The 57,671-nt window shown below is 46.4% G+C and carries 48 protein-coding genes; 24 read left to right on the top strand and 24 right to left on the bottom strand.

Features of this window, described 5'->3' with window-relative positions; all coding sequences use genetic code 11:
• Window positions 1–505: 505 nt before the first annotated feature.
• Entirely contained in the window at window positions 506–688 is a 183-nt protein-coding gene (locus tag NG796_RS08895; RefSeq protein WP_261205563.1) for a hypothetical protein, read from the top strand.
• Between the two features lie 87 nt (window positions 689–775).
• Entirely contained in the window at window positions 776–2,845 is a 2,070-nt protein-coding gene (locus NG796_RS08890; RefSeq protein WP_261205562.1) for a prolyl oligopeptidase family serine peptidase, read from the top strand.
• A gap of 420 nt (window positions 2,846–3,265) precedes the next feature.
• Here NG796_RS08890 and NG796_RS08885 read toward each other — a convergent pair whose 3' ends face one another.
• Window positions 3,266–4,765 (bottom strand): glycosyl hydrolase family 57, encoded by a 1,500-nt coding sequence (locus tag NG796_RS08885; RefSeq protein WP_261205552.1) that lies wholly within the window; start codon window positions 4,763–4,765, stop codon window positions 3,266–3,268.
• 88 nt (window positions 4,766–4,853) lie between these two features.
• On the opposite strand from NG796_RS08885, the gene NG796_RS08880 reads away from it, so the two are divergent.
• The 3 genes from NG796_RS08880 to NG796_RS08870 all read left to right on the top strand — a co-directional run bounded on the left by NG796_RS08880 (window position 4,854) and on the right by NG796_RS08870 (window position 9,548).
• Complete coding sequence (locus NG796_RS08880; protein WP_261205774.1) at window positions 4,854–5,741, top strand: alpha/beta fold hydrolase; 888 nt, start codon at window positions 4,854–4,856, stop codon at window positions 5,739–5,741.
• 345 nt (window positions 5,742–6,086) lie between these two features.
• Window positions 6,087–8,282: a histidine kinase dimerization/phosphoacceptor domain -containing protein gene (locus NG796_RS08875; protein WP_261205550.1), complete on the top strand. Its 2,196-nt coding sequence runs from the start codon at window positions 6,087–6,089 to the stop codon at window positions 8,280–8,282.
• A gap of 144 nt (window positions 8,283–8,426) precedes the next feature.
• Window positions 8,427–9,548 (top strand): ATP-binding protein, encoded by a 1,122-nt coding sequence (locus NG796_RS08870; protein ID WP_261205549.1) that lies wholly within the window; start codon window positions 8,427–8,429, stop codon window positions 9,546–9,548.
• A gap of 3 nt (window positions 9,549–9,551) precedes the next feature.
• Here the strand turns inward: NG796_RS08870 and NG796_RS08865 are convergent, their stop codons facing one another.
• The 5 genes from NG796_RS08865 to pyk all read right to left on the bottom strand — a co-directional run bounded on the left by NG796_RS08865 (window position 9,552) and on the right by pyk (window position 16,014).
• A complete protein-coding gene (locus tag NG796_RS08865; protein ID WP_261205546.1) occupies window positions 9,552–9,989 on the bottom strand; it encodes a hypothetical protein in 438 nt (145 codons plus the stop codon).
• A 37-nt stretch (window positions 9,990–10,026) separates the two neighbouring features.
• Entirely contained in the window at window positions 10,027–11,802 is a 1,776-nt protein-coding gene (locus tag NG796_RS08860) for an ABC transporter ATP-binding protein (RefSeq protein WP_261205545.1), read from the bottom strand.
• Window positions 11,803–12,005: 203 nt separating this feature from the next.
• Window positions 12,006–12,698 (bottom strand): hypothetical protein, encoded by a 693-nt coding sequence (locus tag NG796_RS08855; protein ID WP_261205544.1) that lies wholly within the window; start codon window positions 12,696–12,698, stop codon window positions 12,006–12,008.
• Between the two features lie 535 nt (window positions 12,699–13,233).
• Window positions 13,234–14,406, bottom strand: a complete 1,173-nt coding sequence (gene purT, locus NG796_RS08850) for a formate-dependent phosphoribosylglycinamide formyltransferase (RefSeq protein WP_261205771.1) — start codon at window positions 14,404–14,406, stop codon at window positions 13,234–13,236.
• Between the two features lie 186 nt (window positions 14,407–14,592).
• Window positions 14,593–16,014 carry a pyruvate kinase gene (pyk, locus tag NG796_RS08845; protein WP_261205543.1) on the bottom strand — a complete coding sequence of 474 codons (1,422 nt, stop codon included), beginning with the start codon at window positions 16,012–16,014 and terminating at the stop codon, window positions 14,593–14,595.
• 624 nt (window positions 16,015–16,638) lie between these two features.
• Between pyk and NG796_RS08840 the strand changes: the two genes are divergently transcribed.
• Complete coding sequence (locus NG796_RS08840) at window positions 16,639–18,219, top strand: AMP-binding protein (protein WP_261205542.1); 1,581 nt, start codon at window positions 16,639–16,641, stop codon at window positions 18,217–18,219.
• Window positions 18,220–18,510: 291 nt separating this feature from the next.
• Window positions 18,511–20,166 (top strand): murein biosynthesis integral membrane protein MurJ, encoded by a 1,656-nt coding sequence (murJ, locus tag NG796_RS08835; RefSeq protein WP_261205541.1) that lies wholly within the window; start codon window positions 18,511–18,513, stop codon window positions 20,164–20,166.
• A 172-nt stretch (window positions 20,167–20,338) separates the two neighbouring features.
• Here the strand turns inward: murJ and NG796_RS08830 are convergent, their stop codons facing one another.
• Complete coding sequence (locus NG796_RS08830) at window positions 20,339–20,854, bottom strand: DUF1648 domain-containing protein (RefSeq protein ID WP_261205540.1); 516 nt, start codon at window positions 20,852–20,854, stop codon at window positions 20,339–20,341.
• A 625-nt stretch (window positions 20,855–21,479) separates the two neighbouring features.
• On the opposite strand from NG796_RS08830, the gene pap reads away from it, so the two are divergent.
• Window positions 21,480–22,970, top strand: coding sequence for a polyphosphate:AMP phosphotransferase (gene pap / locus NG796_RS08825; protein WP_261205539.1), 1,491 nt, complete (start codon window positions 21,480–21,482; stop codon window positions 22,968–22,970).
• A 67-nt stretch (window positions 22,971–23,037) separates the two neighbouring features.
• On the opposite strand, the gene NG796_RS08820 is transcribed toward pap, so the two are convergent.
• Window positions 23,038–23,943 (bottom strand): pentapeptide repeat-containing protein, encoded by a 906-nt coding sequence (locus NG796_RS08820; protein ID WP_261205538.1) that lies wholly within the window; start codon window positions 23,941–23,943, stop codon window positions 23,038–23,040.
• A 521-nt stretch (window positions 23,944–24,464) separates the two neighbouring features.
• On the opposite strand from NG796_RS08820, the gene NG796_RS08815 reads away from it, so the two are divergent.
• The 5 genes from NG796_RS08815 to NG796_RS08795 all read left to right on the top strand — a co-directional run bounded on the left by NG796_RS08815 (window position 24,465) and on the right by NG796_RS08795 (window position 32,724).
• Window positions 24,465–25,514 carry a YdcF family protein gene (locus NG796_RS08815; RefSeq protein WP_261205537.1) on the top strand — a complete coding sequence of 350 codons (1,050 nt, stop codon included), beginning with the start codon at window positions 24,465–24,467 and terminating at the stop codon, window positions 25,512–25,514.
• 342 nt (window positions 25,515–25,856) lie between these two features.
• Window positions 25,857–27,602, top strand: a complete 1,746-nt coding sequence (locus NG796_RS08810; RefSeq protein ID WP_261205536.1) for an ABC transporter ATP-binding protein — start codon at window positions 25,857–25,859, stop codon at window positions 27,600–27,602.
• Window positions 27,603–27,877: 275 nt separating this feature from the next.
• Window positions 27,878–28,642, top strand: coding sequence for a peptidyl-prolyl cis-trans isomerase (locus NG796_RS08805; RefSeq protein WP_261205535.1), 765 nt, complete (start codon window positions 27,878–27,880; stop codon window positions 28,640–28,642).
• 315 nt (window positions 28,643–28,957) lie between these two features.
• Entirely contained in the window at window positions 28,958–30,292 is a 1,335-nt protein-coding gene (locus NG796_RS08800) for an IS701 family transposase (protein WP_261205534.1), read from the top strand.
• 329 nt (window positions 30,293–30,621) lie between these two features.
• Complete coding sequence (locus NG796_RS08795; protein ID WP_261205533.1) at window positions 30,622–32,724, top strand: hypothetical protein; 2,103 nt, start codon at window positions 30,622–30,624, stop codon at window positions 32,722–32,724.
• 156 nt (window positions 32,725–32,880) lie between these two features.
• Here the strand turns inward: NG796_RS08795 and NG796_RS08790 are convergent, their stop codons facing one another.
• From NG796_RS08790 to NG796_RS08765, 6 genes are all read right to left on the bottom strand, one after another.
• On the bottom strand, window positions 32,881–33,000 hold the full coding sequence (locus NG796_RS08790) for a photosystem II reaction center protein J (RefSeq protein WP_015150284.1): 120 nt from the start codon (window positions 32,998–33,000) through the stop codon (window positions 32,881–32,883).
• 69 nt (window positions 33,001–33,069) lie between these two features.
• Complete coding sequence (locus NG796_RS08785; RefSeq protein ID WP_207086231.1) at window positions 33,070–33,192, bottom strand: photosystem II reaction center protein L; 123 nt, start codon at window positions 33,190–33,192, stop codon at window positions 33,070–33,072.
• Window positions 33,193–33,207: 15 nt separating this feature from the next.
• Window positions 33,208–33,342 carry a cytochrome b559 subunit beta gene (gene psbF / locus NG796_RS08780; protein WP_261205531.1) on the bottom strand — a complete coding sequence of 45 codons (135 nt, stop codon included), beginning with the start codon at window positions 33,340–33,342 and terminating at the stop codon, window positions 33,208–33,210.
• A 24-nt stretch (window positions 33,343–33,366) separates the two neighbouring features.
• Window positions 33,367–33,618: a cytochrome b559 subunit alpha gene (gene psbE, locus NG796_RS08775; protein ID WP_261205530.1), complete on the bottom strand. Its 252-nt coding sequence runs from the start codon at window positions 33,616–33,618 to the stop codon at window positions 33,367–33,369.
• Window positions 33,619–33,758: 140 nt separating this feature from the next.
• On the bottom strand, window positions 33,759–34,763 hold the full coding sequence (locus tag NG796_RS08770) for a photosynthesis system II assembly factor Ycf48 (protein ID WP_261205764.1): 1,005 nt from the start codon (window positions 34,761–34,763) through the stop codon (window positions 33,759–33,761).
• A 124-nt stretch (window positions 34,764–34,887) separates the two neighbouring features.
• On the bottom strand, window positions 34,888–35,223 hold the full coding sequence (locus NG796_RS08765; RefSeq protein ID WP_261205529.1) for a rubredoxin: 336 nt from the start codon (window positions 35,221–35,223) through the stop codon (window positions 34,888–34,890).
• Window positions 35,224–35,568: 345 nt separating this feature from the next.
• Here NG796_RS08765 and ndhC point away from each other — a divergent pair, with 345 nt between their 5' ends.
• From ndhC to NG796_RS08750, 3 genes are read left to right on the top strand one after another with little or no spacing between them, the layout of a single operon-like run.
• On the top strand, window positions 35,569–35,931 hold the full coding sequence (gene ndhC / locus NG796_RS08760) for a photosynthetic/respiratory NAD(P)H-quinone oxidoreductase subunit C (protein ID WP_261205528.1): 363 nt from the start codon (window positions 35,569–35,571) through the stop codon (window positions 35,929–35,931).
• A complete protein-coding gene (locus NG796_RS08755) occupies window positions 35,922–36,659 on the top strand; it encodes an NADH dehydrogenase subunit K (protein WP_261205527.1) in 738 nt (245 codons plus the stop codon). Before ndhC ends, NG796_RS08755 begins: the two co-directional genes overlap by 10 nt.
• A complete protein-coding gene (locus NG796_RS08750; RefSeq protein WP_261205526.1) occupies window positions 36,652–37,176 on the top strand; it encodes an NAD(P)H-quinone oxidoreductase subunit J in 525 nt (174 codons plus the stop codon). Before NG796_RS08755 ends, NG796_RS08750 begins: the two co-directional genes overlap by 8 nt.
• 69 nt (window positions 37,177–37,245) lie before the next feature.
• Here NG796_RS08750 and NG796_RS08745 read toward each other — a convergent pair whose 3' ends face one another.
• The 6 genes from NG796_RS08745 to NG796_RS08720 form a co-directional block, all read right to left on the bottom strand.
• Complete coding sequence (locus tag NG796_RS08745; RefSeq protein WP_261205525.1) at window positions 37,246–37,860, bottom strand: ribbon-helix-helix domain-containing protein; 615 nt, start codon at window positions 37,858–37,860, stop codon at window positions 37,246–37,248.
• 25 nt (window positions 37,861–37,885) lie between these two features.
• Window positions 37,886–38,326, bottom strand: a complete 441-nt coding sequence (locus NG796_RS08740) for a hypothetical protein (protein ID WP_261205524.1) — start codon at window positions 38,324–38,326, stop codon at window positions 37,886–37,888.
• 104 nt (window positions 38,327–38,430) lie between these two features.
• The gene (locus NG796_RS08735; protein ID WP_261205523.1) at window positions 38,431–39,348 is read right to left on the bottom strand and encodes an alpha/beta fold hydrolase; all 918 of its coding nucleotides are present in this window, start codon (window positions 39,346–39,348) and stop codon (window positions 38,431–38,433) included.
• Window positions 39,349–39,423: 75 nt separating this feature from the next.
• Window positions 39,424–39,735, bottom strand: a complete 312-nt coding sequence (locus NG796_RS08730; RefSeq protein WP_261205522.1) for a YkvA family protein — start codon at window positions 39,733–39,735, stop codon at window positions 39,424–39,426.
• Between the two features lie 159 nt (window positions 39,736–39,894).
• Entirely contained in the window at window positions 39,895–41,241 is a 1,347-nt protein-coding gene (locus NG796_RS08725; RefSeq protein WP_261205521.1) for a TldD/PmbA family protein, read from the bottom strand.
• Window positions 41,242–41,396: 155 nt separating this feature from the next.
• Complete coding sequence (locus NG796_RS08720) at window positions 41,397–42,389, bottom strand: restriction endonuclease, SacI family (RefSeq protein WP_261205520.1); 993 nt, start codon at window positions 42,387–42,389, stop codon at window positions 41,397–41,399.
• A gap of 246 nt (window positions 42,390–42,635) precedes the next feature.
• Here NG796_RS08720 and NG796_RS08715 point away from each other — a divergent pair, with 246 nt between their 5' ends.
• Window positions 42,636–43,703 carry a DNA cytosine methyltransferase gene (locus NG796_RS08715; protein ID WP_261205518.1) on the top strand — a complete coding sequence of 356 codons (1,068 nt, stop codon included), beginning with the start codon at window positions 42,636–42,638 and terminating at the stop codon, window positions 43,701–43,703.
• A gap of 135 nt (window positions 43,704–43,838) precedes the next feature.
• Here the strand turns inward: NG796_RS08715 and NG796_RS08710 are convergent, their stop codons facing one another.
• The gene (locus NG796_RS08710) at window positions 43,839–44,069 is read right to left on the bottom strand and encodes a YlcI/YnfO family protein (protein ID WP_261205517.1); all 231 of its coding nucleotides are present in this window, start codon (window positions 44,067–44,069) and stop codon (window positions 43,839–43,841) included.
• Between the two features lie 310 nt (window positions 44,070–44,379).
• On the opposite strand from NG796_RS08710, the gene NG796_RS08705 reads away from it, so the two are divergent.
• The 5 genes from NG796_RS08705 (at window position 44,380) to NG796_RS08685 (ending at window position 48,932) form a co-directional block, all read left to right on the top strand.
• Window positions 44,380–44,970: a DUF4129 domain-containing protein gene (locus NG796_RS08705; RefSeq protein WP_261205516.1), complete on the top strand. Its 591-nt coding sequence runs from the start codon at window positions 44,380–44,382 to the stop codon at window positions 44,968–44,970.
• On the top strand, window positions 44,967–46,094 hold the full coding sequence (locus NG796_RS08700) for a DUF4350 domain-containing protein (protein WP_261205515.1): 1,128 nt from the start codon (window positions 44,967–44,969) through the stop codon (window positions 46,092–46,094). Before NG796_RS08705 ends, NG796_RS08700 begins: the two co-directional genes overlap by 4 nt.
• 17 nt (window positions 46,095–46,111) lie before the next feature.
• Window positions 46,112–47,062, top strand: coding sequence for an AAA family ATPase (locus NG796_RS08695; protein ID WP_261205514.1), 951 nt, complete (start codon window positions 46,112–46,114; stop codon window positions 47,060–47,062).
• 105 nt (window positions 47,063–47,167) lie between these two features.
• Window positions 47,168–48,478 (top strand): DUF58 domain-containing protein, encoded by a 1,311-nt coding sequence (locus tag NG796_RS08690; protein WP_261205513.1) that lies wholly within the window; start codon window positions 47,168–47,170, stop codon window positions 48,476–48,478.
• 151 nt (window positions 48,479–48,629) lie between these two features.
• Window positions 48,630–48,932, top strand: a complete 303-nt coding sequence (locus tag NG796_RS08685; protein ID WP_261205512.1) for a hypothetical protein — start codon at window positions 48,630–48,632, stop codon at window positions 48,930–48,932.
• Between the two features lie 329 nt (window positions 48,933–49,261).
• On the opposite strand, the gene NG796_RS08680 is transcribed toward NG796_RS08685, so the two are convergent.
• Complete coding sequence (locus NG796_RS08680) at window positions 49,262–50,230, bottom strand: stage II sporulation protein M (protein ID WP_261205511.1); 969 nt, start codon at window positions 50,228–50,230, stop codon at window positions 49,262–49,264.
• Between the two features lie 272 nt (window positions 50,231–50,502).
• Here NG796_RS08680 and NG796_RS08675 point away from each other — a divergent pair, with 272 nt between their 5' ends.
• Window positions 50,503–51,333, top strand: coding sequence for a DUF975 domain-containing protein (locus NG796_RS08675; protein WP_261205510.1), 831 nt, complete (start codon window positions 50,503–50,505; stop codon window positions 51,331–51,333).
• Window positions 51,334–51,523: 190 nt separating this feature from the next.
• Window positions 51,524–52,315, top strand: coding sequence for an RDD family protein (locus NG796_RS08670; RefSeq protein WP_261205509.1), 792 nt, complete (start codon window positions 51,524–51,526; stop codon window positions 52,313–52,315).
• A gap of 47 nt (window positions 52,316–52,362) precedes the next feature.
• Here the strand turns inward: NG796_RS08670 and NG796_RS08665 are convergent, their stop codons facing one another.
• Window positions 52,363–55,233 carry an EAL domain-containing protein gene (locus NG796_RS08665; RefSeq protein WP_261205507.1) on the bottom strand — a complete coding sequence of 957 codons (2,871 nt, stop codon included), beginning with the start codon at window positions 55,231–55,233 and terminating at the stop codon, window positions 52,363–52,365.
• Window positions 55,234–55,877: 644 nt separating this feature from the next.
• Complete coding sequence (locus tag NG796_RS08660) at window positions 55,878–57,365, bottom strand: TldD/PmbA family protein (RefSeq protein WP_261205506.1); 1,488 nt, start codon at window positions 57,363–57,365, stop codon at window positions 55,878–55,880.
• Window positions 57,366–57,671 lie beyond the last annotated feature (306 nt).

Genomic DNA, 57,671 nt, shown 5'->3' with positions numbered 1-57,671 from the left:
ACGGCTTTTTTATACTTCCCATTGTTGGCTACCCAATTGCTGGCGCTTGTATTCTAAATAAGTCGGAACTGGAAGCATTTACCTCAATCTAATTTATGTAGTCCAGGCAACGGACAATTCCTCCATTCATTGATACAGGCGATTTAGGGGGGATACCCACTTTCTCGGGGTCCGCTTTAGACCGGGGTAAACAAGAGGGCATTTTTCCCTGATAACCGCTCTGTAGACGCTCCAGGACAGGTTATCTGTTTCAGAAAACCCTTAGTCCTAGCCGCGCTGGATCAGGATCAGTTAGAGTTTGAGAGAGTCGTGCTCCCCCTATGGGGTGACACCCCGGAGGATTTAGACCCTACCCTAGCATTAAGCTGTTTCTACACCCGATGTTTTTCCCTTTCTCTCTTGTTAGGGTACATGGAGTGGGGAAAAATTCGGTGACGAGTAGAACTCAATTGCAACTGCAATTGAGTTGTTTCTATTCTGCCTCGACTGAGGGGAAAATCTGGAGATGATTACCGATCGCCTCGGGTTGGGGAATCCGAGTTCCAGCCTCAAACTGCAAATGGCCCTCGGGGTTGCTATTACCCCCACCTGTGGCGGTTCTATCCCCATTCCTCCCGAGGGAGGGGTCTTGATTCGGAAGGGGGATCCTGGGACCCGATCGCTGCCGATCGCCCATTATAGTCAGTAGGTACAAACGCCATCACACTCACAGGCAATGCTTCAATCCTCTAGGCAAAACGCTACACTAGAATACACTCCTTAATTCCCTAAGTGTATGTCCTATTTCGACGGAACCCTCAGCTATCCCCAGACTCGTAAAAGCGATATCGTGGATGACTACCACGGTATCCAGATTTCCGACCCCTATCGTTGGTTGGAAGACCCTGACGCTGAGGAAACCAAAGCTTGGGTAGAAGCGCAAAATACGGTGACCTTTGCTTATCTTAACGAAATTCCTCAACGCGATCGCCTCAAACATCGCTTGACGGAACTTTGGGATTATGAAAAATACGGTATCCCCTTTAAAAAAGGCGATCGGTATTTTTATTTTAAAAACGATGGACTCCAAAATCAAAGTGTTCTCTATGTCCTCAATCACCTTGATGATCAACCTCGGGTCTTACTCGACCCCAACAAGCTCTCTGAAGATGGTACCATCGCCCTAGGGGGGATTGCCATTAGTGAAAATGCTCAATTCATGGCCTATGGCCTCTCTTCCTCCGGTTCGGATTGGCAAGAGTGGAAAGTTCGTGACATTGAAACCGGCGAAGATTTATCCGACCATCTCAAATGGCTTAAATTCTCCGGGGCTTCTTGGACCCACGATCATCAAGGGTTTTTCTATAGTCGCTATGATGAACCCAACACCAAAGGTCAATATGAAGATGTTAACTATTATCAAAAACTCTTCTACCATCGCCTCGGCACTCCCCAATCGGATGATATTTTAATCTATCATCGTCCCGACCAAAAAGAATGGGGATTTAGCGGGGGAGTCAGTGAAGATGGCACCGTTCTCATTATCTCCGTCTGGCGCGGTACCGACCCGAAAAATTTGGTATTTTACAAAGATTTAACCCATCCTGATGCGGAAGTCATCGAATTAATTACCGAATTTGAAGCACAGTATGGGTTCATCGATAAAGAAGGGGATTTGTTTTGGTTTCAAACGGACTTAAATGCCCCCCGGAGTCGGGTGATTTCCCTGAATATTCGTACCCGTGAGGTTCAAGAACTCATTCCCGAAGCACCAGAAACCTTAGAAAGTATTGGCCTTTTAAATAATCAGTTTGTCGCCGATTATCTCAAAGATGCTCGCAGTCAAATTAAACTATTTAACCTCGATGGTTCCTTCATTCGAGAAGTCGAATTACCGGGAATTGGTTCTGCCGGTGGATTTAATGGCAAACGCCACGATACTGAAACCTTTTATAGTTTCACCAGCTTTACCACCCCACCCATGATTTATCGTTACAATATGGTGACGGGGGAGAGTACCCTGTATCGAAAACCCGAGGTAGACTTTAACCCGGATAACTATACAACGGAGCAAATCTTTTACCCCAGTAAAGATGGTACTCAAGTGCCGATGTTCATTATCCATAAACAGGGAATTCAACGGGATGGAAATAATCCCACCTATTTGTATGGATATGGGGGATTTAACATTTCCCTCACCCCGAGTTTTTCCGTTTCCCAAGTCGTCTGGATGGAACTAGGCGGCATCATTGCCATTCCCAATCTGCGCGGTGGGGGAGAATACGGAGAAGATTGGCATCAAGGGGGGACGAAGCTCAATAAACAAAATGTATTTGATGATTTTATTGCCGCTGCGGAGTGGTTAATCGAACATCAGTACACGCGACCCCAGAAACTGGCGATCGCCGGTGGCAGCAATGGCGGATTATTAGTCGGTGCCTGTATGACACAACGTCCGGACCTGTTCGCTGCCGCCCTCCCTGCCGTCGGCGTCATGGATATGTTACGCTTCCACAAGTTTACCATCGGCTGGGCCTGGTGTTCTGATTACGGTTCCCCGGATAATCCCGATGAATTTAAAGCCTTGTATGCTTACTCTCCCTTACATAACCTCAAACCCGGTACTGCCTACCCCGCCACGCTGATTACTACAGCGGACCACGATGATCGCGTTGTTCCCGCACATAGTTTCAAGTTCGCCGCTGCCTTACAAGAAGCACATACCTCCAATGCACCCGTCTTGATTCGCATTGAAACCAAAGCGGGACATGGTGCCGGAAAACCCACGGCAAAAATCATTGAAGAAGCTGCTGATAAATGGGCATTTCTAGTCAGAACCCTAGAGATGGATATCCCCGTTAAGTAGTAACAACTTCAGTCGTTAGGGAACTCCAAAAAATAAAACTTGTAGGGGAGATCCCCCCAACCCCCCTTATTAAGGGGGGCTTTAGTAATGCATTAAGACCTCGTAATGCCGCCTTTTTTTATGGAAATTCCTTACTACAAATATTAGACTTCTTGCATAAATTTCTTGAACCCCCCGTTAAACAAACAAGTATTCCTCTGACTTCCCCCAGCAATTAAACATTCATTCCTCTGGCCTCCCCCGTTAAACAAACAATTATCCCTCTGGCTTCCCCCGTTAAATAAACATTCATTCCTCTGGCTTCCCCCTTCTTAAGGGGGACGGGAGGGGGATCTAAGGGGGACGGGAGGGGGATCAATCCAGAATGAAAGCAGGAGGTTTATTAATCAGGACTGACGTCTTGATGTTGAACTTAGAGGGTTAAAAGTCGTTATTTAACTGCGCGATCGCCCGTTCATAAATGGACCGGGCGAAGTCAGTCCACATTCCTTGTCCCCAGTAGCGGAAACAACTGGTTTGGGTTAACAAATTGTTCAGTAAGGCTTGACGATAACGCGGTTCTTGGGTAAAGTTTTCATCACCCATGAGCGGATCGATTTTTTGATGAAATAGGGCGCTGAGGGAATTCATCGGTCCGACTACATTTTCATAGCCTTGCACCCAATTGAGGTTATTCGTCCAGGAGGAACCATCTACATGAAATTGATGGTCTTCTTGCTTTAACTGCGCGATCGCCTCGGCCATTTTTTCTGGGGTGACATTCTCTGGATCAAGCCGTTGCCAGATTTTATGTTGTTGCACCGCTTGACAAGGAGAATAATCCTCCGGGGAACAGCCTGCGGCTTCAATGAGTTCTAAATATTCCGTCCCATTCAGAGCAACAGTTCCCGATTTTCCCCCATTATTTTGGGCGATTTCATAGGTGGTCCGTTTGAATCCATCGGGAAATTCATTCATCATCACGCCTCCATTTTCCCCGTCCCCAATTTGGGTAACAATCGGGGGAACAGTCACGGAACCAATTTGTTGTTTAGACAGGGTTTTGGCTTCATAATAAGGCTGCATTTGAGCCACTAATTTTGTATCAGACCCTTGGGTTTTAATTAAAGCGGTGATGCTGGTGGTTTCCCCATTGGAATTTCGAGCAATTAGGCGGTGAGGAAGATGTTTGTATCCGAGGCTATGACCCTCTAAGGTTTCCACAGAATGTTCTTGAACCATAATCCAGCGATAGCCACTTTCTTTGAGGGCTTTGATAAACTCAAAAAGGGTATCCGGATGGTTAGGAAGGTGCATTTCTGGAGGAGAAAATCCTTTGACTCGGGCGAGGGCTTCCCAGCCAAAAATTGAAGCAAAATAATGTTGCCATGCTTGAATATGTAGTTTGAGATCCGGCAGGGGAGTGGAGGGAACTACGGCATGACTCCACATGGTTCCTAACCATTCAACATGGAGATAATATTGGGGGTCGCAGGTGATGCGTTTGAGACTATCAATGACATCATGGCGTCCCATTTGTCGCAATCCCCACAATAAATTGCCCGAGTAATCTAACATGACTCGGGGATTACAACCGTTGGCAACGAGTTCAGGGATAAATTCCCCCATGCGACTGTAGCACCAGGAGAAGGGTCCGGCATTGTGATTATCGCCTTCGCCGGTATGTTCAAACATATATTGTAAGTGGCCGATATACTCACCATTGGGTCCGGCAGGGATGGTGGGTTGGTGCATATGCAAGGCGATCGCAAATGCAGCACTAATATCTTCTAATCGGATATTTGTAATAGGCAAAAATACAGGTTCGTTGTGTTGAACCACAGAACGAACTGATTTTTCCCAGCCGCAAATATTGGGTAATCCTTGGGCAAATTCATCTAATTTGGGAAGTTCTGTGGGTGTGGGAGCGAGAGAAACCATAATTTTAATTGCTGCTTTGACGTGCTATTTTTAGTTTACCGTTGATTGAGTGTCTTGCAACTGACACTTTTGGACTCTAGCTAAAATGATGTTTCCGAGTTTTCTGCCTTCTGCTGTTGAGTTTTTGACTGAATCCACTTCGATCGCCCTGGCACAGAGCATTGAATGTCAGGATATCCTGACTTCCTTGAGCGATCGCCCAATTCCCACGAGTTTTGTTCGGGAAGGTCAAGGGGGTTCGCCGATTTTGTTGCTACATGGGTTTGATAGTTCCGTGTTTGAGTTTCGCCGTTTGCTGCCGTTGCTGGCAGGGGAACAGGAAACTTGGGCGATGGATTTATTGGGATTTGGATTTACCCATCGCCTGCCAGAAATCCCGATTACACCCCGGGCAATTAAAACCCATTTATATGAATTTTGGACTCAGTTCATTCAACAGCCGATGATTTTAGTAGGGGTATCGATGGGAGGTGCAGCGGCCCTCGATTTTACCCTATCTTACCCCAATGCGGTGGAAAAATTGGTATTAATTGATAGTGCCGGTTTTGCCAAGGGTCCGGCAATGGGGAAAATGATGTTTCCTCCCTTGGGGTATTTGGCAACCCAATTTTTAAGAAATCCTCGAATTCGCCAACAAATCAGTTTGAAAGCGTATTGCGATCGCGCGTTAGCGTCAGCAGATGCCGCCGCTTGTGCGAGTCTCCATTTACAGATGCCGGGGTGGGATCACGGTACAATTGCTTTTACCAAAAGCGGCGGTTACAACTTTTTAGCGGATAAAATTGAGCAGGTAGAGAAACCGACTCTAATTTTATGGGGAGAAGATGACCAAATTTTGGGAACAGCAGATGCTTACAAATTCTCAGAAGCGATCGCTTCAAGTAAGCTAATCTGGATTCCCAACTGTGGTCACGTTCCTCATTTAGAACAACCCCAGATGACGGCGAAGCACATTCTGGAATGGGGAAGGTCCTGAACTTCTCCCCTGCTGTTCTCCAGTTGTCAAACTTTTTTGGCAACTGGGTCTTTTTCACGACAGAATATAAAGAGATGGCAAACCCTAAAATTAGGGAATGCAGGCAGTGCCCACCCTGACGTAAACTCTCTGGGATTTTTGTCGTGAAAGCCTAGGATTAACGGAATTCCTCCCTTGGGAGTCCAAAAAACCGGCGGGTTCAGGCCAAATCTGGAAAGCGTCAGGGACCAAAACTCGACCCCCGAGATGGTTTGGGGTTCTCGGCTGGAGGTCGTCAGGAAAGCCACTGCCGCTGGAAAATAGCAGTTGTGAAACCTTGAGGGGTTTGAGTTCGGGAAGGAAGGAATGCAAAATTTTAGCCAACAGCCAGAGAACCGGATGACTAACTGGGCCGCCCCCACCCGTCCCCCCTTGGAGGGTAGGGAAAGTCTCCCATCGAATCAAGAAGAACTGCGGCAGGCTTACCAAAGATTAACCTTTCATGTAGAAAATTTTCCCCTAGGGGCGATCGAGTGGGATTGTGAGATCGGAGTAAAGCGGTGGTCGTCCCAAGCCGAAAAAATTCTGGGTTGGAAGGCGGCAGAGGTCATCGGTATTCCTCGGCAACAGTGGCCTTGTAACTATCCGGAAGATGAAGGCTTAGTTGCGGAAGCCGTCACTCGCCTCATTGAGGGAGAAGAATCTCACAATGTGGTTTATCACCGAAACTATACAAAAGACGGGGAAGTAATTTGGTGTGAGTGGCATAATTCCGCGCTGTTAGATGAGGGGGGACATCCGATTTCGATTTTATCTCTGGTACAAGATATCACAGAGCAAAAACAGGCGGAGCAGGAACGGGATCAATTGATTTCTAAGATTGATCGCCAAAATCAAAGCCTAGAAGCGTTGGTACAAGAGCGAACTGCGGAATTAGCCCGGACGGTGGAACGGCTAGAAATTGAAATTGCCCGACGAGAGCAACGCGATCGCCAGTTTTCCGCGATCGCCGCCAACTTGCCTGGGGTGATGTATCGGGCGATCATGCGCACCGATGGACGAATTACAGTGCCCTTTATCAGCGATGGCATTAAAGAACTCACCGGCATCGACCCAATGGATGCAATGGCCGATTTATGGGGATTATTTGGCCGGGTCCATCCCCACGATCGCGAGGGGTTTCGTGAGCGCATTGCCTCCCTCGGGGGGAGACAACAACCCCGGGATCATCAGGAATTTCGCATTATTAGTGCGTCCGGAGAACTGAAGTGGGTGCAAGACAATACCCATTATACTTGGATGGAGAATGGGGATGTCATTGCCGATGGAGTGATGTTGAATATCAGCGATCGCAAACAGGCGGAAGAGGCGATGCGGCAACAGGTGGAACGGGAACGGTTGCTGGGGGCGATCGCCCAACGGATTCGCCAATCTTTGGATTTAACGGCGATTTTGAGCACCACCGTTGAGGAAGTGCAGCAAGTGCTCGGGTGCGATCGCGTCCTCGTCTATCGTGTTTGGGAGGATGGAACCGGCAGTGCGATCGCTGAAGCTGTTAAACCCGGTTGGCTGAAAGTCTTAAATCGAGTTTTCCCCCCAGAAGTGTTTCCCACGGAAAATTATCAACGGTATATCGAAGGACGAATTTGTGCCTTAGTGGATCGGGATGCTGGACAGGTGCTCCCCTGTTTAGTGGAGTTTATGAAAAGCATTGAAGTCCGAGCAAAATTGGTCGTTCCCATCATTGAAAAAAATACTCTGTGGGGATTATTAATTGCTCATCAATGTTCAGGACCCCGGCAGTGGCAAGGCTGGGAAATTGACCTTTTAGCCTCTCTAGCCACTCAACTGACCATCGCTATTCAGCAGTCAGAACTTTATGAACGGCTGCAAGTTGAATTGAGCGATCGCAAAAAAGCCCAATTCCAAATTAAAGCCTCCCTCGAAGAAAAAGAACTCCTCCTCAAAGAAGTGCATCATCGCGTCAAAAATAACTTGCAGGTGATTTCCAGTATCTTCTCCCTGCAAAGTTCTTATATTGAAGAACCGCGAATTTTATCAATTTTACGCGATAGTCAGAACCGCATTGCTTCAATGGCCTTGATTCATGAAAAACTTTACCACTCGGATACCCTCGCTAAAATAGATTTCAATGATTATATTGAAAGTCTGACCAGCAACTTATTTGCCTGCTATAATATTAGCCCGCAAAAAGTTCGCTTAAAACTGCACATTGAAAATGTTTCTCTTAACTTAGATACCGCTATTCCCTGCGGATTATTGCTCAATGAACTGGTGTCAAACTCCCTCAAACACGCTTTTATTGATGAGGGAGCAGGAACCATCTTTATTGAATTGACAGCTCAAGATAATCAGCAATTAAATCTGATGGTGCGCGATACAGGGCGGGGCTTACCTGACGAATTAGACTTCAAAAAAACCACCTCTTTAGGACTGCGCTTAGTCCGTGCGCTGACTCGACAATTACGGGGAACCCTAGATATTAAAAATAGTCACGGAGCTTGCTTTCAAATTACCTTTCCCTCTCCCCAAGGTCTTTAATGCTGTTCCGGGGACCCGCAACTAGGTTTAATTTCCAACCTCTTTGTGCTTTACCCCAGGCGATTTCAGTTTTATAATTGACACAAAACTTGAGGGACAGGAATTCTGTCTCATCGTACCGATTAAAGTTGGGGGAAACCTGTCATGTCACATAAAATTCTGGTTGTAGAAGATGAAGCCATTATTGCCGAAGATATTGCCCTGCGCCTAGAAAAAATGGGATATGAGGTGGTGGATATCGTGGCATCCGGAGAAGAAGCCATTGCCGCTGCGGCAATTCATCAGCCGGATTTAGTGTTGATGGATATCATGCTGCAAGGGCTGATGGATGGCATTATGGCAGCGGATAAAATTCGGGAAACCTTAGAAATTCCGGTGGTTTATTTGACCGCTTATGCCGATGAAAATACTTTAAAACGGGCGAAGGTAACTCAGCCTTTGGGGTACATTCTCAAACCCTTTCGGGAAACTGAACTCTGGGTAACTATCGAAATTGCTCTCTCCCGGCATCAGGCAGAATTGGAGGTCAAAAAAGCAGTTTCTACCGCCGAAAAGAAGCGGGATAATGCCGAAGAAGTGAGCAAAATTAAAGCGCAGTATTTGTCAATGGCAGCTCATGAATTTCGCAATCCCCTGACGACGATTCAATCTTCAGCCGAATTAATTCAGGAGTATGTGGGTAATTGGCCCCCAGAAAAAACCCAAAAACATCTGGAACAAATTGTGACGGCAACGGAAAGCTTGAATCAGTTACTGGAAGATATTTTAAAATTTGGCAAGGCGGATTTTCAAAAAACCAGTTTAAACCCTGCCCCTTTAAATTTGGCCTCGTTTTGTGAGGGGATTGTGGAAACCTTTCAATTGAGTGCTGGAAATGAATATCGCCTAATTTTTACCCAAAAAGGAGAATCTCGGACCGCCTACCTCGACCAAAAATTACTGTGGCATTTGTTCAATAATTTAATTGCCAATGCGATTAAGTATTCTCCGGCAGGAGGGGAGATTTTAATTACCCTATCTTTTGATTTCGATGAGGTAGTTTTTCAAATCTGCGATCGCGGAATTGGCATTGACCCTGAAGAAATCAACACCTTGTTTGTCCCCTTTTCTCGGGCTTCTAATGTGGGAACCATTCCCGGAACCGGGTTAGGATTGGCGATCGCCAAACGGTCCGTGGATTTGCATCAGGGTCAAATTACCGTGGAAAGCCAACTGGGTCAAGGGACGACGTTTACCGTTACCCTTCCCCTCAACCCAGTCCTGTAACGCTTACCCTTTGACCCGTTCTGCCAGACCCTGTTCTAATCGGTCCAATAACGTATCCACATCCGTAGATATCATTTCAAAACATTGGGGAGGGGGTGGATCGGTGACAAATTCTATCACCTTTAGCTGCCCTTGATTAATCCCCACGAGAAGCACCTCAGTTTCTGGATTAAACCCCTCAACAATTCCCACGACTTCTTGTAAGAAACTCCCCACGGTTTCATTGAGTTTAAGCACCGCCTCTTTTGGGCAGTAAATAAAATGGGGTGTGGGTTGTAAGTCGATTCCCATCACGCTGCCATTATGTTGATTTTCTAGCCAGAGGCCCCAGGAAAGAGCGGCTAATTCCTGTTGGTGAGCTTTGGCAAAATCCGCTAATTCATAACGCCATCGGTCCTCGGCTTTCTCTGGCTGAAGGTTCCCCGGTAAAAAACCAGTCATTGCTATTTACTCTTGCGTTGCGATTGGATAAATTGGATTATTTTAAACCCATTTGTACACGCCATAACCCTGCATAAATCCCTCCTCGTTCCAGAAGTTCCTCATGAGTGCCGCGTTCTACCAATTCTCCCCGATCCATGACATAAATGCAATCCGCATTTCGGATGGTAGAGAGACGATGGGCGATCGCAATCGTTGTGCGGTTTTGCGTAATTCGTTCCAACGAACGCCCGATCGCCGCTTCCGTTTCATTATCCACCGCTGATGTCGCTTCATCTAAAATCAAAATCGGCGGATTTTTCAACAGGGCCCGGGCGATCGCCAACCGTTGTCGTTGTCCCCCAGAAAGTTTCTGCCCCCGTTCTCCTACAATGGTGTCATACCCTTGGGGCAGTTCCATAATAAAATCATGAGCTTCTGCTAGTTTTGCTGCTTCAATTGCATCCTCGTAGCTGGCATCAAAACTGCCATAAATGATATTTTCAGCGACAGTTCCATGAAATAAAAACACATCCTGACTCACTAACCCGATCGCCCGTCGCAAATCCTGCAACTGAATATCGCGCAATTCTATCCCATCTAAGGTAATACTTCCGGACTGAATTTCATACAGTCGCAGCAACAGCTTCACCACTGTACTTTTCCCCGAACCTGTCGCGCCCACTAAAGCAATAGTTTTTCCGGCAGGAATCTCTAGGGATAAGTGATTAATCACCGGATTGCGCTCAAAATAAGCAAAGCTAACATCTCGCCATTGAATTTCGCCCCGTACTGTCTGAAACGGTAACGGTTTGTTCCCCGGATGGGTGGCGATCGGGGTATCTAATAAATTCATCACGCGGGCGACAGAAGCCGTTGCCCGTTGATACAAATCTAAAGTCTGACCCAACCGCGTTAACGGCCATAATAACCGCTGAGTTAAAAAGATTAAAACACTGTACGTTCCCACCGCCAGATTCCCTTCTACCGTAGCTAGACCCCCAAATAATAAGGTTGCAGTAAAAGCCACCAGAATAATAATTCTAATTAAGGGAATAAACGCCGCCGATAAAGCAATTGCGCGTCGATTGCTTTGACGATAATTTTCGCTCAATCGTCCAATACGTTTGCTCTCATAAACCTCAGCCGTATAGCTTTTAATCGTGGTAATTCCACTTAAATTATTGCTGAGTTGGCTATTGAGCAAACTGACCTGTTCTCGAACTTCAGCATAGCGCGGGGTGAGCAATTTCTGAAAGGCGATCGAACCCCAAATAATAAAAGGCATCGGTAAGAGTGCCATCCAGGCCACCGACGGCGCTAACACAAAAAAGACAGTGCCAATGATAATCACCGTAGTGACGACCTGGAGAATTTCATTCGCCCCGACATCCAAAAAGCGTTCTAATTGGTTAATATCATCATTTAAGATAGACATAAAACCGCCAGTAGAACGCTCCTCAAAATAGGCCAAATCTAGGTCTTGTAAGTGGCGATAAACATCCAGGCGTAAATCATGTTGTAGGGTTTGGGCCAGATTCCGCCAGAGGCGATCGTAAGCATACTGAAAGACCGATTCCAACACCCAAACAATAAAGGTTAGCCCACTGAGAATCAGCAATTGTCCTAAGACATCAGTCACTCCAAATCGGGCAACGAAAGAGTTTTCTTCATTGACAACCACATCTACTGCCGCCCCAATCAGGGCCGGAGGTGCCAAGTCAAACAATTTATTGAGAATAGAACAGGCGATCGCCTGCCAGATTTGAACGCGATATTGATGTCCATATTCCAGCAGACGCCCCAAGGGATGCCCTGAATGCTTACGGGTCATAGTGCGATTGACTGACACGGAATTTATCAGTATAGGGGTTGAAGGTCTCCCTCTATCATACGCAATCGGCTGGCCTCCCCTGATGACGGAGTGGTTTACCGGGAACGGCTGGGGGTCCGTACAGTATTAGAGATCAGCAGACAAAACACCGGGTTTTTAGGCCCAAGGGGTTGCGCAGGGGTAAAAAACCCGGTTTCTAACCTTTACTGTACCCCGGGACTAATTTGCTGTTGTTGCGGCTGAACTCCGGGACTAATTTGCTGCTGAACTCCGGGATTGACTTGCTGCTGAACCCCAGGATTAACTTGAAAATTCTCAGGATTCGTTTGAACGGGAGTCCCTGGAGAAACCTGCTGCTGAGTGGGAGTCCCTGGAGAAACCTGCTGCTGAGTGGAAGTCCCTGGGGAAACTTGCTGCTGAGTGGGAGTCCCTGGAGAAACCTGCTGCTGAGTGGAAGTCCCTGGAGAAACTTGCTGCTGAGTGGAAGTCCCTGGAGAAACCTGCTGAGGAGTGGGAATACCTTGTGGGGCTTGTCCGGGCAGGGTTTGAATCGGGTTAGAACCCGTCCGAGTTGTCACTGTTGTGCCATTGGGGAGGGTTTGAATAGTCGTACCATCCGGGAGGGTTTGAAGAGTGCTGCCATCGGGGAGGGTTTGGACCTGACCGGGGGTTCCTACCTCGGCCCCTGGGACATTTTCCCCTTGTCCGGGGGCGAGGTTGCCCGGTCTGGCGGTTTGCAAGGGAGGTTCACAGAGATTATTGAGATTCAGGGCTTGGCCGGAAGAATCAATCATAAAACAACCGGGATATTCTTGGGCGATCGCCACTTTGGAAACAGGCAGCATTAACGCCACAACTCCAGATGCTATTAAGCTGGCTTTTAAATTGTTTAACATTTTAAGGGATTCTCCTTGATTTATTTCTAATGGGCTGGCTTAACGGGAATTCATCAATAAAGTCAGAAACAGATGGAAAAAAACTCTAAAATTTTGATGGAAGTATCGTTTAAAATAATGGAGGGGTTTAAATTAAGAACCCCTAAAAATATTTCTTTAAGTCTTCTACCCTTCAATTAATCTGTAGAAAGAATGCTTAGTCCTGGCAAAAGCCAAGACTAAGGCACGCCGATAGTAGGAGGGTTTATTTAGAAACTGTTACTATTATCCAAAAATAAAAGGAAAAACTGGCTCCCTCACTAGAGAGATTTATCCCTCATCCCCCAGACAGAGTTACCAAGAATCTGGCAGTCCAACATTTAAGGTTAAATTTAGCCCCCTGGGCGAGTCATTGATTGAGGGCATCGGTATCGGATTAAAGAAGGAACAGCAAAAACCTGGCTTTTGGCCCAAACTGGGTGTTAAAGGGCAGAAATATTGCCAAAAACCCCAGTTTTTCCTGTTTCTGTACCGATGCCCTAGGCTTTTTCAGGGATTATTTGCCAATTTTGACAGTATTAGCCGCCCGGGTTGCTTTTGCCCTTGCTTCTGCAATGGTTTGACCTTTTGCTAAAGCGACTCCCATGCGGCGGAAAGGACGAGAATCGGGTTTACCAAATAATCTTAAATCAACATCCGGTTCGATGAGGGCATCGGCTACCCCTTGATAAGAAATTGAATCGGAATAGTCTTGGGCTAAAATAACGGCACTGGCAGAAGGACCCAATTGTTCAATTTTAGGAATAGGCAGCCCTAAAATGGCTCTCAGATGAAGCTCAAATTCATTAAGATTTTGGGAGATGAGGGTTACCATGCCGGTATCGTGGGGACGGGGGGAGAGTTCGGAAAAAATCGTCTCATTTTTAGTGATAAAAAACTCGACGCCGAAAATACCTGCACCGCCTAAAGCATCGGTAACTTTTTGAGCGATCGCCTCTGCTTCTTGGATTCGTTCTAGTGAAATATCTGCCGGTTGCCAAGATTCTTGATAGTCGCCTCGTTCCTGACGATGACCGATCGCCGGACAAAACAAGGTGGGACTATCCCACTGGCGGATTGTGAGGAGAGTAATTTCGAGTTCAAACTCAATGAATTCCTCAACAATTAGTTTTTGAGTATCCCCTCGGGAACCGGCGATCGCATAGTTCCAGGATGCCTCTACTTCGCTGCGATCGCGTACCGTTGATTGACCTTTTCCGGAAGAAGACATCACGGGTTTAACCACATTGGGAAATCCGATTTCTTCTGAAGCGGCGATTAATTCCTCTAAGGTGGTAGCATAAGCATATTTAGCAGTTCTAATGCCCAATTCTCGATGGGCGAGTTCCCGAATGCGATCGCGATTCATGGTGTAGTTGGTTGCCTTCGCCGTGGGAATAACCACAATGCCCCGATCTTTCTCAAATTCTAGCAATTTTTCTGTGCGAATGGCTTCAATTTCGGGAATAATAAAATTAGGCTGATGGTGATTGACGATGCGTTCCAAATCGTCCGGATTTAACATAGAAATCACTTCCGAATAATCCGCAACTTGCATTGCGGGAGCATTCGCATAGCGATCAACAGCAATAACTGTATTCCCGAGACGTTGAGCGGCGATCGTAAATTCTTTCCCCAGTTCGCCGGACCCGAGAAGCATTAATTTTTGAGGTAAACGCATTGAATTGATTCCTAATTGACTCGACTGCCAACTATTTTAAACTGTTTATTCTAAAATTCAACAGACAGCAAGCAAGGGTTCCAACCCCTAACTCATGTCTCATTGCCTTAAACCCATAATATAGAGGCGATTCCCTGACTCACTTCTATATTATGGGTTTAGGGGTAAAGACTGGGGAAGTCCTATTTCTTTCCCTTACACTGCATAACTTTCCCCGATACGATGCACTTTAATCAGGTTAGTTACGCCGGTAATGGGGAGGGGTAACCCGGCAATAATTACCACCAGATCGCCTTTCCCGACCAATTTCTGTTCCAAGACTGTTTTTTCTAATAAAACAATCATTTCATCTGTATTAGAAACCTCTTGAAGTTGCAACGATTGCAATCCCCAATATAGCGCAATGCGCCGCTGAATAAACTCATCGGTAGTGACTGCGATCGCCGGAATAGATTGACGATATTTCGACAATAACCGGGCGGTAAATCCATGCTCTGTAAAACAAATTAGTGCCTTTGCATGGAGATTTTCCGCCAGTTGACAGCCTGCATGAACCACCGAATTTCCAATAGAATATGCCTCAATTCCCGTGACATATTGTCGGGAAGTAGTTAATTGAGCCTCAGCAGTTTCCGCAATCAGCGCCATTGTTCTCACCGACTCAATCGGATAATCGCCCACCGCCGTTTCTCCTGACAGCATCAGGGCATCTGCGCCATCATAAATCGCATTGGCAATGTCAGAGACTTCCGCACGAGTCGGGCGCGGATTGTGAATCATAGACTCTAACATTTGAGTTGCGACAATCACAGGTTTTTGATGAACTCGACAGGCTTGTAAAATCGACTTTTGGAGCGTAGGAACCCGCTCTAAGGGAATTTCTACCCCTAGATCTCCCCGGGCTACCATCACGACATCTGCGGTTTCTACAATCTCTTCTAAACAATCCAGGGCTTCATGACGCTCTATTTTAGCAATAACATGAGCGTTTTTATCTTTGCGCCTAATTGCGCCTTTAACTTCTTTGATATCTGAGGCTTCCCGCACGAAAGAGAGGGCAACATAATCAATGTTTTGTTCTAAGCCAAAATTCAAATCTTCAATATCTTTTTGAGTCATGGCTGGAGCAGAAATTGAAGAATGGCGGAGGTTAATTCCTTTGTGACTTTTGACCGGACCGCCATAAATTACCGTTCCGTAAATTTCTTTTTCATAAATTCGATTGGCTTGGATACAAATTAGACCATCATCAATGAGAATTAAGTCTCCTTCTTTAACATCATCAGCTAATCCTTTATAGGTGGAACTAAAACGTTGAGCATTGCCGAGAAGCTCTAGCATGGTAATGATGGTTTGATCCCCAGGATGAAGAATCACCCCAGTTTCCATTTCTCCGACTCGGATTTTCGGACCTTGTAAATCCTGCATAATCGCGATCGGTTTATTTAATTCGGCGGAGACTTCGCGAATGGTGCGGATATTTTGTTCGTGAGTGGCATAGTCACCGTGGGAGAAGTTTAAGCGAGCTACATCCATTCCCGCTAAAACCATTTGTTTAATGGTATTGCGATCGCTACTAGCCGGACCGAGGGTGCAGATAATCTTCGTTTTACGCATGAGATTAAACCGATTAGAGAGGAATGCACGACATTAATTAGCAGTTTAACCGAATTTTTATTATAAGTACGGACATTTATCAGGTATGATCCAAGTAGGTTTTTCCATTCGGAGTTGAATCCAATCAGAACCGGGAACATGAATTAAAAATTTTAATCTCAATGGAGAGGGTTAAATGTGCCGCAGGATACATCTGTTTGGTTGACCACCCGAAACCTGCCCAAATTAAAAAAAATATTTTTTTATCATTAACAATGAAATTAATTATCATAGGTTTAAAATTTTTAATAAAGTTTTCCATTTTATCTTGTTGTTGAGACAAAATCGACAAGATTTATTTCCTTTTCTCCCCTATCCTCCCCATCTTCCCCATCCTCCCCATCTCCCCTATCTCCCTCTCCGGTTAGAGGAACCCGGCTTCCCCTCGTGCTATGTCTGTTAAATTGGGCGTTTATATTTCCCAATCGGTCAATTCATAGGATATATTTCTAAAATAACCTAATCCAAACGGTTTTTATCCCCCTCTTAAATTCCGGCAGCGATGGGGATGCCCATGTAGTTTCCAGCAGCGATGCTGGCTTAAAATGGCAAATCAACACCTGCCTTTATCCCACTCCTTGAGCGATGAATATTGCGGAAATTCTACATAAACAAGTTGAAGAAACCCCAGAGACTCCAGCAATCCTGGAGATGCGGCGCGGTGCAAGAGGCAGGGTGAGTTTTGCGGACTTGGAGTTGAGGGCGAGTCGGGCAGTCACTCTATTACGACAAAAAGGGATACAGATGGGAGATACCATTGTACTCATGCTACCATTGTCAACAGATTTTTACGTGGCGCTGATTGCTATTTTTAGACTTGGGGCGATCGCCTTAATCCTCGAACCCGAAGTCCAATCTGATGAACTTGATCGCGCCTGTACTTTGTGCCGTCCGAAAGCCGTCATTACCACCACTAAAAATCTAATTTGGCGGTTTTTCTCCCGAGCTTTTCGCAAAATTTCGCGTAAATTCACTGTGGGATTTTCTCTGCCTCCCTTCATTTCCTGGCAGCGATCGCAAACCCTAGAACCTGACCCTAAAATTACTGAAATTGAGTCCGAAACTCCAGCAGTCATCGTCTCTACCGTTGGATTATACGAGCAATTAAAATTTATTCCATTGACTCATGAGTATTTGAGTTTACAGCAAAAATCTCTGGGGCAAATCCTCCTCACCCATCCAGCAGAAATAGATATCACTCTCCAACCGCTTTTAGGATTAATTAATATGGGGTTAGGACTGACTAGCCTCTTGCCAAAATTTCAAACCAAACTCCCTTTGGTTCATCAAACTAAACCGATTATTGATGCTATTAATAAATATCAACCGACTCGAATTGCCGCCTCTCCCAGCTTATTAGAGAACCTGATCGAGGCATTGATTAAAAAAAGAGAATTATTAAGTCCGGCGTATAAAATTTTTATTTGGGGAACGCCAGTTTTGCCCAGCCTTTTGAATCAAGTGAATCAAATTGCACCCCAAGCAGAAATTATCGCCATTTATGGAGAAACCGCCGCGATCGCCAGCCTCTCCCGGCGAGAAATTGAAGCTGGTGACGTCAGTCAAATGCAGACCGGAAAAGGCTTACTCGTGGGCAAACCCGCCCCAGATATTCAATTAAGAATTATCCCCAACCAATGGGGCGCACCCATCGCCCCCTATCCAAATCAAGCCGAATTTGAAGCCACCTGCCGCCCCTATTTAGAACCCGGAGAAATTGTGTTGCAAGGCGATCGCTTCATTACCCGAACCTTAAACGAACTCGGGGACGAACCCATGAACTTTCGAGTTGGGGACCAACAATGGTATCGCACTGGCGATGCAGGATACTTAGACTCCCAGGGACGATTGTGGTTACTCGGACCCTGCCAAGATTGCATTCAGGATAAATTCGGCGTGATTTATCCCCTCACTGTAGAATGCGCCGTGGATTACAATCGAGACGTCCAACGAGTGGCCTTTTTTTCCTATCGCTATCAGCGAACTTTAGTGGTAGAAATGGCTGATAAAAGCTCATCCCAACGTAGTTTATCCTCCGTCCTAGAATCCCTACAATGGGCCAATGTAGAAGCATTGCGCGTTGTCGAAAAAATCCCAATGGATAAACGCTACCCCCGCCGAGTCGATCGCGTAGCATTGGAACGAATTCTGGATGAACAGGATTAATGGGTGATGGGGGAGATAGGGGAGATGGGGGAGATGGGGAGGATGGGGGAGATGGGGAGGATGGGGGAGATGGGGGAGATTGACTGAAGTCGTTACCCACCGCTCCCCCATCCGCCCCCTCGCCCCGATCCCCCCCCTCCTCCCGATCTCCCCCATCCTCCCCATCTCCCCCATCCCTCGATTACCGGAACAAGAACCGGCTGAGTTGTAAAACCAGCGAGTACCGAATGGTTGAGAATTGCCCAATTCGGGGTTAAATAATTGAAGCTCTTTCGCGATTTGTGAAGATTTGTGTCTGACCTAAAAAAACCCGCTCGTTCTCTAGCTGGAATTGCCGGACTTGTGGCGATCGCCACTTTGATCAGTAAAGTCTTTGGTTTAGTGCGTCAACAAGCGATCGCCGCTGCATTTGGAGTCGGTCCCGCCTTTGATGCCTATAACTATGCTTATGTGATCCCCGGTTTTTTGCTGATTTTACTCGGGGGCATCAATGGACCCTTCCATAGCGCGATCGTCAGCGTCCTCGCGAAACGGAAACCGGAAGAAGCAGCCCCCCTCGTCGAAACCATCACGACCCTCGTGGGCGGATTGCTGCTGATTGTCACTGGGGTTTTAGTCCTCTTTGCCGAACCTTTAATGGGTTTAGTCGCACCAGGTTTGAACATTTCAGCGGCAGAAGCAGCAGCCCAGGGCCTTTCCAGCCCCGAATTTGAAACCCTGCAACTGACCCATGCGATCGCCATCCAACAATTCCGGATTATGGCCCCCCTCGCCGTCCTTGCCGGATTGATTGGCATTGGATTCGGAGCTCTCAATGCGGCTGACCAATATTGGATTCCCTCCATCAGTCCCCTCTTTTCCAGTGTGGCGCTCATTGGTGCATTAGGCGTCTTCATCCTCCAAGCAGGCAAAGATATTGGCCTTCCTGAATATGCCATGACGGGTGGGATGGTGTTAGCTTGGGGAACCCTTGCCGGGGCAGTTCTCCAATGGCTGGTGCAAGTAGTGACCCAGTGGCGCAGCGGCTTAGGGACCTTGCGTCTGCGGTTTGAGTTTAATCGTCCGGGGGTCAAAGAAGTCATGAAGGTCATGGGACCGGCTACCTTTTCCTCGGGAATGCTCCAAATTAATGTCTATACAGACTTGTTTTTTGCGTCTTACATTCCTCAAGCGGCTGCGGCTTTGGGTTATGCCGGACTGCTAGTCCAGACGCCCTTGGGGATTGTTTCTAATATGCTGTTAGTGCCGCTGTTGCCGGTATTTTCGCGATTAGCTGACCCGAATGATTGGCCGCAACTGAAACAGCGGATTCGTCAGGGTTTGATGCTGACGGGGCTAACAATGTTACCCCTGGGAGCCTTTACGATCGCCTTATCCGTGGCGATCGTGCGAGTCATTTATGAACGCGGGGCCTTTGACCAAGCGGCTTCGGCATTTGTGGCCCCGATGCTGATGGCGTATGGAATCGGGATGTTTGTTTATTTGGGACGAGATGTGCTGGTCCGGGTGTTTTATGCCTTGGGAGATGGGGATACACCGTTTCGGGTCAGTCTCGTGAATATTGTTCTGAATGCGGTCCTGGATTTCTTTATGGTGAGAGCCTTTGGCGCACCGGGTTTAGTCCTAGCAACCGTCGGGGTGAATATTATTTCCATGCTGGCGCTGTTGATTTTACTCGATCGCAAGCTGAATGGATTGCCCTTAGCCGAGTGGAGTAAACCGATCGCCTTGTTAACCGGGGCCAGTGCTGTAGCCGGTGTGGTGAGTTGGGTGATTCTCCAAGGCTGCGATCGCTTCTTTGAAGGGACTGGATTATTGATTTATCTCGTGGAATTGGGTCTATCTAGTTTGGGGGGATTCCTAGTATTTGCGGCGATCGTCACTCAAATCGAATTACCCGAAGTAGATATATTTGTGCAGCGCATCCGTCAACGCTTTGGGCGATAAACCAAAGCCGAAGGCTGGATTCTAATTGCATTAATAGCCCGCTCAAGCGGGCTATTTTCATGGGGAACAATTCCACAGGAGGCATTGGTTTTAATAGATGTCTTGCAAAATTCTCTCAAGCCCCCCTTAATAAGGGGGGTTGGGGGGATCAAATGGGGTTTTTGCACAATGTCTAATAGAGGTTCTGTTCCGCTTGTTGGAAATAAAAGGCGATCGTTCCGCCTAGAAATATCACCCCGGTAAAAATTAAAACAGTCCCGATCGCACTCGCTTGACCCAATCCCACTTGAATCATCTGCCAGTTAATCAAGAAAAATAGCCAGATAATTTGCACCTTCATCCAGCCAAACAGTTCACGCACCAGTCCTAACAGTCGGTCCCCGTGATCCTCGGGGATCGGGAACGGACTGTCTAACAGTTGCGGTAATAACGGGGACAGGGTTAACACGAGGTAAATACAAGTTCCCATGCTGGGTAATAGCCAGAGAATCGGTTTGGAACCCCAATTATTCGGTTGTCCCGTGATGCCAAAATGAATGGGGATAGTTTCGGGAAGATTGCCCCAGGATTGGACAATCGCCAGAAAAGTGCAGAGAATCCCGGCTAAAGCGGCAATTTCTAAAGCCAGTTCCAAGGGCGATCGCACGATTGCTCCTAACAGACTTTCCGTGTTTTTGTTTTTATTCATAAGCATTTTTAAGCCAAGGTGATACCTATTGTTTTCTATCTTAGCGAATTACCTCGGAACCGGCTAACGTCTTCCGGGGTAAATAGGTCACCCCGTTTGCATCCGCTTCCCCTAGACTGACCTTCTGCCAATTCATCACAATCCTACCTGTTTTCAACTTTTTATTTGTACGGAAATCTCCATCTCTACACTTCCGTTTCCTCCGACCCTCTTATGACACTTTAAATTTTTACTTTTTAAAGTAACAAAGTTTACAAAATGCCTAAATTTTTGTATTAAATACAACAAAATTGTGTCATTAAAATAGCCTGTGGCAGCTAGGCCCGTCTAAATCATGAGGAGAATAAAATTGACGGGGTGGGAGCATCTTGCTTCCTAATTCTGCAATGGAGATCACACCCTCCCACTCCTGCATAAAAAATTATCTCATTCATTTAAACAAAGTTATATTATAGGCCAGTTTAAATGAATTGTCCCAGGACTGCAAGACGCACTATAACTGCTTTTATCAAGAGTTCCTAACCTTAAAAAAAGTCAAATCGTACTCAAAGAAGGAAGGAGACAGGTACGATTAGGGCATCGGGTCACAATCCAGCTCACAATCTAACCTCTATAAAACAAGTCCATGTTAGATAACCTTGATCTCAAACTTTCCCTGGATAAAAAGACGTATCATGAACAGATCGAAGCCTTGATGCAGCAGATCCGGCAGCTACAACAAGCCTGTTGGGAAAAAAAACTAACCTCTATCTTTGTCTTAGAAGGTTGGACTGCCGCTGGGAAAGGGTCTCTGGTCAAAAAAATGGTGGGGTATATGGACCCTCGGGGATTTCAAGTTCATCCAATATGGCCCCCCAGCGAAGAAGCACGGCAGTATCATTTTCTGTGGCGGTTTTGGCAGAAACTGCCAGCGCGGGGCAGTATCGGAATTTTTTATCACAGTTGGTACATTCGGATGTTAGAAGATCGGTTATTTGGTCGCCTCACCGATGCGGAAGTACCCACCGTGATTCGACAAATCAATGCTTTTGAGCGGCAGATGGTAGATGATGGGGTGGCGATCGCCAAATTCTGGATTCATATCAGCGAAAAAGAACTGAAACGACGGCTGAAAAAATCCGCAGCAGACCCCCTTACCGCTTGGCGAGTCCGTCCCGAAGACTGGCAACAAGCGAAAAAATACGACACCTACCGCGCTTTAGCGGAAGATATGGTAATTCAAACCAGTACCGGACCCGCACCCTGGACCCTCGTCGAAGGAGACAATCAGCAATGGGCGCGGGTGAAAGTGCTGGCAAAAATGGCAACCACCCTCACTGAAGCCCTTGATCGCCTCCACTATCACCTACCCGTGCCGGTTTTGCCCGCCCAAGAACAACTCCAACCCACCGAACCAGATTTTCTCTCCCAAGTTGATCTGAGTGTGAGCTTAGATAAACAGGACTATAAAAAACAACTCCGCAAAGAACAAGTTGAACTCACAAAACTGCAACTGGCGATTCACGCCCAACAAATCCCCGTCCTCGTCTTATTTGAAGGATGGGACGCCGCTGGTAAAGGGGGAGCAATCAAACGCTTGACGGATGTCCTCGACCCCCGGAGTTATGCCGTGAATGCCTTTGCCGCCCCCACGACGGAAGAATTAGCCCATCATTACCTCTGGCGCTTCTGGCGACGATTACCGCCCCCGGGAACCATTGGCATTTTCGATCGCAGTTGGTATGGTCGAGTTTTAGTCGAACGTATCGAAGGATTCGCCAACGAACCGGAATGGCGCAGAGCCTATCGAGAAATTAATGAATTTGAAGAACAACTTACCAGTTCCGGTTATGCCGTGGTCAAATTCTGGCTACATATTAGCCCGGAAGAACAACTGAAGCGGTTCAACGAACGCAGCAATAATCCGTTTAAGGAACATAAGCTCACCGATGAAGACTGGCGCAATCGGGAGCAGTGGTCCCTTTATAATGTGGCCGTGAATCAGATGATCCAGCGGACGAGTACCCCCTCGGCCCCTTGGACGGTGATCCCGGGGAATGATAAATATTATGCCCGAGTCAAAGTAATCCAAACCGTGATTCAGGCGATCGAGAGTGAAATCAAACGGCGTAAATAATTCAAGCCCCCTTCGGTCCCCTCTCCGGGCGATCGGGAAGGGGGACCGCAGTTGCAACCCACAGGGATTAATAGAGAGTCCCGAGAGTCATGGACGGAGAAAAAGCTGCACTGTCAGAGGTGATCGCCGCACCATACTGTTGCATCGCCCCTTCTACATCATTGAAACTCCGAAATTCTGCGCCATCGTAAGTCGCGCCGGAGAAGTTGGCATCCCGCAGATCCGCATCCGTGAAATCCGTCCGGGTCAAATTCGTAGAATTTAACCGAGCTTGATTTAATAACGCTGAACTTAAATCCGCCCCGGTTAAATTCGCGCCGGTGAAATTTACCCCGCGCAGTTTAGCATCTGTAAAATTTGTAAACCTCAGATTCGCCCCAGCGAGATTGGCACCACTGAGCTTGGCCTCACTCAAATTTACCCCATCGAGATCCACCCCATTCAAATCCACCCCATTCAAGAAAGCCCCGCTGAGATTCACCCCGGTTAATTGCACCCGATCCAGGATGGCACCGCTCAACCGGGCACCACTCAGATTGGCCCATTTCAAATTGGCTCCAGTTAAGTTCGCACCGCGCAGGTTCGCCCCTTGGAGATTGGCCCCACATAAATTGGCCTCTCGCAAATCTGCCCCTCGGAGATTGGCGCTGATCAGATTTGCCCCACTCAATTTGGCGTGATTTAACTGGGCTTGGACCAGAAAGGAACCCTGGAGATCCGCCTTTGTCAGATTGGCCTCGCTTAATCGGGCGTCACTGAGTTTGGCAAAATTAAGATTAGATCGATTGAGGGCAGCACGAGTTAAATTGGACTTGGTTAAAAACGAGCGAGCGAAATTCACGCCTTCAAGATAGGCACCCGTGAGGTTAACCCCGATCAGGGTCACCCCCATCAATTGAGCTCCACGCAAGTCTAAACCCGAAAAGTCTCTAATTCCCTGTTCGTAAAGGGTCAGCCAATGATTAATAGTCATAGGGGTGCTATTTGTATCAACCCAACACTTGGGAGGAACTGAGGATTTTAATTTTAATTGCTCAACTTCTATCAAGTATGGCGCGGTATTGGAGGATTAATCGAGGATTTTTTATTAATCTTTGTAACACTTTCATGCCATCGATTAAATGATTCTTAATCAGTTTAGAGAAAATAACGAATTCCATCGGTTAACTGCCAAGACAGACCGTCGATGGGGCCGCCACTCTGCCTCTAAGGAAAGAACTGGCATCCGGGAGTCGGCTTTCTCGCGGCTCTAAATTCGATCTTACTGCGGTTGACCTTCAGAAAAATTTAAGAAACTCATAGATTTGTCAACAAAAATGTAACAAACGAGAATACCTCCGAATAAATACTTAAATTTCCCGGCGATCGCCCGGTTTACCCCAGACTTAGACCTGAGTTTTCCCAGAGTTCATTGTTTTTACTGAATTACCGCCGTAGGAGCATACAGAAGATGATTCGATCGCCCTTTAACTTGCACCTTGAGGACGTCCAGCAATGTTTCTAGTCATAACCCAGCTTCTCCTATGGGTGGTTGTCGCCCTCCTCATCTGGTATGTCCTCCTCCAGCTTATTCCTCGGGAATACCTAACCTGGCTCGGGGGCGCAATCCTGTTAAGTATTATCGTCTTAGCATTCTTCTTTCCCACGGAACAAGGGGTTGCTACCCTGTGGTACATTCTCTCGTTTCCCCTACGACCCCTAGGATTGTGCATCGTTCTCTTATGCACGGCTACCCAAAGGCCGAAACAGCGACAGCCTTTGGTTTGTGCCGCCCTCGCTGTCTTGGTTCTCTGTAGCGTTCCTTGGTTGGCTCAACACTATCAATATTGGCTAATTGGCTCTAATTTCCCCATCGCCTCGGTTTGTCAAGCCCAAGGAAACCCTAATCTGGTCCCGGTTGTCGGTCGTCCCGAAGCGATCGTCCTCTTATCCTCGGGGATTTCCCAGCCTTCTTTGCCCTATCAACCCGAATTGGTAGAAGCAACCATGAGCGATCTGATCGTCACCACCGTTCGTCAGTACCAACTCCAGCAACAGGTAGGACACTCCCCTCGGGTGATTATCGCCGCTCGACCCCAACCCTTTCCCTGGCAAGGGGTGAGCGCTCCTTGGTATTCGGTTAACTCCACGGATATCCTTGAAGCGGACATCATTAGAAGCCTGTTAATTGCCCAAGGCGTCTCCCCTACTCATATTTTTGTTTTAAATAAGGTCGAAAATATCCGGCAAAGTGCCGAAGCCGTTGGAGAACTCCTCCCTCCACGAGCTAACCGTAACCCTCGGGTGATCCTCGTCGCCTCAGTTTTGCACTTACCGAGGGCCAGCCTCTCCTTTGAAAGCCTCAATCTGGAAATCATCCCGCGATCGCCGAGTTTGTACCCCGAAATCTGTGCCTTAAAACAAGCTCGCACCGGCATTTATGACATCATCCCCAATGCCACCAGCTTGGCCCTCACCAGCCGCGTAGTCGAAGAATTCTACACCTTGATGTACTATTTCCTCCGAGGTTGGGTCGAACCTTGTGCGCGCTGCTTGTCTAAATAACTTGGGGCGATCGGGGGATAGGGAGGATGGGGGATAGGGAGGATTGGGGGGATAGGGAGGATGGGGGGGATAGGGGAGATTGGGGGGATAGGGGAGATTAGGGGGAGCGCTATCGAGATTAGGTGAAGCGCTATCGAGATTAGGTGAAGAATAATCCTCCCCATCTCCCCCATCCTCCCCACCTTCCCCATCCTCCCCATCTCCCCCATCCTCCCCATCTCCCCCATCCTCCCCATCTCCCCCATCCTCCCCATCTCCCCCATCCTCCCCATCTCCCCAATCTTCCCCATCCCCCCGATCGCCCTCTACACTAAAAGAGGGGTAAAAACATATCAATTCGACATGGCTCGCTCAAAACTTCAAAAACTGGCCTCTTATATGCGTCCCCACTGGCAGAATGCCTTAGTGGGGGTGGTGGCCCTATTTATCGTCAACGCTTTGGGGGTCTACATTCCCCTGCTGATTCGCAATGCAGTGGATGAACTCGAAGTCACCTTTAGCTTCGATCGCATTCTGTATTTTGTTGGCATCATCCTCATCCTAGCCTCTCTCATGTGGGTAATTCGGGTCGTCTCCCGAATGTATCTATTTGGGGTGGGACGGCAGGTAGAGTTTGACCTCAAACAAGGCATTTTTCAGCACGTCTTGACTCTGGAACCGGCCTATTTTGCCCTGAACCCACCGGGCGATTTGATTAACCGTGCCACCTCGGATGTGGACAATATCCGGCGTCTGCTGGGATTTGCGGTGTTGAGTCTGGTGAATACGATTTTTGCTTATGGATTAACCCTGCCGGTGATGTTGGCGATTAATGTCAAGTTGACCCTGTGGGCTGTGGCGGTCTATCCGTTTATGCTGATGATCGTGCAGTTATTTAGCGATCGCCTCCGCACTGAGCAATTGGAAGTCCAAGAACAACTCTCGGGACTCAGTGACTTGATTCAAGAGGATATGAGCGGGATTTCTTTGATTAAAATCTATGCTCAAGAAGAAAACGAACGCCTTGCTTTCCGCCAACTCAATCAACAATATTTACGGGCGAATCTCAAATTAGCGCAAACCCGAAGTTTTCTGTTTCCCGTCTTAGGGGGATTAGCCAGTATAAGCTTACTGGTATTACTAACGTTTGGTGCCGGGGCGATCGCCGATGGGGTAATTTCCGTGGGGGATTTCATCGCCCTGTTATTGTATGTCGAACGCCTAGTGTTTCCCACTGCCCTTCTTGGATTTACCATTACAGCGTATCAACGGGGAGAAGTGAGTATCGATCGCATCGAAGCTATTTTTGAAGCGAAACCAAAAATTCAAGATACACCGGAGGCGATCGCGCTGACAGAACCGGCACAAGGTCATTTAAGAGCCAATCACCTCACCTACCGCTATCCCGAAGCACAAATCTCCGCCCTGAATGCTTTAAGCTTTGAGATTACTCCAGGTGAGACGGTGGCGATCGTCGGTCCCATTGGTTCCGGGAAATCGACCCTTGCCAATGCTATCCCCCGCTTACTGGATATCAACCCTGGACAACTGTATCTCGATGGCAAAGATATCACCACCCTCAAACTAGAAACCCTACGGGGGAATATCGCTTACGTTCCCCAAGAAAGCTTTTTGTTTAGCACATCTATCCGGAACAACATCCGGTATGGGAAACCTCTCGCGGAGGACCCAGAAATCATCGAAACGGCCAAACAAGCCCAAATTCACCCAGAAATTCTCAATTTTCCTCAACAGTACGAGACATTGGTGGGGGAACGAGGGATTACCCTTTCAGGAGGACAGCGCCAGCGCATGGCCCTCGCTAGAGCCCTGCTGATGGATGCGCCCTTGCTGATTTTAGATGATGCCCTTTCTAGTGTGGATAATCAAACGGCAACGGATATTCTCAAAAATCTCTCCTCGGGGACACAGCGCAAAACGGTGTTGTTTATCTCGCACCAAATGTCCGCTGCTGCCTCTGCCGATCGCATTTTTGTCATGGATCGCGGGGCGATCGTCCAAGTTGGCACTCACACTGAGTTAGTCGAACAACCGGGTTTGTATCAGCAACTGTGGAATCAGCAAAAGCTAGAAGCACTCTTGAAATAAGCTGGAAAAGCAGTCTCTTAAAGCGTGACTCTAGTTCTTTCTCCTGCTCATTTCTCTCGGGGATAAGCGTGCTGATTCCCCTTCAGTCCAGATTTTCTAGGACTTTGGTACAGGAGGAAATGGGAAGACGAACCGGGGTTTTTCACACCATAACTTATGCGATCGCGCAATCCCTCGGGGAGCAAAACCCGGTTTCTTCTCCCCCCGCTTGAATCCTGAATCCACTTCCTACGCTACTCTAAATCTGGGTATTCTTTGCAGTCCTTTTTGAATGAATGAACATGGAAACGGAAAAATTTATCACCATTGATGACGAAACGATTTCACTGCGGCAAGCCCTCGGGTATCTGCGAACCAGTGGCGACCTGCAACAGTTTATCATGAAGATTCTCAGGCAGCACGTCATCGAACAAGAGTTGCAAAGCCAAGCTGATTTAGAAATTGATGCCTCCCTCTTAGAACAGGCAATCATTAACTTTCGCCTCCAAAATCAACTGGTGCAATCGGACCGCTTTGACCAATGGTTACAAAGTCAAAGCCTAACTTATGGGACTTTTCGTAATCAGTTTGCCGCTGGGTTAAAAATTGAAGAAATCAAAACTAAAGTCACCGCTGAAAAACTGGAAGACTATTTTCAAAAAAATCAGCAAGCTTTTGAGCAAATTGTTCTCTCCCGAATTGTCGTAGAACAATATGATAAAGCCGTAGAACTCAAAGCTCAACTCGAACAAGCTGGGGCGAGTTTTGAAGCCCTCGCAAAAGAACATTCCATCGCCGGAGAACGGGCCTATAATGGCATGATGGGAGCGATTTTGTTCAGTCAACTTCCCCCCGCCATTCGCGATGCAATTTCCAACACTCAACCCGGAGAGATTATGGGTCCATTAGAATTGGAAGGCCGCTACAGCTTATTGCGCCTAGAACAACGGATTCCTGCCACCCTAGAGGGCCAACTCAAACGCCAGCTTCAAGAACAATTATTTGAGCAGTGGTGGCAAAGCAAACTACAAAATAAAAACGTCAAGTTGCAGGTTGAATAACTCAGAAAATTAAAACTGAGTAAACCTTTATATACCAGAATAAAAGACCGAGTTTCTTGATAAAATATAGACTGATTGTCAAATATTTTATCAAGAAACTCGGTTTATATTTGGGGGAAAGTGATTAACTTTTCTTGAACGTGTGCAAGGCTTTTTTATCTCTATTTTATAATTTTTGCAGGGGTTGGAGGGTAAAATTAACAATATAAAATATTATTTTTGTTTAATCACTAATAGTGTGATGTCATCATATCCCTCTTCTGTCACTCTAGGCAGAGTATAATAAAAAAAACGGCTGAAAGCCAGAGCAGGACCATGATTGCCCCAAAACAAGCCAAGCCCACCCACCCTCTAATTGATGAATACTGTAAAAACTATAAAAGCCTGTTTTCAAATGTTAGGACTTATGAGGCATTTAAGAATATTCATGTAGAAATATTATCCGAAATAAAACGAAAAAGTTTACCAGAAATCGCGAAAGTTTTGGGACTAGAAAACGCCCAGGGGTTACACCATTTTCTAACTCGCTCTCCTTGGGACATTCACCAGCACAGAAATTCGAGAATCCAGCTCATTTTAAATCATTTAAAAGGTCGAAGAATTCGGGTGATTATTGATGAAACAGGAGACCCTAAAAAAGGCAAAAAAACTGATTATGTAGCTCGGCAATATATCGGTCGATTAGGAAAGGTAGAAAACGGAATTGTATCTGTAGTTGCTTACGGATTAATTGATGGAATAACTTTTCCAATCCTCTTTGAAGTTTTCAAGCCTCAAAAGTGCTTAAAAGCGGGAGATGTTTATAAAACTAAACCTCAAATTGCCGCCGGATTAATTGAAGAGATGGTCCACCTTGGTTTCCAAATAAAATTGGTATTAGCCGATAGTCTTTATGGAGAAAGTGAGGCATATTTTTTGAGCAAACTGGAGGAATTAGGACTCTTGTATATCGTATCAATCAGGAGTAATCATGGAGTCTGGCTACCTGAAGGACAAAGCATTTCAGCCAATGAATGGACAACATCTACCCGGAATATGAGTCAGGGTAAAACAGAAACTCGCTATATAAGAGAGGTTATTTTTGGTGAAAAAGGACGGAGAACTTATTGGAAACTCACAACAGATAAAGAAACTTTGCCGAAAAACTCAACAAGTTTTGTGATGAGCAACATTCCGAGCCTTAATTATAAAAATGTAGGGGATATATACGGAGATAGAACTTGGGTTGAATATGGATTTAGGCAATGTAAGTCTGAGTGGGGATGGGCCGATTGGAGGCTGACTCATTACTCGGATATCGAAAAATGGTGGGAACTTGTCTGTAGTGCTTATTTGCTTGTTACTTTGACCACTGCTCCTTTTAAGTCTTCAGCAACAAGTTCGGAGACTCCAACCTCAAAAATTTTTAGGTCTTCGGTCACTCAACATCCTCATTGGAATCATCAAACGAATTGGAAGAGCGCTTTAAATAATCTTCAATTACTCCTCCTGCCGATGCTCGGTTTTAATTCTATTCTCTATTGGTTACAAGTGTTTCCTATTCCTCAGTTATCTTGGGGTTTAAATAGATTAATTTCTTTTATAAATCGGGCTTGTTTCGCTCTTTTCCCTCCTTCGGCTGACGTAGACTTCTTATTTTCTTCTGCCTAAAGTGACAGAAGAGGGATATAATGTCTTTAGCATTTTTTGTCAGGGTGGCTCCAAGAGCCACCCGCTTTTTTACGACTTCTTCATTATCTCAAACAATTGTCCTGTCTGGGTTTCCCCTCCGTTGTCACCCTCTCAGGTTTACAAATCTCTCTTGTCTTGAGTTTGCGTAAGCAGGTTTTGTTAGTGTAGCTGCACCCTTGAGGGTGTAGGGCTTTGTTGATAAAAATGGGCCTTGCCAACTCAAACCGTTGAGGATGATTCCAGATCCGCTCTAGGTGGGTTAAACTGACAGACATAATTGGCAAAAACAACTCAGGCAAGGGTTATCTGTGTCGGAACCGATGGAAGAGTGGGAATTTCTGATCCAGAAAGAAGGCGATCGCTCGTGGCTTTCCGTAGAATCTCCAGAAGTGGAAATTTTGGAAGGGCGCTATCGCATGGTTGCGCGGTGTAGCCGGAATAATGTGCCGGTAGAGATACGGGCGATTTATCAATCGTCGGAAGAGTTTCCGCCGAAGCGTCGGATGCAGAAGCGGGGGACTCGCACCAATGCAGAGGGTTTGATGGTGGTGATCCCGTTTACTCGTCTCAAGCCGGGATTCTGGGATTTTACCTGCTTTCTGGACCAAACGACTCAAGGTTCGATTCGGGTTGAGGTTTTATCCATTGAGGAGGAAGGGGGTAGCGATTTCTCCGGGGGACTGACTTCGGCAGGTTTCGAGGAGGGAACCGAATCGGATCGGGAGGAAGAATTTTCGGAGTTGGAAGGGGTCGATCGCGTCCAAGCTGCGGCAGAAGCGGTGGCAGAAAATGAGGCAGCCGGTGTGGTCCCGGAAGAAAACCCGGTGATTGCGGACCCCTCCCCCCCGGGGAAATTGTACGCGTTTCCCGATCGCATCTCCCCAGTGGCGGAAGGATCCAGAACGAGTCCGCCTTTAGTCCCCCCCTCGCCACCCCAGGTACAACCTCAAAAACTGCCGCCCTTGCAACTGGTGTTGCAGCAGGAAACCTATATGGTGAAATGGGGTAAAGTCTTAACCCTAGAGGGTCGCATTGAGGCGGTTGATGGGAAAGCAGGCGATCGCATTTCCGGTTTAGAATTGCGGGTGATGCTGCAAAATCCCCAGACGGGCGCAAAAATTGTTGAGGTGGAACATCCCTTGTCTCAGGGAACTCTACCGATGTCATTTTCTTGTCCGGTGGAGATTCCAGAACAAACCAAGAGTCATCTGCTGTTAGGAGAAGTGAGTTTGTCTGATAGCAGTGGAACTCGCTTAAGGGCGCGATCGTTTACAATTACGGCGGATTTAGATGACTTACTGGGGGCGATTTCCCCAGACTTGACTGAGGAAAAGCTGTTAGAGCATTCTTGGGAATCGATACATCAGCAGAATGTTGAAGAAATCGATGCCTCGTTTGATGAAATTCTGGAAACGATTAAGAAGAGTCAACCGATTTCCTTTGAACCCTCGGGAAATCAGGTGTTGCCGCCACAGATTGTTAAACCCCAGGCAAAATCACCCCAAGCTGGGAAACCCCTGGATTTGCCAACCTTTAAGCGTCCCCAAGCCTCCCCGCCCGCAGAGGAAGTGAAACCGCCGGATTCCGAGACTGCCACCCCGACAGAACCGGAAACCCCTACTACGAGTGCGCCAGTTCCCCAGGAATTGTCCACTACAGCGGGGGAAACTGAGAGAGTTGTTCCCTCCCCGGAGGTGAAATCAGGACCGGATCCGGTTGCTAAAAAGGGTTCTCCAGTCGATCAAGCGTTTAAATCCTTGCATCTACAGGATCGGTTCTTTTCTCGGTTGAATGCCTTGGCGGGCGATCGCGAATTGTCCGATTGGCTGAAAATTAGTTTTACTCCGGTTTCTGACGAGTCGGAAGACAATCCATTTGAGATGGATGAGGCGCTCTCCGATGAGAATTATGCAGAAGGCTCCAGGAAAAGACCTCCAGAACCGGAAGAAATCGACTGGGAAGCCCGGGAAATTGTCGTGGATGATGAGCTACTCGCGGAAGCCTCGGTTGCCGCTGCCCATGCTAAATCTGAAGGAGCGGCCCTGTTGCTGTTACCAGAAGATCAGCCGGTTCCGAATCCGCGCCTGAGTTTACCCAAGGGAGAATTAAGCGCAGGGCGATCGGTTAAGGTGACGGTGCAACTGCCCCAGATGCTACCTCGAATTTATGTCAAATTATGGGTCCTCGATCGCCAAAGTCGGACCGTTCTGGATGGACCTCATTGGTTAACTCAGTTTTGGCCGACGGGATTTGGGGATGTGGAAGGCAGTCGGGAATTGATGGTGCCTTATGGCAGTTTGCAGGTGCAATTTGAGGCGATCGCGGTGGAAATGCAAACCCAGCGCGAGAGTCATAAAGTGTCCCTTGAACGGCAAATTTCACCCCCAAGTCCACCGAGTTTGCCTCTCTAGGGCAACCGGGCATGGAAGATGGGTTTTTCTGGAATAAAAATACCGCCTGCTGTAAAGTGGGCGGCATTTTTATTCGGGATGGTTAGATTTTAGAGAGTAACCGAGGGCTTTGTTCCAAAATCTAGCATCAACTTTTGAGACAGATAGGACCGAAATCTACATCGAGGAACCTACACCAACGTAGGCTCCATAGAAGAACAGACCCACAACCGTGAGGACACCCATCCCGGCGATCGTACCGATAATCCACAAAGGAATTCTTGTTTCTCCAGACATTAAACTTGCCTCCCCGTTAAAAAATTACTAATTGGGTTAAATCAACTCAAACTAGACAAACTTTACCAGTTAGTTGAAGAAATAACTGGAAAAGAGAATCCCGAGAACGAAGACCAGAAGTAAGCCCAAGTACAGGGAAGTACGATTGAGTTCAACAGGCTGTTTATTGGGATTAGAACTACGTGCTGGCATTGGCTTCTCCTAAACTTATCGTTGAATGAACTGCATCGCCGCGATCGCACCCAAAAAGAATACCGTAGGAACAGCTAGGGTATGAACAGCTATCCAGCGAACGGTAAAAATGGGATAAGAAATTGGCTCGTTTGAACGATTTGTCGCCACGATGGACTACCTCCTGAAATTTATTTACTTAACTATGAAGTCGTTAATCTGGTCTTTCGCATTAAAGCGATCCTGAACGATCGGCACTTCCAAGCGTTCTTGGCTGAAATATTCGTTCGGACGAGGGGTACCAAATGCATCGTAGGCTAATCCAGTGCTGACAAACAGCCAACCGGCGATAAATAAAGCGGGAATGGTGATGCTGTGAATCACCCAATAGCGAATGCTGGTAACAATATCAGCAAACGGACGCTCTCCTGTCGATCCTGTAGACATTCAGATTCCTCCTGTAACAACGCGCAAAATCTTAATCTATGATACAAAACTTCAGAAACCATCACAAGCAAGTTCAGGGAATAAAATCCTAAAACTCCGGCGATCGGGCGATCGCCCTCCGGTTTCTTAACGGCATCAAGTTAGGCCGCTTCCGAGGCCCCTTCATATTTCAACAAAATCCCTTGCTGACCGATCGCAAAACCCATCTCTTCATTCAGGAATAGGACCTTGTAAAAATTAGAAGGCACATCTTCGACCTCACGGTCTTTTGCCCAGGTGAGTCCGCCATCGGTACTCTGGAGTAAGTTGCCACTTCCACCCCCAATCCACAATTCATTAGGGGTCCGGTACGCTAAATCCAGCAGCCCCCAGCTCGTCGAAAACTCAGGATAGATCGCTTCCTCCCAGTTTTCTGGATCCTCTGGAGTGCTAAATTGCAACTGTCCCCCACGAGCCAACATCCACAAATGACCATCCGCAGAAAATCCCATATTTTGGATGCGTCGGGAACTGTTGCGATTATGAGGGACCCAGGCACTTTGACCCGGTTCCCACATCGAGAAGAAGTTTCCTTTGGCAGAGACGGCGATATATTTCCCATCAGCCGAGCGATCGAGATTTCTAATCACCCCAACCGCTTCTTCTACCATTGCTTTCCAGGTTTTCCCACCATCTTGGGTGCGATAGATCGCCCCAACATTGGTAGTCATCTCCGCTGAATTGGACCCTAGAGCAACAATCGATAACGGAGTACCCGGGAGCTTTTCGCTGAGTGCAATTTGTTCCCAAGATTTTCCCGTATCTGTAGTATGCAGCAAAATTGAAGGTTCACCGACGATCCATCCCTCTGACCCGGCAAAACTGACCGAATTCAGGCGAGAGCGTTCGTCATCCAAGCCTAACTGCTTGAGTTCCCAGGTTTTGCCACCATCGGCAGTTTCCAGCAGCGTCGCTTCACTGCCAACTAACCATCCATGCTGGAGGTCATCGGTAAAGCTAATGTCATTGAGGTTAGCTTCTGTGGGTAAAGGGACGACATTCCAAGGGTTGGAACTGACAGAAGGGACCTTACTGCAACTGACACAGAGTAGGACAACTGCCAGCAATGTAACAATTCGTTTCAAACTTTTTAAGATGGAGTCCATCACCTTCAAAATTTATCTATTTCTCAATCATGAACGGGCTTAACACCTAAACCATTGGGGCAATTACCCCGGCAGTTAGCGGCTGGTTCTATCTTGGGGTGAGGGATTCAGCCGAATCAGTTCCTTAGCGTAAACCATACAAACTCAGGAAAAAAATGAATCCCAGTGCCAATGCACTAAAAATCAAAACATTCTTCTGCGCCCCAGTTAGGGTATTGCCCCCAAACCCAAAACCGTAATTTTCCTTAAACCCCGAGGCAGTCCCTTTTGGTCCAATGTTGCTAAATTGTGTGGGTTTGGCCCCACAAACTGGGCAGCGCCAAGTCAGGGGAACCTCCGTAAATGCTGTTCCAGCAGCAATTTTACGGCCATCTCCCTTCTCGGGTTCATAAACGTAGCCGCATGAGCGGCATTCATACTGATCTAGTTCTTCAGGTTGAACGGCTTCTTCAGTATTCATCGAACTCAAAGGATGGGAAGGTCCAAACATTAAAACGATGTTAAAGATTATGACATAGTAGTGAACCGCTTTTTCTGGAGATCGGGTACTGCTTCAATCTTTGCGATCGCCCCCACCCAGACTGCCCCCATCCTCTTCTTTCCGGTTCGTCGTAACAACTTCACTCGTTATCTCCGGTTTGTCGTCACAACTTCAGTCGTAACTACAAACCGGGGATGTCCTATCTTAACGACCTGGCCTTGGGTGGACCCATCACAGAGGAATAGTTCTCTTAGCGGCTGCCTCCACAATTATGTAAAAATGTAAACCAGTCGTACAAGTCCTATCTGGCTAGAGTTACTTATTGTGTTTGTCCTCTCCGGCTACGAATATCTCCTGGGTTTCCTGTTAGTTTGCAGCCTAGTCCCGATCCTGGCCCTCAGTACATCGAGATTAGTGAGACCCAAAGCAGCCTCTCCCGAACGGAGAACCACTTATGAATCTGGTGTTGAACCCATTGGCGGGGCATGGATCCAGTTTAATATCCGTTACTATATGTTCGCCCTGGTCTTTGTGGTCTTTGATGTGGAGACCGTCTTTCTGTATCCCTGGGCTGTCGCATTCCACCGACTCGGCGTGTTGGCCTTTATTGAAGCCCTCATTTTTATCACAATCCTTGTGATTGCTCTCGTGTATGCATGGCGTAAAGGAGCCTTAGAATGGTCATGAAATCTAATTCAACTCCCCCGAATCTGAGTGAAGGACGGCTCATCAACCCGATCGCCAGACCGGAAGTCACTCAGGAACTCTCAGAAAATGTCATCCTCACCACGGTGGATGACCTCCATAACTGGGCTAGACTGTCTAGCCTTTGGCCCCTGATGTACGGCACTGCTTGCTGTTTCATCGAATTTGCGGCCTTAATCGGGTCCCGATTTGACTTCGACCGCTTCGGTTTGGTCCCCCGTTCCAGCCCTCGCCAAGCAGATTTAATCATTACCGCTGGCACGATTACGATGAAATATGCACCGATTTTGGTGCGGCTGTATGAGCAAATGCCGGAACCGAAATATGTAATCGCAATGGGCGCTTGCACCATTACTGGCGGAATGTTTTCGGCAGATTCCCCCACCGCAGTGCGTGGAGTGGATAAATTGATTCCCGTTGATGTCTATATGCCGGGATGTCCTCCTCGTCCCGAAGCGGTGATTGATGCGATCATCAAACTTCGTAAGAAAATCTCCAATGATGCGATCCAGGAACGGGGTCAGATTAAACAATCCCACCGCTTCTACACCCGCAAGCACAATATGAAGGCGGTTGATCCAATTCTGACGGGGACTTATTTGCAGTCTGCCACGCGCCAAAACCCACCGAAGGAGTTAACCGAGGCGATCGGAATGCCGGTACCCCCAGCCCTCAAAGCCAGTCAGAAGAAGGAGGAAAAACGTGCCTGAAGAGAAGAAAGAAAGTCAAGGTTCTGAAGAAAAAATTGTCCCCACGGGGAAAATTTCTAAATGGTTGACTGAAAATGGCTTTCAACATGAAGCCTTAGAACCGGATCATCTGGGGGTCGAAATCCTCAAGGTTGATGCTCAATTTTTGATTCCGTTATCCACAGCACTCTATGCCTACGGATTCAATTATCTGCAATGTCAGTGCGGTTATGATCCAGGTCCGGGACAAGATTTGGTGAGTATGTATCACTTAATTAAGGTCACGGACTTTGCCGATCGCCCGGATGAAGTTCGGATCAAAGTGTTTGTTCCCCGAGAAAATCCCACAGTGCCATCGGTCTATTGGATCTGGAAAGCTGCGGATTTCCAAGAACGGGAATCCTATGATATGTATGGCATCGTTTATGAAGGACATCCGAACTTAAAACGGATTTTGATGCCAGAAGATTGGATCGGTTGGCCGTTACGGAAGGATTATATTTCCCCAGAATTTTACGAGTTACAAGACGCTTATTAAGTTTTGGGAAAATATTTCCGGGATGAAAATACCCTCCTTTTCGATAAGGAGGGTTTTATTTTTTACGGGTTACTCTGAGGCGATGGGATTATTGATGTCCTCTTGATTTTTGATATGCTTCAAGTAAAAAGCGATCGCTTCATTGGCTAATCTAGTCGGAGACTTATCTCGTACCGTCGCTACCGCTTGCAGTTGGGAATAAATCGGGTGATCAACTGCAACCGTGGTAGGGCGATCATAAAGCAACAGCGAACGCAAAGGTTGAATATAAAAGGGTTGCTTGAATTTCTCCAGTTCATCCTTAGAACTCAGCAGAATTTTTTGATTAAAAATTAAAACTCCTGATGTTCGCTGCAATACCGTATATTCTGAATTAAACAACAAAACTGCATCTCCGGATAGATGCTTCAGGACCAACATTGTTGCCTCTAGCAAAATCTCCTTTCCCCGTTGGTAATTTTCCTGCGAATCCAGCCAAAACCATAGATCTAAAGTTGGCTGAAATCCAAAGTTTTCCATCATCATCGATTGAGGATCATAGGTTTCTGGAGTAGCCCCCAATACAATTCCTGGACCAAACAACCGAGTCTCTTCCCACTCTAGTTCCAGTTCTCGTGACAACAGGTTTAAAATATCCAAGGGTTGCCAATCGGTAACAATTAATAATTCATATTCTAATGACATAAACTCCTCCTTATGTTAAGATAAATTAAGGAAAGAACGGAAAAACTTTATCATCTTTAATGATAAAAATTTCTTCTAAGCCTGGAATGACTGTACTGGTCAGTTGGTTGCGAATTTCCTCGATAGAAACGGCGCTATCATCAAGATTAAGAATGATTCGGTTGGTTTGTCCTGTTCCCACTTTATGAGCTATGGAACGAACAATATTATATGCCTTAGCCGTTTCAGGCGCATAACAGTCAAATATCCGTCCTTCTATTAAATAGTCAGGTTTTTGTCGGCTTCCCAGGGGTGGTATTGGGTTCTGCTCTATATTATAACCGGCACGAGCAATAATTTCTGCCGATTCATTTTCCCGGAGTAGTGATCGCTTTGTTTCCTCATCATTATTAGGATTAATTAGGGTCGGATTGCCCCGAGGAACATCTCCGGGTTGTCCGGATGGCATGGTTCTATTTGTTGTCATTTTGATGAATTGTTGTAATGCCAATCAGGAAAGTGGTGGGGAATTCCCACGGGACTGATCTACTCCCCTGAACTAAAATAGTGCAATTGCCTTATTTCTTAAAATTATGATTCTCCAATAAAGGGTGCGATCGCCTGGACGAATTCGGCGGTTGTTTCATAAGGTAAAACATTCCGTCCATTAATTTTTACTCCTTTCCCATTGGGTAAGGCATTCAAATAAGCCGCCAATCGCTCATCTGGCGTTTCCTTTAACCCTTCCCGGCTGATATTCGAGGTATTTTGTCCAATCACCACTAAAGTGGGTTGCTGAATACTGGCGATCGCCCCTTCATAATCTTCCCGCCAAAACCCAGCAAGAAAGGCAAACACTGCATATCGGGTTTCCAAATTGGCTGCCCCTTTTTCCAACATATCCAGCCAATTTTGATCTACCGAATTGGGATTTTCAAACAATTGTTTAATCGAAAACGACTTCAAAAACTTGCGACTGCGGGCATACCGATAAAATGCCGTTCCCAAGGGCGTATCAAATAACAAATTCCACCGGAGTTTATTCTGTCGGGGTGACCCTTCTCGGGTCATGATTTTCCAGCCTGGAGGCCCCGACAACACCAGCTTTTCAATCCACTGGGTTTCTCCTGATGATTGTTTTTGAACAAGTTGCACTAATTTAAGCGCTACGGGAAATAAAGCGCCTTGGGTAACAAGAATAACCGGCTTTTTAACCACATTTTGGAGGAAAAATAATAGCTGTTCAGCCCAATCCTGGGGAGTATAAGTCACTCGCGGCATATCGCTATTTCCACAACCGACTAAATCCGGATTGTAAATCGGATTGCTGCTTCCCCCTTGATACCATTCTTGGCAAAAGCGGCCCCAAAAATTACCGGATAAACCCACCCCGATCGGATGAATTAAAACTAAGGGAGTTTTGGATTCATCCCCCGGATAAGCTTGATAGGCACATCGATAGGTTTTCCAGGTATAAAACTGGGTTTGGGTGGGAGATTCAAGAAGCATGATAGATGACTCAGTTAAATAAGGGTAAATAAGGGACAATCAAAATACAAGCAACGCGCCGGATGATGCGATCGCCTAATCTATAGAAACCGCATCCACATCAACGGTTTGAGTTTGCGCTGTTGATGACTCAGAATGAAACTCTTGCTGAACGGGAGTGGGATTTAAACCTTGCATCCAGTTGGTCAGTAATTCTGAAATCCCTCCAACTAAGAGAAATAGCAGGGCAACATCATCCACTTGTCCTAAAATTGGAATAAAGTCGGGGGAGATATCCAAAGGACTAATCAGATAGAGCAAACTAGCCAAAATGACAGGCCACCGATATTTAGGATTGCGGAGGACCGTGCGATATAATTTAGAAATAATAGGGACAGGAAATTTCATTTACCACCTACTTAATTATCTATTTTGGGGGTCAAGACTTTCCAATTATAAACCAAACCTTGCCCAATTTGAAATGAGGGAAGAGTGGGGAACAAAAATGCCTTTTCGGATCCAGACGAATTCGGCGATCAATCAACTCTTCCCGTCTTCCAGAGTCCGTTATATGCTATCCGTCGTACTCGTGAAGTTAAAGGCTTTGACACGCACGCCGGGAACAACACTACCCCCAAAGCGTTGTCCCGTTGTGAGAGCGTCCACCTCTCCTAACATCTCCGGTAAACTTTGATTAAAGCGCAGGTTTTCAATGGGGTAGGCAATTTCCCCATTTTCAATCCAGAATGTCCCATCCCGCGTCATGCCGGTGACTTCTAAGGTGCGCGGATTGATATAGCGCACATACCAAGCACGACTCACTAGAATACCTTGTGAGGTTTGGGCAATTAAATCGGACAGACTAGCATCGGAACCCGTCATGACAATGGGGTACATCATACCCGTGGGTTGTTTGCCCTGCTGTTGCGCCCAATATCGACTGTAAGACAGGGTTTGGGGAATGCCATTAGTGATGATATCCAAGGGTGTATTACTCAATCCATCCTCGAAAAACGTACCGGATTGCAATAAGGGATGGGCGGGATTACGCTGGACTTGGACCAAGGGGCTAAACATTGTTTCTCCGATGCGATTCCCAGCGGATTTGCCTGCTGCATCGGTTTGAGACATAAACGATCGCCCTTCATCTGCTGCCCTGGCATCCATATTCCAAATGACCCAAGGGAGTAAGTCGGCAAAAGCCGCTGCATCAAAGATGACGGGATAAACACCGGGTTGAATTTTGCGGGGAGACTGCGAGGCAATGGATCGGGCGATCGCCTGTTCAGTCATCTCGGCGATCGGGAGGAGATCGATCGCAAAGGCAGTCCGCGAAGTCCAACTGGACCCCTTGCCAATTTTAGCCGTAACACTAAACTCCGCCTCGGTTTTGCGATCGCTGGCTAATACCCCGAGAGAATTGCCGATCGCCCGACTTGTCGCCGCCACACTCAGGGTCCCGGAACTTTCCACCCCAGCTTGTGCCGCCTTCTCACACACTTGTTTGACCATTTCTCCTCGCCGCAGGGGAGAAACTGTGGCAGTGGCATGATCAAAAGCTGGAATCCGGCGATCGTAGGTTTGCGGTTCGAGGAGGGGAACCCATTCTGGGTCTTCCGGTGCAATTCGGGCAAGTTCTTCGGATTGGCGCAGGGTTGTTGCGATCGCCTCGGGATCCTCTTCCGAAGTTGATGCGGAAGCACTGCGTTTGCCAAAATAACTGGTAATCGTGAGATTAAACCGACTGCGACTAATATTTTGAGTAATTTGATTTTCAGAAAACCGACTCAGGGAAGATTCCCCATCACTCAAACTCACAAAAACACCATCCGCTTGGGATTGCTTCAGGGTCGATTCCACCAAGGATAAGGCTTGGTCCTCACTCATTAAAATGGGGGCAGTTGCTGGAGTCATTTTACAACAATTTTCGAGGGATTACCTTCAATTATAGTGTAAGTCATTGAAGACGAGATTTCGAGGGAAGTTAACCAAAGTCAGCTAGGCGAGTTTATTCCACATTTGAGCAGCAGTATTGGCACTATCGAATTGCCGGATTTTTCTTAAAATATTTACCACTGTTTCCCCAAAAATCTGTCTTCGCTTGGGATTAAGAATGCTAATCCAAAATTGCAAAGCTTCGTGGATATTAATGAGAATGACATCCATATTTTCACCCCTATAATTTCATCGTTAATCTCCGATTCTTGCCCTACTTCTAGTCCACTTGCCAAAGTAAAACAGTATTCAGGTATTCCATATTCTTTTCCTTTAGTAATCCCGTGTCTAATATCATCTACGGTAATAGATCGATGCTTGCACTCCGTAGCACTGATTAAGATCTTGTCATTCCATATTTCAATATCTCCGGCAGTTTTTCCAAATTTATCGGAAGCATTAGGATGATAAATTTTAACCTCATATTCTGGGTTGAAAAGCTGCAAAAAAGCCCCGGTTATACTGACTAAGCGGACTCCACCCTCTGCCTCAAGGAGAAACTCTTGTACAAACTGAAGAAGACGATCATAATTCGGATCAGCGGAAAACCCCACCTCTACAATAGTTGCACCTCGTTCTTTTGCGAGTCTGAGTGTATGAACCAGACTAGAAAACACGACTTCCTGTCCTGAACAAGCAATTATTTCAAGAACATCATGTAGAACCTCCGCTATTCGTTTATTTTTTAGCTGTCGATTTAATTTATCATGTTCTCGATGTCTAGCAGGTTTACTGAGAAATGGCTCATTAGAAAGGCCAAATAGATTTCCTTTTCTTTTTTCAAATCGGACAATTACAGAATGGCAAAGGCTACGAGCATCATAAGCCCCAGGCAACTCGCTTTCAACTTGTAAAGCTCTAGGATGGATACTGGGATTAACATATTTGGCTAAGATTCGGGTGATGAGAATATACTTAAAAGCAATATTACCCGGGGAAGTAATAATTAATTTGATGCGTCCCGCTATTTCATCTAAGTTAGGGGCAATCGTCTTCTGCTCTATACTGTCCCAAGCCAATTCAAGTGCCTGGGCCGCCTGTTGATGATTTACAGTTTCTTTTATCATTTTTATGTTCCCTTAGTTTGGAGCCGTTTTATTCTAAATACTTACGTCAATCATTCCATCAATGACTCATAATAATTTAATTTTTTTAGGGTTTTTGGGTTGTTCATTATTCGGGTATTAATTTTAATTAAAGGTTGACAAAAATTTGAAAAAATGAAATAATTAATAAGAGTAAGAATGAGGAGGTAGTACCCACCTTGGACAACCTCTCTTTAGTTTAAATTTGGAATTGGGTAGCAATAAACCGTGCATTACAATTATTCTAAAAACCCTAAAAACACTGCAATTGACCTATTTGCTGGTGCAGGAGGGCTATCTTTGGGCCTCCATCAAGCAGGATGGAATGTAACCACAGCAATAGAAATCGATTCCTGGGCGAGCGCCACCTACCGACACAACTTTCCAGATACCCATTTGATTACTCAAGATGCTCGTGAAATTGATTTTACTCCGTTTCAAGGGATCGATTTAGTCGCTGGAGGTCCACCCTGCCAACCCTTTTCTGTCGCTGGCAAGCAGCTTGCACAGGCTGATCCTAGAGATATAGTACCAGAATTTATTCGGGCAGTCAAACAAATCCGTCCCAAAGCCTTTATTATGGAAAATGTCCCCGGATTACAAACTGCCAAACATTTACCCTATTTTCAATGGCTTAATCAGCAATTTTCTGCGCTTAAATATACCCTTTGCATTAATATTTTGGATACCGCCAGTTATGGAGTTCCACAACATCGAAATCGGTTATTTTTTGTAGGTTTATTGGAAGATATTTCTTTTTCTTTTTTGCCCAAAACTCATGGATTGGGAATGCAGAATCCTTATATTTCTGCGGGGGAAGCTCTAATAAATGTGCCGAATGATACACCGAATACCGCTAAAGTGACTTATGCAAAAAATCCGATTCTTCGCCCGAGTCCTTGGGCCGGTATGCTGGTGAATGGTCAAGGTAGACCCATTAATTTAAACGAACCCAGTCGGACCATTCCGGCAACTGCTGGAGGCAACCGCACTCATATCGTGGATCGTGATGGCATTTTACTGGAATATCATCGCTATTTAAGGAAGGGTGGACGACCTCGATCAGGCCAGGTTGAAGGAGTGAGAAGGCTCACTTTACGGGAGTCTGCCAGACTCCAATCCTTTCCCGATCAGTTTGTCTTCAGGGGGCCAAAAACTGCCCAATACAAGCAGGTGGGAAATGCGGTTCCTCCCTTGCTGGCTAAAGCAGTTGGACTATCTGTGTATCAAGCTTTATTTAACAATAGGCTGGAATTTGAATACCGATCTACTCCAGAATTAACTGTAAAATATTAAAATTAATATCAGTTAAAATTATTACTTAATTGGAGAATAACACTGAAATACCCAAATCCGAAGTTGGTTGTTTGCTGAGTGTATCAGTTTGTCAATTTTCCATTTTTCATTGCGTCTCTAAGCAAAGGGTTCTACTCATCTTTCCCCTTCTCTAAGCTGACGAATCAATTTAGTATCATCCGGTTGGGGCGGTAATTCTTTGTTGAGGGCTAGAATTTTTTGATGGGCGGCTAATCCTTTCCGGCGTCGCACTTCCCGCTCCAATGCGAGGATAACGACATCATTTAACGTTTCCTCGGGACTGCTCAGGCGTTGGGCGCTTTCTAGTAGTTCTTGGGGAATGTGAATACTTAGAGATCCTTCCATCGCTAATCACCAATTGGGATAACTCTACCATACCACAATCTGACGTGGATGATTGCCCGATCGCCTTCCTTTATCAATCTTAGATTTCCCATCAGGTAGCGGTGAAAAATTGGATTTTTAGCCCAACAGGATGAGACTTTGACAAGCATTTGTATTGGAAAACCCGGTTTCTTGTTCCCCGCAGCCATCATCGGGTTGATTTACTAGGCGATCGCTACCGTAATGGATTATAAATAGATTATCCCTCGCCTGAGAGGGTGTGTCTTGATTCCTGTATCGATTAACTTACTGTATCGGATGCAACGGATTTATGGCTACAGAGTCGTTTGAGAATGATAGTATTGGGTGGCAAATTCAACTCCTTGGACAAAAGATATCTGAATGGTGGGAACTAGAAATGGCTAAACTCGAACTCCCCGAATTCCCTCAGTTGGAAATTTCGGGGTTGGATCAAGTAGCAAGGGTACTCGGATGGACGATCGCTCTTTTACTGGCAGTTTGGTTTTTTTGGCGTCTTTCTGATGTTTTAGTTCCTTATCTGTATCGGAGGTTAGGTCCCACTCGTGTTCGGGCTAAAGAAACCACTCTTACCTCAAGATTATCGGTGGAGGAATGGTTAAAGCGATCGCGTCAGTTTCAGGGGAGGGGCAATTATGGCGAAGCTTGTCGATGTTTGTATTTAGCTATGCTCCAAGGATTGAATGATCGAGGGATTATTCCTCATCAACCTAGCTTAACCAATCGTGAATATCAGGCATTACTCCAGCAAAGCCAACGCAATCAAGCTTATCAAATTCTCTTTGAAACCCATGAACAATTTTATTTTTCCAATCAAGAGATTACCTCGGATAAATGGAGAGAATGTCAGAAAGCTTATCAAGAAATTGAGAAAAAATTATGAATTTATCTACTCGTAAAATAGGGGTGTTTCTGGTCCTGGCGATCGGGGCAATTATTCTGTTAACTTTTGTGATGGCCCCGGCCAGTAGTGGTCGAATCAATAGCGGTTCAACTTATCGAATTAATCCCGATGGATATGGGGCATGGTACGCTTATATGCAAGCCCGCAAAGCCCCTATTCAACGATGGAAAAAACCCGTGGATGAATTAATTGAAAGTGAAGAAATTGATACCCCAGTAACGTTTCTCCATGTTGACAGTCGGTTCACCCGGGAAATCCGAGGCGAAGGCAATTTCAACCTCCTGTCGGAATCGGAACAAAACTGGGTCAGCCAGGGGAATGTTTTAGTCATTTTAGGGGTGAAAACGCCGGTTACAGAAGCCCCATTTAGGACCCTCCAGAACAGTCCGTTTGGGGAGGTGAAAATTGAAACGAGGAGACGCCGGATGAACGCCAGTCAAATTCTGTTAGGCGATGAATTTGGCGCAATGGTTTGGCAGCAAAATATCGGTCAAGGCAAAGTGATTTATGCAAATACTCCCTATTTAGCGGCTAATGGGTATCAAGATATCCCGGGGAATTATGAGTTTTTAGCAAATTTGGTGAGCGAAGGCGATCGGCCTATTTTTATTGATGAATATTCCCACGGCTATAAAGATTCAGAAGTCATCGAACGGGAACAAAAACAAACCTTAGTTAATTATTTGCTTCAAACCCCAATTTTTCCAGCCTTGGTACAGGGTATTTTGTTGATTATGGTCCTGACTTGGGCAAAAAATCGGCGATTGGGACAATTGAATCGAGTCTCGACATCAGGAGTGGAAAATAGCAAAGCCTATATCCAGGCATTAGCTGGCGTGTTGCAAAAAGCAGGTTGTCATGATTTTATAGTAGAAGTCGTGGGAAAAGAAGAACAATTGCAACTGCAAAAAGCATTAGGATTGGGTTCAGTTCTCCTGGATTCTGAAACCTTGGCAAAAGCTTGGTCCGAAAAAACTGGGCGTCCAGCAAGGGAATTAATGCAGCAATTGCAGGGAAGTTCTAAACCGCGTCGTCTAGGCGAGTTTGACTTGCTACGTTGGCTGAAAAAATGGGCGGCTATTCGTCGGGCTATTTCATTGTAAAGTTAGGGATTCAAAACATGAGTGAAACAAGGGCAATTTTAAAACGCCTGGGTCAGGCATTGGACAAAATTGTTGTCGGACAATCGGCAGTGGTACAACAATTGCTGGTAGCGTTATTATCGGGGGGTCATGTCATTTTAGAAGGTGTCCCGGGAACGGGAAAAACCTTATTAGTCAAGGTGTTAGCCCGCTTAATTCAAGCAGATTTTCGCCGAATTCAGCTCACCCCGGATATTTTACCTTCAGATATCCTCGGGACGAATATTTTTGAGATGAATACTGGAAGTTTTACCTTAAAAAAAGGACCTGTTTTTACCGAGGTTTTGCTGGCAGATGAGATTAACCGGACTCCCCCCAAAACTCAAGCGGCTTTGTTGGAAGCGATGGAAGAACAGCAGATTACTTTAGATGGAGAAAGTTTGCCATTACCGGATTTATTTTGGACGATCGCCACTCAAAATCCCCTGGAATTTGAAGGAACCTATCCCCTGCCGGAAGCACAACTCGATCGCTTTTTATTTAAACTGGTGGTGGATTATCCGGACCCGGCAGCGGAAAAGCAAATGTTGCTGAATTCTCAGGCAGGATTTCAAGCCAAACGCTTAGAGTTAACTCAAATCAAACCCTTGGCAACGGTGCAGCAAATTCTCAAGGCCAGAGAAGAAATTAAGGGAGTGCAGGTTGCTGATAATCTCTTGGATTATGTATTAGCTTTAGTACAAAAATCCCGCCAATTTCCTGATTTAGCATTAGGGGCTTCTCCGCGATCGGCTGTCGCTTGGTTACAAAGTAGTAAGGCGCAGGCTTGGTTAAATGAGCGGGATTATGTGACCCCAGATGATGTCAAAGCGGTGGCATTTCCTTTACTGCGTCATCGGTTTATTCTCAAACCAGAAGCGTTACTTGATGGAGTACAAATTGAGAGTGCGATCGCCTCCCTACTCCAACAAGTTGCCGTACCCAGATGAATGCTCAAGGATGAGGGATGAACGATTCTTATCATAAGTTATATCGACTATTCCTCATCTTTTTAAGATACCTGACCCTGGCTCAACCCTACAAAAAAAGGTTTTATGATTCCATCCAGACTCTTTTATTTCTTGTTAGGACTCGGAATAGCAATCGCCATTTTTACGGCGATTGTACTGAATCCTATTATTAGTATTTTAATAACCTTAGTGTTAGATTTTATTGTATTATTGCTAGGGTTTATTGATAGTCAGCGCGTGCAAAATTATCGGGTTAAAGTGACGCGATCGCCTTTGGGTAAATTGTCCATTGGGCGGGATAATCTGGTGGTGCTTGCTGTCGAGTCCACAAACCAATCAGCAGTGATTCGGATTGGCGATCGCTATCCGATGGCATTTGACGTCTCTGCGCGGTACTTGCAAACCACTGTAACCGCAAATACTACCCAAGAACTCACTTATACAGTGAAACCCAGCAAGCGGGGAGAGTACGAGTGGGGGGATATTCAAGTGCGGCAGTTGGGTCCCTGGGGTTTGGCGTGGTTGGATTGGACTATTCCGGCAGGGGTGAAAGTGCCTGTTTATCCGGATTTGGTGGGATTGCGATCGCTGACCATTCGTTTAGCGGTGCAGTCTACCGGAACCATGCGACAACGGATGCGCCGCCTCGGAAATGGGACCGAATTTGCGGAATTGCGGGAATATGGGATGGGGGATGATACACGCCTGATTGATTGGAAAGCAACAGCGCGGCGTCATCGTCCTCTAGTGCGCGTATTAGAACCGGAACGGGAGCAAACCCTACTCATTTTACTTGATCGCGGACGGTTGATGACCGCACAAGTGCAGGGGATGCAGCGGTTTGATTGGGGATTAAATGCCACTTTATCTTTAGCATTGGCGGGGTTAAATCGAGGCGATCGGGTTGGAGTGGCGGTATTTGATCGCGATATTCACACTTGGATTCCTCCAGTACAAGGTCAACATCAGCTCTCTCACTTTATCGAACGTCTCACCCCCATTCAACCCGTATTACTCGAACCGGACTATATGGGTGCTGTCACCCGAGTCCTGTCCCAACATACTCGGAGGGCGCTGGTGGTGATGATTACGGATATCGTCGATGCCACCGCTTCTGCGGAACTGCTGGGCGCTTTGCAACGCCTTACCCCCCGTTACTTGCCCTTTTGTGTCACCCTCCGCGATCCTCAAGTTGATGAAATTGCCCACCATTCCACAGAAAAGATTGACACTACCTATTCCCGTGCAGTCGCCTTAAATTTATTATCTCAGCGCCAATTGGTATTTGGTAATCTCAAGCAAAAAGGGGTTTTAGTTTTAGATTCTCCAGCTAACTTAATTAGTGATCAACTGGTAGATCGCTACCTACAAATCAAGACTAGAAACCTCTTGTAAAAAATAGGAAGACGCTGATTTTTATCGGAAATTAAGTCTAATTTATTCAACTACTCCGGTAAAATTATGCAATATTTTAAACCATAAAAATGCAGTTATCGAGCATTTTTATGGGTGATACTTTGGATTTTCTCGGTAGGACTGTTTTTTTTTGATGACTTTTGTGTTTGGGAGTTTGCTGGCGGCCAGTTACGGATTCGTTCCTTTGTTTACTTTGATATTTTGTGTATTAGGGGTTGTTATCTATGCCTGGTTTTTTGTGCAATTAATTGAAATTTATTCTCTGTTCTTTATTTATGAAAATTCCCTAGCTATGGAAAAAGATATAACCTCATTTACTACTATCAATCGCTCCCGTCAATTATTCAAAGGAGTAAGACGTTTTGTTGTAAAAAAAATTATTCTTGCTGTTTGTGCGACAATCCCTCTCACTATTTTAACCTTGTTACTGTGACTATTGATTGTCGGATTCATGCCAGGGGGGACTTTCACTAATTCGGAAGAGTCTACTTTTATCGTAATTGAACAAGTTATTTGGATAATTTACTGGACTAGCTTGAATATTCTTATCACTCCCTTTTGGCAAGTCTTAAAATCTCAGGTTTATTATAACCTCCGTTGTCAGAAAGAAGCCTTTGATTTACATCGAAATCTATCAAGTCCTGCGCGATATAATCAAATCAGAGGTCTTGATGTTGAAAATTTAAGGTAGAAATAATCCAATCATTTAAGTTTAAGATTTTACAAAAATTTCTTTTAAATTGAGATAGCATCTGGGGTTAATTAAATCGATGAATTTATCGATTTTTTACGAGTACAATAGCGAAAGAGGAGGGCTAATAAACCAATACCTGTCACATATTTGAGGGAGTCTGGAATCGAGGGATTGGGAGAGAAAAATCCCTCAATCAATCCAGCAATAATTAACATAGGTACAATCCCAAAGAGGAGTTTAGCTGCTTGATATCCGTACAATTTCAGGGCATCAACGCGGCGATAGGGACCGGGAAATAATAGCCCACGACCAATCAGCAAACCTGCACCACCGGCAAAGAAAATGGCGGGTAATTCTAGGGAACCATGAGGCCAAACAAAGGCCCAAAAGGGATAGGATAAATTATATTGAGCAATCAAAGTGGCGATCGCCCCAATATGAATGCCATTATAAACTAAAATAAACAGGGTATAAAGGCCAGCGGTAATGCCTCCCCCCACTGCACCAAACGAAACTTGCAGGTTATTAATGGTGATGCTACTAGAAGCAAGGGGTTCCATTCCTACAATAGAACCCATCCATAATTCCCCGCGATCGCGGACGATTTCAATAATATGAGGAGGGACAACGATCGCCATAAAAACGGGGTCTTGCCACGCATACCACCAAGCGACTAAAGCCCCCACTGCAAAAGTCGCTGTCGCCACAGCAATATATCCCCAAGTTTCTTGAACGATCGCCGGAAAACCCCAGCGCATAAACTCTACAACCGCCCCCCATTCCTGTCGGCGAGACCCTTGATATATTTGGTTATAACTGCGCGAAGTCAACTGCTGTAACTCCTGGACTAACGTCATCCCCAGCTTGTGAGTTCTTGCTCGTGCTAAATCTGCGGACACGGACCGATATAAACTGGCGAGTTCCTCAATTTCTAACGCTTGCAAGGATTTTAATCCCTGGGTTTCAACCTGCCGCAACAAGGTATCCAGTCGCCGCCAATTCGGTTCTCTGCGAGCAATCCATCTTTGAATATTCATCAGATTTCTCAAAATTTCGTGATACGCTTTAGCCAGTCTAAATCATTTCTGGACTCGGTGAGCGATCGCGCTTCCCAGACTCGATAACGTCATGCCTAGACCGTCCGTCCTTCGGGACACCGGATGATCCGCTGTACCCACTGAACAATCCCTGGCAATTCAGTGCGATCGCCCCTTGAGCAACCCTTCATAAAGTTTTAATTAAAATTTCCCCCTCTAGTCGTAAGATAGCTTTAAACTTGACAAAATCAAGCAAGGGGAGAAATTCAGGGATGGCTAAAAATCAAAGGAATGTCGGACGGATGGGACCCTTGAGTGTCGGGAATGTGGTCACGGGGGGTATTCGTTTGTACCGCGATCACTTTCAGGAATACTATCGTCTAGCATTGATTGGTTCTCTGTGGGGAATTATTCCGATTTATGGCTGGGCAAAATATTCAGAAATGCACGGATTAATTGCGCGTCTGGCATTTCAGGAAGCAATAGAACGTCCGGAAACTGTGCAGCAAGCGCGTCAGCGCGTCCAACCTCGAATGTGGAGCTTTTTAGGGGCGGGTTTTTTAATCTTTCTGATCTTCATGGGAGCGATGTTCGGAGGGGGTATTGCTGTTGGCATCATCGCCGGAATCATCGGTGGAATTTTGGGGCAAAATAATGGAGTAATTATTTTGGTCAGTATCTTGGGTGGGTTGGCTTTGATAGTTTTATATATCTGGTTATATACCAAACTATCGATTGTAGAATTACCCATTGCGATGGAAAATATAGGCGCAACAGACTCTATCAGTCGAAGCTGGAATTTAACGAAAGGATTGACCCGACGTCTCATCGGAGTCTATCTCCTGGCCTTGGTTATTTCCCTACCCATTGCCCTTATTTTGCAAGTGGTCATCGGGATACTTCAAATGACATTAGTTACCATTTTCCCGAATAATATTCCGCTGAGTGTGAGCTTATATTTGGTGGGTAGTTTAGTCGTGAGTCTTCTAGGATCCGCTTTGCTGATTCCCTTTTGGCAAGCGATTAAAGGGATTATCTACTACGATTTGCGCAGTCGTCAAGAAGGGATGGGTTTAAATTTAGGCCGTCGTGGCAAAAAATAAATTGCCTCTGCTGATTCCCTCAATCCCTTCTCTGGATCTAGCCAAAAGAAACCCTGATTTTGCCCCCAGTGCTTACTCGCTGATTCGGTTGAGAAGCCATAGCGTTCTCTAATTCCTGTAAATCGTTCAGCTTTGAAGGGTCTACCCTATAACCCGAAATATCCCCCCGGTCTAACTTTAATGAACTGCCATGAGATTGTTTAATCGTATCCAAATCCAAACCCCGGAAAGTGTTGATTTAGAATTTACCTTAGCGGGAATTGGGAACCGAGTTTCTGCCCTAATGTTTGACTATTTTGTTTTGGGGTTAATCCAACTAACATTAGTCGTAGTTTGGCTATTCGGGTCGCTGTTTTTAGCGGATGTGATTACCAATCTTTTAGGAACGAATGAGCGCGTGCAACAGTGGTTAATTGCCATTTTATTGTTCGTTGTCTTTGGGGTTTATGTGGGCTATTTTGTCTGGTTTGAAGTGTTTTGGCAGGGTCAAACCCCGGGGAAGCGGCGAGTCCAAATTCGGGTGATTCGGGATGATGGACGGCCTTGCGGTCTTCAGCAATCCACACTACGGGCGTTGTTGCGTCCGGTGGATGATCTGCTCTTTATTGGGGCGTTTTTGATTGCCTTAACCTCTCGGGAAAAGCGCTTAGGGGATTGGGTAGCGGGAACGGTGGTTATTCAAGAAGAGCGGGCGATCGCTGAGGCTAATTTTCCCATTTCTGAATCGGCCCACCTGCTGAAAAATCAGGTAGTAGAACGGGCTAATCTGTCCGCCTTACTACCTGATGATTTTGCAATTATTCGCGAATATCTGCAACGGCGCACTCAACTCACGAGCGAGGCACGAGGGAAAATTGGCCGTCAATTAGCGACCCAGGTTAAACAGGTGATTCTTCAAGAACCTCTGCCTCAAAAGGTTTCGGCAGAGGAGTTTTTAGAAGCGGTTTATTTGGCCTATCAAGACCAGCGATCGCGGCCTTGACCCTCTTACCATCTTGACTTAAACCCATCGATTGGAAGCCTGGAATTTTACCAGTTGTTAACTAACTTTCCCTCCTGAATCAGCAATTGAGAAGCCATTTCGCTATCAACTGGGGGTGAAAACAGATACCCTTGAGCCATCGCACATCCCAGTTCTTGGAGTTTCTCTAACTGGGCCGATGTTTCCACTCCCTCGGCAATCACTTCCATGCCCAAATCGTGAGCTAAACTCACAATTGTCAGGACAATTTCAGAATTTTCTCCTTCGACTCCAATCCGATTCACAAAGGAACGGTCAATTTTTAACGTATCCAGGGGAAACCGATGTAAGTAGCTTAAGGAAGAATACCCGGTACCAAAGTCATCCATGCAGAGGTTAATTTTTCTCTGTTTAAGCTGCAACAACATTTCAGTGGCTAATTCAGGATTATCCACGATCGCGCTTTCGGTAATTTCCAGCTTTAACATACTGCCATCGATTCCCGTTTCGGCCAGAATCCGATCGACTTGGGCGATCAAATCCACTCGGGAAAATTGTCGTCCCGATAGGTTCACCGCCACGGTTAAGGGTAAGGATTGGGGAAATCGATCTTGCCAGATTCGCAACTGTTGGCACGCCTCACGGAGTACCCACTGACCGAGGGGAACAATTAACCCCGTTTCCTCAGCGATCGAGATAAATTCTCCCGGAGGTACGAACCCGAGTTCAGGATGATCCCATCGTAAAAGGGCTTCAAATCCTTCGATTCGTCCCGTTTTTAAGCAAATAATCGGCTGATAATGTAAGGCAAAGGCGGAGGGTTTTTTGACCGAATTAAAGGGCAGGGATGGAGTCTGAATTCCCTGGTCTTCTCCGCTGTCATTGCCTTCGGAATCGGGGTGGGGAGAGAGGTAAAACCGGGGGTTTGGCAGTCGCTTTTCTCCGTCGGAAATAGCGCGGCGTAGGTCATTTTCTAACTTGAGTAATCGGACCACGCGATCGTGCATGGCGGTATCAAAAACCTCATGGCGAGACCGTCCCAGGGCTTTGGCGCGATACATGACGATATCCGCATCTCGTAACAAGTCCTCGGGACGTTCATACCCTCGGGAACTGAGGGCAATCCCGATACTCACACTGGTAAACACTTCTTGTCCTTCGATCGCAAAGGGACGGGTTAAGCAAGCGTGAATTCGTTCCGCCACCCGCCTTGCGGTGCGTAAGGCGCGGATATCTTTGAGGAGGATGGCAAATTCATCCCCTCCCAGGCGGGCGATCGCGTGTTCATTGCGCCGGAAACTATGGGGACGGACGGCCAGGGTTTTGCGAAGGCGTTCAGCAATCTCGATTAACAGGCGATCGCCAACTCCATGACCCAAACTATCATTAATGACTTTAAAGCGATCTAAATCCAAAAATAGGACCGCAAATAAATAGTTAGGATTTTGTTTCCCCCGTTCCCACTCCTGACGCAATTCTTGCATAAATAACGTCCGGTTGGGGAGTTCGGTTAAGGCATCATGAAAGGCATTATGCCGTAATTTTTCTTCGATTTTAGCTTTTTCGGAAATTTCCGCCCTAAGCCGATCATTCATCGCTTTCAATTTGGCGGTACGTTCCTCTACGATCGCCTCTAATTGAGCATTCAAGGTCGCCAATTTGGACTCGGCTTGGTGGCGGGCGATCGCCCCTCCAATGCTTCCCGCTGCTGCTTTCAAAATTGATTCTTCAGTTTCGGACCATTCCCGTTGATGATGGCAATCGTTAAAGCCAATAAACCCCCAAAACCGCCCTTCAATGGCGATCGGCATGACTAAAATGGACTGAATCCCTTGGGCTTCTAAGATGGACCGTTCCACCTCGCTCAAATCTCGAACCGTTCCCCCGATCGCTTTTCCTGCACAGAGTGTCTCGTACCAACCCGGCAAATTTTCCTCATAAGAAAGGGTTTGAAATTCTGGGTTCTCCTTCGATGAAATAATTCCGTCACCGACCCATTCCCAGCACATCCTCATCAAATGTTCTTCGGTCAGACTTTGGTAATTTTCCATCAGGTAGGCGCGATCGACTCCGGCAGCCTTTCCTAATTCACCCAATGCCTTGGAAATCGCCTCGGATAGATTGGATGCCGTTAACAGCGCGTGGGTTGCTAATGCCACCCCTTCTAACAGGCGATCGCGCTGTTGGAGTTGAACTGCCGCCTCCTTGAGTTCCGTAATATCTTTTTCATTCACCAGAACCGCGCGATCGCCCGTCACCGGATCCTTCGCATTGCGAATCTCCACCGCGTGCCATCGCACCCCCTGCAAGGTTTGCATCTGGGTTTCGTGATAGAAGACATTTCCCGCTTCAATACAAGTTAGCGCGCGTTCTGCATCGCTGCTGCTGACAAATCGCTGTCGCCAGGAATTTTTGACCGAAATTTCCCCCCTTTTTTCCTCCCCATAACACCGCTTCGCAACTGGGTTTTGCATTACCATCGTGCCATCGGCTTTGTACAGGGAAATCATGACCGTCGCCTGCCTAAGCACTTCATTTGATCGCCACAGTTCCCAGTCATGGCGTTTCATGACCTCCGTCATTCCCTCCACCAAGACCCCCATTCTTCCCGATTCAATGCGAATTCCTGAACAAGCACATCGAATGGATATCGGTTCACCATCCGTTTGAAAAGTCCATTGTTTCACCACAGTTGTACCCTGTTGTAATTGTTGTAGATCGAGTTCAATCCCGCTTGAATGCTCGTCAAATGGGTGGCTCCAATTTCCATCTGGCAGTTCCGCTATGCTTTGTACCTGCCACAGACCTAGGGCTGCCGCGTTTGCCCACCACACCTGTTTTTGGTCAAAGTCCCAAATCCAGATGGGGGAAACCAATACATCCAACGACGCTAGTTCTTGGCGATTGAGAATGGAATCGCTGAGTTTTAGTTGTGGCATCAATCGGGGTTTTTATTTAATAAATTTTTTAAGGGAAATCTGAAGAAAACCGCTTTTTTTTTTATGGGGCTGGGTTGGCCGGAGGGTCAGGGTCAAAAGCGATGGTTTCTCTTGGTCCTATTTCACTTCTTTTCTGCTCTTCCTGCGCTTTCTCGTGGTGTTCATATCTTGATTTCTCAAAACCGTATTATTAATCTGATTCTATCCGCAATTTCTGTCCTTGTCTCCCTAGCTTTTTGAATTTTTGATAAATTAGGTCCATCCTCTTGTATTTTCTAGGCAAAGGGGACCAACTTTTAACTCGCCCGTAGCCCAAGATGCCGGTCTAGTCAGGGGAAGATTAACCTGTTTTTTACCCCATCTCTGCCTTAAAAGCAACCAATTTGACCCAAAAATCCGGTATCAGTCCCATGCCGCGAATCCTCCTGTACCAAGGCTCTAGTCTGGGGGACTGTCAGGGTTAGAAACTGGCTTTCTTGACCCCGATGCAAATTACCCAGAAACCGATCAGGTTGATGAAACCCGGTTTCTGGTCCGCCGGATGTCATCCGTTACCGATATTCTAGGGGGTTGAATGGGGAACAACCCCCTAACTATCTGTACCCCATGAGTCCCGGAACCGCGATATCCCGAGTCCCCAAGGGTTAAGAAGGGCCGCCAATGAAAATGTCGCGGACCCTGACGGGGACACAGGCATGAGTCATTTGGGCAATCTGCATAGGTTCTCCTTTTCCACAGAGATTGGTGCCACACTGAATCTGTTCAGATTTGGGCCCGATCGCATCCACACTTTTCCAAAAATCTGTCGTCATCGCCTGATAGGTGACATCTTTCAACATTCCAACTACTTTGCCTTTTTTAACTTGCCAAAAGGCATCTCCGCCAAATTGAAAATTTCGCCGTTGTTGGTCGATAGAATAGCTGCCAATCCCATCAATTAAAATCCCGTCCTCGGTATCGGCGATCGCTTCAGCGAGAGTCGCTGTATGACTCCCCCCATCCGGTCCCGGTTCTAACCCCAGATTAGGAATCCGCACCATTGGCACATTATACCAACTATCAGCATAGGCACATCCATTACTGTTCCCCCGTCCCAGTCGCGCTGCCGTCTCGCGATCGGTGAGATAATCCACTAAAATTCCATCCTTGACAACGTACCACTCTTGTGATATAACTCCTTCATCGTCATATCCCATTGTTCCCCGTCCCCCCGGTTGGGTGCGATCAGCCTTAAAATTGACCCAAGGGGCGGCATATTGCAGGTTTCCCAAGCCATCCGTAGTCGCAAAGCTGGTCCCGGCAAAGTTTGCTTCATAACCATACACGCGATCGAGTTCAGTAGGATGTCCCACCGATTCATGAATGGTGAGAAACAAATTGGTAGGTTTCAGGATTAAGGTCGTTTTAATGCCCGAGGGTCCCTTGGGAGCATGAACTTTGGCGATCGCCTCCGTTGCCACTCGGTCCACTTCTCCCAGCAAGTTGGCACGGTCAATATGTTCATAGCCACAATTCAACGGAGGCCGTTCATAACTACGACTTTGGGCATCTCCATTGGCAATGGCTGTACAATTATATCCTGGATAACTGCGGTAAATTGTTTGTTCAATCAGTGAGCCTTCTGTTGAAGCAAAGGTTTTCTGTTCCTGGGTAAAGCGCAGGAAAGATGAAGCTTTTTTAATCCCGCGATCGCCATACCCTAACAACCGCTCATTAATCTCTAACAACAACTCCGCTTGCTCTTCAATGGGAATCGTAAATGGATCAATTTCTATCGGGGTCCTATAACTATCCCGATACGCTTCTACGGGGACTAACTTCACCGGAGTCTGTTGCGTGAGGTGACTGCCTTTAGCAATCTCCACCGCAAGGGCCACAATGCGTCTAACTTCTGCTGCTGTTCTGCGGTGACTTGCCGCAAATCCCCAAGACCCTTGATGTAAAACCCGTACTCCAAATCCCGAACTCACGCGATCGCTCAAGTTGCTTAAGGAGCGATCTCGGGCGGTTAAACTGCGATCGCGATAACGGCACAGACGGATCTCCCCATATTCACACCCCGCTTGGCGAATCAAGGCGATCGCTTCCGTGGCTAAATCCTCATGGGTGATTTGGGTGGGCGCTTCTAACATAACGGGTTCTTAATGAGTTGTTTCCCTTAATTTTATACCGCTTCTCCAGTATTGGTGTAGAGGCAGTCCATCGAGCATCTCGCTTACCTTTAGGGTAAGAGTCATCACTTTTTCTGCCTTTTACTCCTGGGAAGATCCCCCTAAATCCCCCTTAAAAAGGGGGACTTTGAGTTGAATTAGCGGGAAACACCGTGATTTTAACCTGACATCAGATCCCCCTAAATTCCCTTTAAAAAGGGGGACTTTGAGTTGAATTAGCGGGAAACACCGTGATTTTAACCTGACATCAGATCCCCCTAAATTCCC

The sequence above is a fragment of the Laspinema sp. D2d genome, assembly GCF_025370755.1.
Taxonomy (GTDB): domain Bacteria; phylum Cyanobacteriota; class Cyanobacteriia; order Cyanobacteriales; family Laspinemataceae; genus Laspinema.
The sequence above is the reverse complement of the archived record's forward strand: the minus strand, read 5'-3'. Positions and strand labels throughout refer to the sequence as shown.

Excerpts from the sequence above, each read along its gene's own strand:
- NG796_RS08730 (WP_261205522.1), bottom strand. The coding sequence starts at position 39,735 with ATGAAATTTCCTGTCCCTATTATTTCTAAATTATATCGCACGGTCCTC.
- NG796_RS08670 (WP_261205509.1), top strand. The coding sequence starts at position 51,524 with ATGAGATTGTTTAATCGTATCCAAATCCAAACCCCGGAAAGTGTTGAT.
- psbE (WP_261205530.1), bottom strand. The coding sequence starts at position 33,618 with ATGTCTACAGGATCGACAGGAGAGCGTCCGTTTGCTGATATTGTTACC.
- NG796_RS08710 (WP_261205517.1), bottom strand. The coding sequence starts at position 44,069 with ATGGAAGGATCTCTAAGTATTCACATTCCCCAAGAACTACTAGAAAGC.
- NG796_RS08870 (WP_261205549.1), top strand. The coding sequence starts at position 8,427 with ATGTCACATAAAATTCTGGTTGTAGAAGATGAAGCCATTATTGCCGAA.
- NG796_RS08875 (WP_261205550.1), top strand. The coding sequence starts at position 6,087 with ATGCAAAATTTTAGCCAACAGCCAGAGAACCGGATGACTAACTGGGCC.
- NG796_RS08765 (WP_261205529.1), bottom strand. The coding sequence starts at position 35,223 with ATGAATACTGAAGAAGCCGTTCAACCTGAAGAACTAGATCAGTATGAA.
- NG796_RS08665 (WP_261205507.1), bottom strand. The coding sequence starts at position 55,233 with ATGCCACAACTAAAACTCAGCGATTCCATTCTCAATCGCCAAGAACTA.
- NG796_RS08770 (WP_261205764.1), bottom strand. The coding sequence starts at position 34,763 with ATGGACTCCATCTTAAAAAGTTTGAAACGAATTGTTACATTGCTGGCA.
- NG796_RS08740 (WP_261205524.1), bottom strand. The coding sequence starts at position 38,326 with ATGACAACAAATAGAACCATGCCATCCGGACAACCCGGAGATGTTCCT.
- NG796_RS08785 (WP_207086231.1), bottom strand. The coding sequence starts at position 33,192 with ATGCCAGCACGTAGTTCTAATCCCAATAAACAGCCTGTTGAACTCAAT.
- NG796_RS08695 (WP_261205514.1), top strand. The coding sequence starts at position 46,112 with ATGAGTGAAACAAGGGCAATTTTAAAACGCCTGGGTCAGGCATTGGAC.
- NG796_RS08880 (WP_261205774.1), top strand. The coding sequence starts at position 4,854 with ATGTTTCCGAGTTTTCTGCCTTCTGCTGTTGAGTTTTTGACTGAATCC.
- pap (WP_261205539.1), top strand. The coding sequence starts at position 21,480 with ATGTTAGATAACCTTGATCTCAAACTTTCCCTGGATAAAAAGACGTAT.
- NG796_RS08885 (WP_261205552.1), bottom strand. The coding sequence starts at position 4,765 with ATGGTTTCTCTCGCTCCCACACCCACAGAACTTCCCAAATTAGATGAA.
- NG796_RS08690 (WP_261205513.1), top strand. The coding sequence starts at position 47,168 with ATGATTCCATCCAGACTCTTTTATTTCTTGTTAGGACTCGGAATAGCA.
- NG796_RS08805 (WP_261205535.1), top strand. The coding sequence starts at position 27,878 with ATGAACATGGAAACGGAAAAATTTATCACCATTGATGACGAAACGATT.
- NG796_RS08790 (WP_015150284.1), bottom strand. The coding sequence starts at position 33,000 with ATGTCTGGAGAAACAAGAATTCCTTTGTGGATTATCGGTACGATCGCC.
- NG796_RS08860 (WP_261205545.1), bottom strand. The coding sequence starts at position 11,802 with ATGACCCGTAAGCATTCAGGGCATCCCTTGGGGCGTCTGCTGGAATAT.
- pyk (WP_261205543.1), bottom strand. The coding sequence starts at position 16,014 with ATGCGTAAAACGAAGATTATCTGCACCCTCGGTCCGGCTAGTAGCGAT.
- NG796_RS08675 (WP_261205510.1), top strand. The coding sequence starts at position 50,503 with ATGGCTAAAAATCAAAGGAATGTCGGACGGATGGGACCCTTGAGTGTC.
- NG796_RS08800 (WP_261205534.1), top strand. The coding sequence starts at position 28,958 with ATGATTGCCCCAAAACAAGCCAAGCCCACCCACCCTCTAATTGATGAA.
- NG796_RS08735 (WP_261205523.1), bottom strand. The coding sequence starts at position 39,348 with ATGCTTCTTGAATCTCCCACCCAAACCCAGTTTTATACCTGGAAAACC.
- NG796_RS08890 (WP_261205562.1), top strand. The coding sequence starts at position 776 with ATGTCCTATTTCGACGGAACCCTCAGCTATCCCCAGACTCGTAAAAGC.
- NG796_RS08720 (WP_261205520.1), bottom strand. The coding sequence starts at position 42,389 with ATGATAAAAGAAACTGTAAATCATCAACAGGCGGCCCAGGCACTTGAA.
- NG796_RS08660 (WP_261205506.1), bottom strand. The coding sequence starts at position 57,365 with ATGTTAGAAGCGCCCACCCAAATCACCCATGAGGATTTAGCCACGGAA.
- NG796_RS08680 (WP_261205511.1), bottom strand. The coding sequence starts at position 50,230 with ATGAATATTCAAAGATGGATTGCTCGCAGAGAACCGAATTGGCGGCGA.
- NG796_RS08700 (WP_261205515.1), top strand. The coding sequence starts at position 44,967 with ATGAATTTATCTACTCGTAAAATAGGGGTGTTTCTGGTCCTGGCGATC.
- NG796_RS08865 (WP_261205546.1), bottom strand. The coding sequence starts at position 9,989 with ATGACTGGTTTTTTACCGGGGAACCTTCAGCCAGAGAAAGCCGAGGAC.
- NG796_RS08725 (WP_261205521.1), bottom strand. The coding sequence starts at position 41,241 with ATGACTCCAGCAACTGCCCCCATTTTAATGAGTGAGGACCAAGCCTTA.
- NG796_RS08815 (WP_261205537.1), top strand. The coding sequence starts at position 24,465 with ATGTTTCTAGTCATAACCCAGCTTCTCCTATGGGTGGTTGTCGCCCTC.
- NG796_RS08705 (WP_261205516.1), top strand. The coding sequence starts at position 44,380 with ATGGCTACAGAGTCGTTTGAGAATGATAGTATTGGGTGGCAAATTCAA.
- NG796_RS08855 (WP_261205544.1), bottom strand. The coding sequence starts at position 12,698 with ATGTTAAACAATTTAAAAGCCAGCTTAATAGCATCTGGAGTTGTGGCG.
- NG796_RS08810 (WP_261205536.1), top strand. The coding sequence starts at position 25,857 with ATGGCTCGCTCAAAACTTCAAAAACTGGCCTCTTATATGCGTCCCCAC.
- NG796_RS08820 (WP_261205538.1), bottom strand. The coding sequence starts at position 23,943 with ATGACTATTAATCATTGGCTGACCCTTTACGAACAGGGAATTAGAGAC.
- NG796_RS08745 (WP_261205525.1), bottom strand. The coding sequence starts at position 37,860 with ATGTCATTAGAATATGAATTATTAATTGTTACCGATTGGCAACCCTTG.
- NG796_RS08840 (WP_261205542.1), top strand. The coding sequence starts at position 16,639 with ATGAATATTGCGGAAATTCTACATAAACAAGTTGAAGAAACCCCAGAG.
- NG796_RS08895 (WP_261205563.1), top strand. The coding sequence starts at position 506 with ATGATTACCGATCGCCTCGGGTTGGGGAATCCGAGTTCCAGCCTCAAA.
- NG796_RS08830 (WP_261205540.1), bottom strand. The coding sequence starts at position 20,854 with ATGAATAAAAACAAAAACACGGAAAGTCTGTTAGGAGCAATCGTGCGA.
- NG796_RS08755 (WP_261205527.1), top strand. The coding sequence starts at position 35,922 with ATGGTCATGAAATCTAATTCAACTCCCCCGAATCTGAGTGAAGGACGG.